This window comes from Halomonas sp. KG2, from assembly GCA_030440445.1.
Classification (GTDB): domain Bacteria; phylum Pseudomonadota; class Gammaproteobacteria; order Pseudomonadales; family Halomonadaceae; genus Vreelandella.
Genome location: CP098528.1, coordinates 2,698,637 through 2,755,561, shown reverse-complemented (window position 1 = coordinate 2,755,561; position 56,925 = coordinate 2,698,637). Strand labels below are relative to the sequence as shown.

The window sequence follows — 56,925 nt, the reverse complement described above, 5'->3', positions numbered from 1 at the left end:
GAGGGTAAGCGCAGATCGCATAGCCCAGTCTCACTAAACGGAATTGAAACTCTTGGCAGAGAATGCTGGAACCGCCTCCTGCGCCAAATACCAATATCTGGCGCGCTTGATCTAGCAGTTCAACCGCGCCTGCCACATCGGCCTGGAAGAGCAGGTCACGGTTAAGCGCCAAGGTTTGCGTGGCAATGTCATACACCACGCTTGAACTGTCTTCGGGGGTCGCTTCTTGTATAAAACGACGACCTGCTGCTAAAGCGCGTGTTAAGCGCGTTTTTAAGTCGCGCACATTCGTGCAGCCGATAGCGCGGGCAAATCGGGTGACGCTGGCATCACTTACTCCTGCGCGCTGGGCGATATCACCGATGCTTGCTTCAGTGACAAACTCGATGTCAGCAAATATCAGCTCGGCGACTTTCTTTTCAGCTTCGCGTAGGGCTGCAAAGTCAGTGGTAATACGTGACAAGATGTCGATTTCTTGGCTCACCGTGGACTCCTAATGGTTGCCTGATTTAGAAAGTATGTTAGTTTCTAACTTGAAGTCAATAGTTGTGAAAATATCTAACATTGATGTTTTTTTACAAAAGAGGAAATGGGCGAATGCAGACAATGCCATTGGTAATGGATAAAGGCGGTGAGGAATTGGGATCAAACCTGCTATCAGGTGTCAGCCTGCCTACTGCCGTGGTGCATGAAGGCCCACTGGCTCATAACGTAGCGTGGATGCAACGATTCGCTGAGGCTCATGGCGCTCACTTGGCGCCCCATGGCAAAACCACCATGACGCCCGCGCTTTTCCATCGACAGCTCCAGGCGGGGGCGTGGGGTATCACGCTTGCCACTGCACCCCAGTGTCGCGCGGCCTTCACCAATGGTGTCACTCGGATATTGATGGCGAACCAACTAGTTGGTCAGGCCAATATGGCCATCATCGCCAGCCTGATTGAGCAGGGCGCGACGTTTTACTGTGTGGTCGATAGTCAGGAAAACGTGCGTCAGCTCGGGCGTTTCTTTGCTGAGCGTGATTTGAATTTGGCGCTACTTATTGAGGTAGGGGTCACTGGGGGGCGTTGCGGCTGCCGCAATAAGCAGCAGATTCTTTCGCTGGCGGAGGCAATTGCTGATGAGCCAGCGCTTTCACTGGTGGGGCTAGAAGGCTATGAAGGTGTGGTTCACGGGGATAACCCCGAAGCGGGTATTCGTGTTTATGCTCAATATCTGGTGGATGTAGCGGTAGAGCTTGAAGCGGCTGGCCGCTTTGCGGAAGAAAACCCGATCGTAACGGCCTCAGGTTCTGCTTGGTATGACGTGATTGCAGAAGTCTTTGAGGGTGCACCGCTGCAGGGTCTATTTACCCCCGTGCTACGGCCTGGGTGTTATGTCGTCCACGATCATGGGCTTTATCGTGAAGCGCAGTCAGCGGTATTAGACCGCCGACCGGATTTACAGCAGGGGCTTGAGCCTGCTCTGGAAGTGTTTGCCCAGGTGCAGTCGCTTCCCGAACCTGGGCTTGCCATTGTGGCGCTCGGTAAGCGTGATATTGGTCATGACCAGTTACCGATTGCCCTGCGTCGTTTCCGGGAAGCAGGTAGCCCCTCGCAGCCATTGCCTGTGACTGGTTGGGAAGTGACGAAAATTATGGATCAGCACACTTTTGTGCGCCTACCCGAAGAAGCTCTGGATGTCGAAGTCGGTGATATCGTCGCGTTTGGCGCCTCTCATCCCTGCTTAACCTTTGATAAATGGCGCCAACTGCTGTTAGTGGATGACCAGTTAAACGTTAAAGAGCGTTTGGCCACCTACTTTTAAAAGAGGCTCTATGATCGCTCGCCGCGACGTCGCTTACGCGGCTAAGCGCGCAATAGCGGCGGGCAGTTCATGGGCGTGTTGAATACCAATGGCACCCTCGGGGGTAACTTCCTCGTTAGGGAAGTGGTTTAGGTGAATGACGTGCATGCCTGCTGCCAACCCTGCTTCCACTCCCACCGCCGCATCATCAATCACCACGCACTGTTGGGGTGAGTGGCCCATTGCGGCGGCGGCTTGGCGATACAGTTCAGGGTTGGGTTTCCAGACGTTTAAGGTATAGGCGCTAAACAGCCTGTCGCCAAAATGGTGGCTTAGCTCGGTGCTTTCCAGCGCACAGCGAATTTTGGGTTCGGGGCCATTAGACACCACCGCTTTGGGGTGGCTGCTTAACTGCTCCAATGCGGCGGGCATACCCGGTATCGCCACCAGCTCAGCACGCATGCGGGTTTCCATACGTGTCCGCATGTCTGCCTCAAGCTGAGAAAGCTTGCTGTTTTCCAATGTCTGAAAACGACGTTCCAGCGTTTGCACGATTGTCAGGAAACGTACCCCGCGAAATTCATCCATATATTGCTGTGCTGAGAAGGGTAGGTGAAATTCGGGAAGGATTTCACCCATCACCTCGGCAAGTAGTACTTCGCTATCCACCAGGGTGCCATCGCAGTCGAACAGTAAGCAGAGAGGTGTAGACGTGGTGTTAACAGCACTCATCGATATGCTTCCTCGTTGACCAGGCTGATAGGGCGTTCACCCTGAAGTGCCAAGCAAATATTATCCACCGCCCGCTGGGCCATGGCGTCGCGGGTTTCATGGGTGGCAGAGCCGATATGCGGCAGTGCGACCACATTGGGCATCTTCGGTAGCGGTGACGAGGAGGGGAGCGGCTCCTGCTCAAATACATCCAGCCCGGCTGCTTGAATAACGCCGTTTTTCAAGGCGTCTATTAACGCGTTTTCGTCGACGACTTTGCCCCGAGCGATATTGATGAAGATGGCGGAGGGCTTCATCAGCGCGAACTCATTCGCACCAAGCAAATGTTCGGTGTCGGCGGTGAGAGGCACGGTAACACAGACGAAATCGGCCTGGGCCAACAGCTCGTTGAGTTCGCGGCGCTGCGCACCCAGCTCCTTTTCAAGGGCAGGCTTGTGCGATGCATTGGAGTAAAGCACCCGCATACCAAAACCCAAAGCTCCGCGCCTGGCGACAGCCTGACCAATACGCCCAAATCCCACCATGCCGAGGGTTTTGCCATGCACATCGCTACCAAATAGTGCGGGGCCAATGCTGGCCTGCCATTTGTCCGCTTTGACCCACTCGGCTAATTCAACTACCCGGCGCGCCGTGGCCATGATCAGGGCAAAGCCTGTATCGGCGGTGGTTTCGGTAAGCACATCAGGCGTGTTACACAGCATAATGCCGCGCTGGGTCAGTTCCTCAACGGGGATGTTGTCATAGCCAACAGAGACGGTCGCGATGACTTTCAAGTTGGGCGCTGCGTCCAGCAACTGAGGGGTGATTGCCAAGCCGGAGCCGATAATGCCATGCGCTTGCGCTAGGTTGGAAAGCACGTCTTGTTGAGTGAGGTCTAATGGTTTGGATAGCCCAACTAACTGGGCGTGCTGTTCAAGTTCCGCCCATTGAGATGAGCTGAGCCGCCCTAGTACGATGACGCTCTTTTTCATGCTGCCTCCTGTCGCTTGGCTGGTGTTTGCGAATGCTAGTGGCTTAGCGTTGTTCTAGCGCCTGCAGCTGTTGGCGGCTAGGTAATCCTTCCATATCGCCCACTACTTGAACGGCCTGGGCGCCCACCAAGTTGCCGCGGTTCAATGCCTGCTGAGGCGTAAGACCATCTAATAAGGCGCTAATCGCGCCCACTGCGAAGCCATCGCCTGCGCCAACGGTATCGACTACTTCAGCGACTGGTTGACCAGGAACCAAATAACTTTCAAGTGAGCCGTTGATGTTGCCGCGATAGTAGCTACCTTCTGGCCCCAGTTTAATAATGACAGCCTTAACACCGCGCGCCAGATAGAAGTCGGCAATTGCTTCAGGCGATTCGCAGCCAGTGAGCAAGCGCCCTTCGGCCAGCCCTGGCAATACCCAATCGGCACGGCTGGCAAGTTCATTTAAGGTAGTGCGCATGACGTTCTCGTTGGGCCAAAGTGACGGACGCAGATTGGGGTCAAAGGAAATGCTTGCCCCATGAGCACGCGCCTGTTTCATTAAATGACGGGTAAGCTGGCAAGCACTTTCAGATAAGGCTGGGGTAATGCCTGTTGCGTGTAGGTGGGTAAGCGCCTGAAAGTCGACATTCTTAGCATCCTCGATAGAGAGATGGCTTGCGGCACTGCCTTGTCTGAAATATTCAACTCGTGGGTCAGCGCCGTCCTGTGCACGCTCTTTAAAGAGCAGCCCTGTGGGGCGCTGTGAGTCAGTGTGAATATGCTGGCTATCGATGTGCTCAGCTTCCAGTGCTTTGCGAATGAATTGGCCGAAACTGTCATTGCCCACTCGGCTTAGCCAGCAGACCTGAAAGCCCAGCCTAGAGAGGCCTATCGCGACATTATTATCGGCACCCGCCAAACGGCGATGAAAGTGCTCAATGTCTGCAAGAGGGCCGGGGGCATCGGCGACAAACATGGCCATGGCTTCGCCGAAGGTCAGTATTTTGGGTGCAGAATCAGACTGTGTCATAGGGCGTCTCACTCGTTTTGCTGCTGATTGGGAACGATACCATTTCGAGGTGTCAGTTGTACGGAGTCTCGCAACGCTGCAGGTAAGGGCTGTCCTTAGGGGATGGTGCTACCCCGGGCAATTAGCGTTGGTGAGTGTCGGGCTTGCACGGCGAGCTTGCCTGCGTGCTGGGGAAGCTGATTAAGCAGGCAGGCGACGGCGGCTTGACCAATCGCATCGGTTGGCTGGGCAAGGGTGGTGATGCCTGGCGACACGAGTTCACACCACTCCAACTCATCAATGCCTAGTAAGCCGATTGATCCCATCGTGAGGGCAAGGTGCTGAAAGCTGCGCACCATCGCGAGCGTTACGTTGCCATTGGCGCACAATACTGCCTTGGGAGCGCTGGCAGGCCGCTGGGTAAACTCGGTTAATGTTGGTATGGCTGAATGTTCATCTAGGCTGCTTAGCACTAGCGTCTGGTTGTCCAGGCCTAGGGTTTTTACTTGCTGCTTAAATCGTCTCAGCCGTTCTTGTCGAGCGCTGGCATGTTCAGGCGCTTCACTTACATAAAGCACTGAGCGATAGCCTTGTTGGACTAAGTGATCCAGTGCCATATCAATCGCTTGGGTGTTATCGAGCCCAATAACCTCGGCATCGAGCTGGCGAATTTCGCGATCAAGCAGCACCAGCGGAATACCGCTGTGCATTAATGCTTGCAGCTGAGATTCAGGTTGCCCCGCCGCATTGATAATCAGGCCTTCCACTTGGTAGGCGGCTAGCGATGCTAGTTGCGTTTGTTCTTGCTCTGGGTCGTTATCGGTATTACACACAATCAGCGAATAGCCATGGGCTCGTGCGGCCTGCTCCACGCCATGCACAGCGGCAACAGAAAAAGGGTTACGTATATCAGCCACTAGCATTCCCAGCAGCCGTGAGCCTCCGCCTTTTAAACCACGCGCCATGAGATTGGGCTGATAGCCCAATGTGTTAGCTGCCTGTTCAATCTGTGATTGGAGCTTGGGGGTTAGTCGTTCGCGTTCTGAACCGAAATAACGTGAGACACTGGTTTTGGATGTACCCGCTAATTTGGCAACTTCGATGAGGGTGGCCCGAGATGACGGCATAAGTGGCGTGTTTCTTAAATAAATGGGAACGTTCCCAAGTTAGCTGTTTTCGATCTGAAAGACAATACTCGTGGTATGGCTTGGCATCGACACTTAACCCTCGTCGTCTCCACTATCGGAGCAAGCCTTCTGCTCTCAGGCAGGTTAAACTACGCGACTTTGAGTCAACGCTTGGCGCCATGCATGCATCCCCTTAATACATCAACAAGTCATATTTCAAACAGCCATATTGCAAAAGGCTATGAGCTAACTCAGGCGGGAGATCGCTATTTCGATGGCCTGGTCGATAAGTTCTCCCGTTCGCTTTACCAAGCGCCCCGTGGCGAGCTGCGACTGGCGATGCTGGATTATTTGCTGCCGCAAATGCTGCGCCTGACGGCACAGCCAGTACTTGATGTTGGTGGTGGTTTAGGACAACTCTCGGGGTGGTTTGCTGAGCGTGGGCACGCGGTCACCATGGCAGAGCCTTCCCAGGATATGTTGACTCATGCAAACGCATGGCATGACGAGCGACGTGCTGCAGGTGCTTGGCCACCAGAACAGCTTCGCTATCTTGCCGCGCCACTTCAGTCGCTGCCGCAGCAAGCGCCAGGGCCTTGGCCGCTCATCACCTGTCACGCTGTGCTTGAGTGGCTAGGAGAGCCTGAGCAGGCCGTGCAAACGCTGGCTAGTCTGCTTGCCCCTGGCGGGCAGTTAAGTTTGATGGTGTTTAACCGCGATGCGTTGCGCTTTTCCAACGTCATCAAAGGTAACTTAAAAAAAGCGCTTAGCGACCAGCTTGAGGGTAAAGGTAAGCGACAGCGGTTAACGCCTATCTCACCGGTCACCCACGACGAAGTGTGCCAGTGGGCAGCGAATAACGGCCTGCTCATGGATTCCGTTGCCGGGATACGAATTTTTCAGGATTATTTACGCCATCCCTCTGCAGAGGAGAGTGATCAGGCAACGCTGCTGGCGCTCGAAAAGCAGTATTGCCGCCAAGATCCTCACTGGCGGCTAGGACGCTATTTACTTTATACCTTCACCAAACCCGAGGCTTATGTATGAGCGCGCAACTGCCGGCTTGCCAACTTCTTGAACGTTTCTATGGCCAATCGGCTAACTTATGGCCTGTTGCGCCGCCTGCTGATGCCTGGTTGCAAGCCCATTCTACGGCAATGATAAGTGGGGATGTGGCGCTGCGTGAACACTGGGCATCCGGCGGTACAGCAGCCGCTAGCCCGTTTGATGCCCCCTTTATTCAGCAGGCTGGGCAGGTGGTGCTGTTTTGGCCGAAGGCTCATCAACTGGGAATCTGGTGGCTAACATGGCTATGTCACGTGTTGCCTGAAAATACTCCGCTTGATGTTGTCGGTGAGCATCAGGGAGGCATCAAGCGCGTGCCTAAGATATTGAGTGAGTTGGGCATGCGCTGCGATAAGCTTGATAACGCTCGTCGTTGCTCGTTGTTTGCTACGCGCACGGTAGCGATGGGGCAGCCAGATAATGCGTGGCAAACCTTTGAAGCGCTGGATTTAAAACTGGTGAGTCATCCTGGCGTCTTTGGTCACGGCAAGGTTGATGAAGGCACGCGTTTAATGCTCGAAAGCATAGCGACTAGCTTGCCCAAAAAGCCGCTCAACGTGCTGGATGTGGGCTGTGGCGACGGCATTATTAGTGCTTGGCTTGCAGCGCGAGGCCATCAGGTCACCACTGTGGATGTCAGTGCGTTTGCAGTGGAAGCGTGCCGCCGAACGCTAGCAGCCAACCAGCTTAGTGGTCGGGTGCTTGAGAGCGACGTTTATTCAGCGCTTGAAGGTCAGCAGTTTGATCTGATAGTGAGTAACCCTCCGTTTCACCAGGAACGAGAGATTACCTATAGCCCTAGCGCACGCCTTATTTCAGAAGCGCCCAATCATTTATCGGCCAAGGGGCAGCTTGTGTTAGTGGCGAATGCCTTTCTTCCATACCCTGATGTGCTGGAAAGCACCTTCGGTGGTTTTGAGACCTTGGCAGATAATCGGCGCTTTAAAGTGTATCGAGCCGCTAAATAGCAAGCGCCACTGCTGAGACGACTATTTGCGTCTATGATGCCAATAGTAAGCCGCGTTTCGGCTTTACGTGTAAAGGAGATGGAAATGACAGGAAGCGTTCGTACGACGGCCGTTATTGGCAGTGCGTTGATCTTGGGCAGTTTGCTGGCGCTGGGGCTCGTGTGGGGAGGCAGTTACTTCAAAGGGGCTGCTGAGGTTTGGCAGCAGTCTTCACGCAGTGTCACCGTACGTGGCTTGGCCGAGCGCGAAGTGGCGGCGGATATGGTGCTATGGCCACTTAACTATACTGTTAATGCCAATTCGCTTTCTGACTTAGAGCAGCAACTTTCCAGCAATGAGCAGTTGATTCGCCAATTTCTGGACGCCCGTGGTTTCGATATGGGCAACGTCAGCGTAACGCCACCACGTATCACTGATCAATTTAGCAATATGTATGGTGGCGAACGCCCCGACGAGCGCTATCGCGCTGAGGCTACGTTGCTGCTACGTACTGATAATGTTAGTGGGGTGATAGAGGCGGTGCCCCAAGCCACTGCTTTGGTACGTCAAGGCGTGCTGTTGTCGCCTAGCTATGAATACCGCACTGAGTTTTTGTTTACTGGCCTAGACGCGATTAAGCCTGAAATGATTGCTGAAGCGACGGCTGATGCACGCAATGCAGCCCAGCAGTTTGCCGAAGATTCTGGTAGTGGTGTTGGGGGAATACGCCAAGCGACCCAGGGCTACTTTTCCATTGAAGATCTCGATAGCTATACACCCCATATCAAACGAATCAGAGTCGTTACTACGGTAGATTACTCGTTAGAAGAGTAGTCCTTAGCGCCTCAAGTAGACGGTGATTTCATGCCCGGATAACGGATCGCCGTGATGGAGTAGAACGTCTCGCCATTGGGTGTGAGTACCGTGATATCGTCGTCTACTTCTTTCCCGAGCAGTGCTTTGGCCATGGGAGCATCGATACTGATCCAGCGCTTTTTGGTATCGATTTCGTCGTGGCCAACAATTCTAAGATGAACCTGCTCTCCGCTTTCATCTTGCAAATCTACGTACGCGCCGAAAAAAACCTTGCTGGTGTCAGCGGGCAGACGATCAACAATCTGCAGTTCGTCCAACCGTTTTGTTAGGTAGCCAATACGCGCAATAACGCGGTTTAACTCTTTCTTGTTATAGGTGTAATCGGCATTTTCACTGCGGTCACCCTGGGCGGCCGCTTCGCCGACTTTGGCCGAAATGGCGGGGCGTTTAACTCGCGATAGATGGTCCAGGACAGCGCGCAGGCGAGCCGCACCCTCTGCTGTGATCAGGTTGCTCTTAGGTTGTTGGCGCGGGTCTTTCGCTGGATCGCGCCAGCGCGTCATATTTCGGCCTTTCATTGCGTTTTTCACCTCCTCAAAGAGCACCAGCTTACGCTAATGGCAGTGTGGTTAACAAAGCGCTTATTTATTGGCGATTCATTCAAACGTTCGTTACATTATGGGTGTGGGGGATATCAGACCCCAAAACCAAACGTATTACTTGTTAGAAAGCACAAAAATAAACCAGGAGCTTATTATGCGCACACCCCCTTTTTCTCGTTTACTCATTGCAGCGGCGTTAGGTAGCGCCTTAGCGTTAGCCCCATTAAGCGTGTCGGCTTATGAAAGCGATGTGTTCTCGCTAAAAAATCGTTGGGAACACACCGTCACTGAGATGCCAGCTAACGAGCGCGAGAGCACGCTTAAAGCGCTGGCCAGTGAGGCTGAGCAACTGGCTAGCCAACACCCTGATCAAGCGGAAGTATTAATCTGGCAAGGCATCGTGCTGGCTTCCTATGCACGTGAACGCGGCGGGCTTGGTGCATTAGGCACCGCGGGCGATGCCCGCGATGTGCTGGAGCGGGCCATTGAAATCGACCCACAAGGCGGTAATGGTTCGGCTTATGTCACGCTAGGAGCGCTATACGACCGCGCCCCAGGCAGGCCATTAGGCTTTGGCAACAGCGATACCGCTGAGCGCATGTTTCAGCGCGCGCTAGAGATTCGCCCAGACGGTATTGATGTGAACTATTACTACGCGGCGTTCTTGAAAGAAGAAGGTAATACCCAAGCTGCTCGTGAGCATGCCCAGCGCGCGGTGAATGGTACTGCACGCGAGACTCGTCAAAAATCTGATGAAGCACTGCGCCGGGATGCCGAGGTATTACTCGGCGAGCTGTAGACTGTTAGCCAAGGCGCCTAGCGCTAAGGTTGATAGAAACACTAAGGTTGATAGAAACACTAAGGTTGATAGAAACGCTAAGGTTGATAGAAACGCTAAGGTTGATAGGCGCATTGGCATTCCCAGTGGTAAGCATTGATAATAGAACGATTGTTAACACTGGGAGTGCTTCATGGCATCTAGCCCTAATTCATTAGTGCCCGATGCGTCAGCGCCGCCTCAGTTAGGCCGAGACGATGTCGAGCTTATTCAGCGAGAGACCCTTTATCAGGGGTTTTTCCGTTTGGAAGCCTTAGAACTGCGTCATCGTCTGTTTGAAGGTGGCTGGAGCGGCACGATGCGGCGTGAGGTGCATAACCGCTTTGATGCTGTTGGCGTGCTGCTTTACGACCCTGCTCGTGACGCATTAGTACTTGTTGAACAGTTTCGTGCTGGCGCGATTGACGATCCGCTTTCCCCTTGGAAGTTAGAGTTAGTGGCGGGACTGGCAGATAAAGACGAGTCCCTTGAAGATGTTGCCCGCCGCGAAGCCATGGAAGAGTCTGGCTGCCAGGTTGGCGTGCTGACTAAATTGCATACTTATTATCCAAGCCCAGGGGCGTGTAACGAACGCGTGACGCTATTTTGTGGTTTAGTCGATACCCAGGGTATGGGGGGGATTCATGGCCTGGATGATGAGCACGAAGATATCCGTGTTCATGTGGTGGCTTTTCCGACAGCATGGGAACTCCTGGAACAGGGAAGACTCGATAACGCCATGTGTTTGATTGGGCTACATTGGTTAGCGAGCCAGCGCGCTTCGCTGCGTGCTGCTTCTCATCGAGCAGCGACAATGCCAAGCGAATCTGAAAAGGAGTGAACATGGCTAGAACTGCCTATGTCACCGATTTAAAGTCCCTGCAGGGCGAGTGTAGCGCCAACTATATGCGCATGCTTCGTTTGGTAGGTGATATGGAAAGTGGCCAGCGACGTGATATCGCGCTGCATGGCGATGACCAGCATTTCGGCGATTTACATCTTAAGATTCTGGAGCAGGCGCCCTATACCACGATGGTGGAAGTGACCCAGAGTGGGCCGCTGGATGCGGTTATTGAAGGCCCCAGAATGCGTGTCCATCTCTACCATGATGTACGTATGGCAGAAGTGACTGATTTTCAGCGTGAGCGCCACTTTAGTGGTCGCTATCGCTATCCGAATGCCAGAATGCACCAGCCAGATGAGAAGCTGCAGCTGAATCGCTTTCTAGGTGAGTGGCTGGCGCATGGCTTAGCCCATGGCCATGCCTGTGATATGCCGGAGTTACCCTGATGCGGCTGGTTCAGATAACTGATTCGCACCTGCATGCCGATAAGGCGGCTCGCTCACGGGCGGGAATTCCGTGGCAGCAGTTTGAGCGTGTGCTGGAAGCAGTGATCGCTGAGCGGCCCGACATCGTCGTATTTAGCGGTGATGTAAGCCAAGATGAAACGGCTGCCTCTTATGCGTTGGCATGCCAAGCGCTGGCATCATTGCCGTGCCCATGGTTCTGGATTCCTGGCAATCACGATCAGCTTGCCTTTATGCAAGCGGAGCACCCGCTGGTGGAGGAAGTCGACCTGGCTCAATGGCGATTATTGCTGTTGGATACCCATGTGGAAGGCCAGCCGCATGGTGAATTGGGCGCTGAGCGCTTAAACGCACTGGCTGAGCGCCTAGAAGAAGATGGTCGTCCAACCTTGATTGTGATGCATCATCCCCCCGTTGATGTGGGCGCTGTGTGGATGGACGCTATTGGCCTTCAAGATCGCGAGGCGTTTTGGCAACTGTTAAACCGCCACCCTCAGGTTAAAATCATCCTGTTTGGTCATGCCCACCAAGCCTATGCCCAGTCGCACCGTACCGCGGATGGCAAGATTGACGTGTATGGTTGTCCTGCCATCGCAGACCAGTTCTTACCCGGCGCTGAGCAGTTTGCGATTGATGAAGCATCTCGACCCGGCTATCGAATCATTGATCTTCATGGCAGTGATTGGCAGACCTGGATTGAGCGTGTTGTCGTATAGTGTGTGCCTGTGATGACACTGTTAGGCAATAAAGATATAAAAAGATAGTTATTAATTCTTTTGGGTTATTATTGGCTCGGCGTTACCCTATCCTCAAATAACCGTCTTTCGGCAACATTGCCGTTAGTCGGAAAATAGCGTTTGCACGTGCAAGCACCGTTTTATGAGGGAGTAGGTAATGAACCAGTTTTCTGCGCCGTCAGCGTCCCAGCGTGAGGTGTCTGCCACACCTGACGCGGCACGTTTGACCCATCTAAAGCAGCTAGAAGCTGAATCGATACATATTATCCGGGAAGTCGCCGCTGAGTTTAGTAACCCGGTCATGATGTACTCCATCGGTAAAGACTCCTCGGTGATGCTGCACTTGGCGCGCAAAGCCTTCTACCCGGGGACACCGCCATTCCCGTTGATGCATGTGGACACCACCTGGAAGTTTCGTGAAATGATCGAGTTTCGTAACCGCATGGCAGAAGAAGCGGGAATGGAGCTGATTGTGCATACCAATGAGGAGGGGCGGGCTGCCAATATCAACCCCTTCGACCACGGTAGTGCGAAATATACCGACATCATGAAAACCCAAGCGTTGAAGCAAGCGCTGGATAAGCATGGCTTTGATGCGGCTTTCGGCGGCGCACGGCGTGATGAGGAAGCCTCGCGCGCTAAAGAGCGTGTCTACTCCTTCCGCGATAAATACCACCGCTGGGATCCAAAGAGTCAGCGCCCTGAGCTTTGGAATGTGTATAACGCCAACGTTAACAAGGGCGAGTCAATTCGCGTCTTCCCACTTTCGAATTGGACCGAGCTGGATATCTGGCAGTACATCTATCTTGAGTCGATTCCGATTGTGCCACTTTACTTCGCCGCCAAGCGTCCTGTGGTTGAGCGTGATGGCATGCAGGTTATGGTTGACGATGATCGCTTGCCTTTGGCACCCGATGAAGTGCCTGAAGAGAAGTTTGTGCGCTTCAGAACGCTGGGCTGTTATCCACTGACCGGTGCGGTGGAATCAACGGCAGCGACACTGCCCGAGATTATTCAAGAGATGCTGTTGACCAAAACCAGTGAGCGTAGTGGCCGTGCCATTGATCGTGACCAGGTCGGTTCGATGGAGAAGAAAAAGCGCGAAGGCTATTTTTAAGGAGTAGGTCTAATGGCTCATCAATCCAATTTAATTGCTGACAATATCGAGCAGTACCTTCACGAGCACGAAAACAAAGACCTGCTGCGCTTTATTACCTGCGGCAGTGTTGATGACGGCAAATCTACGCTGATCGGGCGACTGCTGCACGACTCTAAAATGATCTTTGAAGATCAACTGGCGGCAATTACCCAAGCGTCTAAAACCAGTGGCACGACCGGTGATACGGTTGATTTGGCGCTGTTGGTAGATGGTTTGCAGTCAGAGCGAGAACAGGGCATTACCATTGATGTTGCTTATCGCTTTTTCTCCACCGAAAAGCGTAAGTTCATCATTGCGGATACCCCAGGACATGAGCAGTACACCCGAAATATGGCCACGGGCGCTTCAACGGCCAGCTTGGCGATTATTTTGATTGATGCCCGTTATGGGGTGCAGACCCAAACTCGTCGCCATAGCTTTATTGCCGATTTGCTGGGTATTCAACACTTGGTGATTGCGGTAAACAAAATGGATTTGGTGGAGTTCTCTGAGCAGCGCTTCAACGAGATTGTTGACGAGTACCGCGCGTTTGCCACCAACCTTAGCGCACCGGATATTCGCTTTGTCCCCATGTCGGCACTCAACGGCGACAACGTCGTCAACCCAAGTGATCAGACGCCTTGGTATTTCGGTACGGATTATGAAGGTAAAACGCTGATTGAGCTGCTGGAAAGTGTCGAAATCAGTCGTGACCAAAACCTCACTGATTTACGTTTGCCGGTACAGTACGTTAATCGCCCGAATCTGGATTTTCGCGGTTATTGCGGCACATTAGCGGCAGGTATTCTGCACCCAGGCCAGGAAGTAAAGGCGCTGCCATCGGGTAAAACGTCACGGGTTGAGCGCATTGTGACGTTTGACGGCGACTTAAGCGCCGCTTATCCAGGCCAAGCAATAACCGTCACCCTGGAAGATGAGATTGATATTTCCCGCGGTGATTGGATTGTTAGTGCCGACGCCGACTTACCGCTTTCTAATGCGTTCATGGCGGATATTGTATGGATGCATGAAGATGCACTGGCGCCGGGAAAACTGTATGACTTTAAGCTCGCCACCCGAGATCTATCTGGGCAGGTAAGTGCCATCGAGTACCAGATTGACGTTAATACACTTGAAAGACACGCCACTGACTCGCTGGGGTTAAACGCGATTGCTCGCTGTGAGGTAGAGTTAACAGCCGCGATTCCAGTGGATGATTATCGAACCAGCCCTGGTACTGGTAGCTTTATCATCATCGACAGACTGACCAACGTAACGGTTGGCGCTGGCATGATTCGCGGAACAGCCGATGCCCGCGAGCAGGTCAGTGGCGCTACTGATTGGGCAGCCTTTGAGCGTGATTTTAACGCGCTAGTGCGTAAGCATTTTCCGCACTGGGAAGCGAAGGATGTGCGCGACTTGCTGCGTTAACAGGGTCTGTTAGCAAGTACTGTTAGTAGGTACTGGTAGCAGGTGCGTGAGCTGAACCAAAAAGCCGCCTTGGTCATTGACCAAGGCGGCTTTTACGTAAGGAGCAGCGCTACTGTGTGTTAGACGAAGACTGCGCGTTAGGGAAAAACAGCTGTTGGCCGTTGACGTCAAAATCGGCAATCGCTTGCTGTCCTTCTTCAGACACCAGCCACTGGTGCCACTGGGCCGCTAAATCATGCTTCAAGTGCGGGTGTTGCTGTTCAGAAAGCAGCAGAGTGCCGTACTGATTAAACAGCGCATCGTCGCCTTCAAATAACAGCGTTAAGTCTTGCGGGTTTTCAAACGCTACCCAGGTTGCACGGTCAGTGAATGTGTAGGCGTTCATACCTGCAGCGGTGTTTAGAGTTGGCCCCATGCCGCTACCTAACTCGCGATACCACTCACCTTGAGGGGTCACCTCTGCACCTTCCCATACACGCAGTTCGGCACGGTTGGTGCCGCTATCATCTCCTCGGGATGCAAAGGGTGATTCGCTTTCCGCGATACGTGAAAAAGCCTCGGTGACATTGGTACTACTGCTCACATCTGCAGGGTCATCGCTGGGACCGACAATCACAAAGTCGTTATACATGACGTCCAGGCGCTCGCTGGCGTAGCCATCGGCGACAAACTGCTCTTCGCCCGCCGTGTCATGCACCAGCAGGCTATCGGCATCTCCTCGGCGGGCAATCTCAAATGCTTGTCCTGTCCCTACGGCGACCACACGCACATCAATGCCCGTGGTGTCGGTGAAGGTAGGAATAATCGCGTCAAATAGCCCTGAGTTTTCAGTGGAGGTGGTTGACGCTAAGGTGATGAAATCATCGTTAGCGAGCAGTGAGGCACTCCACGAGAGGCCTACTAATCCTGAGGTTAGTAAGCTAGCGGTAGTCAATATTGTGGTTTTTTTCATAGGGTTGCTCCTGGGGTTACCAAACAAGTTCGCCGCGAATAAAGGCTCCCGCTTGCGTGGAAGCTGGCGTGTTAAAAAAGTCTTGGGCCTGCGTGTGCTCTAGCACTTGGCCGCTATACATAAACACCACCTCATCAGCTAGGCGGCGTGCTTGATGCAGGTCGTGGGTGGTCATAATGATGCGCGTGCCGTTCTGGTGAAATTCATTTACCGCATCTTCAACCGCCTTGATAGCAGCAGGGTCTAGAGCAGATGTAGGCTCATCTAAGAACAGCACGGCAGGGTTAAGTAGCCAGGCACGAGCAAGCGCAAGGCGCTGCTGTTCGCCGCCGGAGAGCACCCGGGCAGGACGCTTGGCAAGCGCGACTAAGCCAAATTTTTCGAGTGCCTGCTGGGCCATGTGCTTGCGCTGCCGACGTGGCACTCCGCTAACTGCCAGGGCATAGGTCAAATTATCGATTGCCGAGCGTCGCAGTAGCACCGGGCGCTGAAACACCATGGCTTGGGCCGGTGGCTCTCCCTGCCAGCTAACGTGCCCACTACTGGGGGTGAGCAGGCCGTGTGCCAAACGCATTAACAGGCTCTTTCCTGCACCGTTGGGACCCATAATAAGTGTGCGCTGGCAGCCTGAGAGTGTCAGCGTGGTGGGGGCGAGTAAACGATGGCCGCGATGCTCAAAACTGACCTGCTCAAAATGTAGCGTAGGCACGGTCGTCATAAGAGACTGGGGGAAACTCGCTGGTGGAAAAATAGACGCGTTCATCCCAATCGCCTCTTGGCCGTTTCACTGATCGTGTGAGCCAATGCATTAATCAGCGTTACAAGGCTAAGCAGCACGATGCCTAATCCCAGCGCGAGGGGGAGGTTGCCTTTACTGGTTTCCAACACAATGCTGGTAGTCATTACGCGGGTGACGCCATCGATATTGCCACCGACAATCATCACCGCACCGACTTCAGCGCTAGCGCGGCCAAAGCCTGCGAGTATCACGGTTAATAGTCCGAAACGTGCGTCCCACAGTAGAGTAGGCATCATCCGTAGCTGCTTCAGGCCAAGAGAGCGCAGCTGTTCGGCATACTCGTTATGCAGTGTCTCTACTTGCTGGCGAGTAAGCGCGGCAATAATCGGGAATACTAAAATGACTTGTGCAATCACCATGGCCGTTGGCGTAAACAGCAGCCCAAACTGACCTAGTGGCCCTGCGCGAGAAAGCAGCAGATAGACACATAGCCCAGCGACCACTGGGGGAAGGCCCATGAGCGCATTGAGCAGCACAATCAACGCATTGCGGCCAGGGAAGCGCCAAAGAGCGAGTGCAGCGCCTAGTGGTAATGCCAGTACACAAGCAAGCAGTACTGCAAGCAGCGACACCTGCAGTGACAGCGTCACGATATCGATTAGCCCCTGATCCATTCCCAGAATCAAGGCAAACGCTGTGTAAAAAGGGTTCTCACTTGGGGACATTGCCGTTCGCACCCTCATTTTTGTTATTCAGCATCGTTTTTAACAACCGACATCATGTGACTTCAATTACTTTGAGGCGCATTACTAGCATCATGTACGCAAACTTGATGTAATGCACTGTGGTCTGAAATATATGCAGCTATATGCAGTAAATGGCGAGGCGTATGAACATGTTAAGGGAATTCCTCACCACGGCAGAGGTGGCCGACTACCTGCGCTTAAAAGAGCGAAAAGTGTATGACTTGGTGCGCCAGGGGCAGATACCTTGCAGCCGCGCTACCGGAAAATTGCTCTTTCCTCGTCAGCATATCGATATGTGGGTGCTTAGCCATTTAGAAGGTGACCAAGCGTTGCGTTCACCGCTGCCGTTGATAGTGGCGGGTAGCCAAGATCCACTGTTGGAGTGGGCGGTTCGCGAAAGCGGCAGTGATTTGGCTTCACTGTGCCACGGCAGTGGTGATGGCCTGCGCCGCTTGATGGAAGGAAAAGCGCTGCTGGCGGGTATTCACTTACTCAACTTTGAATCCGGGCGCTATAACGAGCCAGCGGCACTAGGGCTGGGGGGGGTGCGGGACTTAATCGTGCTGCATTGGGCGAAGCGCCAGCAGGGGTTGCTAGTGGCGCCGGGAAATCCACTGGGCATTCAAACGCTCAGTGATATTTCTCGCCAGAAGGTTACGCTTGCCCACCGTCAGCCTGATGCAGGTGCGGCTCAGTTACTGCGTTGCCTGCTACAGCGGTCAGCGATTGAACCGAACACACTCAATTGGGCAGCTAACGTTTCGTTGAGCGAAGATGATTTAGCCCTTTCCATTGCTCAAGGTGAAGCGGACGTTGGACTTGGGGTCGAAGCTGCAGCCCGTCGTCAACACCTACACTTTATACCGCTAATTGAAGAATCTTTTGACTTGGTAATGCACCGCCGAAGTTACTTCGAACCAGCGGTTCAGGCGCTTATCTCATTTACTCGCCAGGAGCGTTTTATCCAGCGGGCGGGGGCTTTGCAAGGCTATAACGTGAGCGGCTTGGGAGAAGTGTTGTACAACGCTTAGCAATATGGCTTTTGGCGGTTGAGGGACACCCGCCATTACGCCACACTGGTGACCGTTTAGCTATTTAACAGAGCCATCACAGGAAGTGAACAATGTTGGGAATGACGCAAAATATAGCGGTTGCCGATGACGTGGCTGAGTGTTTTTCGTGTGGGTGCCAGTAATGGCGTGGTATCAACCGTGGATAAGTTTTGCCAAACGGTTGGCTCACGTGGTGGCACAGCCGATGAAGCGCGACAGCGGTCATGGGGGGATGATGGTGCACCCCTACCGTGGTTATGGTTCCCAGCAAGAGGTGTTTGTGATGGGGCGCGTGTTTCGTCAGGCCGCGTTAGGTAGGGCGATACCTCGGCGAGGTATGTTGCGGGATACTGCGGATGTTGCTCGGCGTATCTTTCGTCGCGGCCTCGCGAATGCCAAAGTGGATATACGCATTGGCGATAATCAGCTGTGTCTAACGACTGACCGCGACGGTTACTTTGACGCCCACTTGCCGATCAGTACTGCATTACCGGTTGATGTTTCCTGGCATCGTGCCGATATCATGGTTCATGCTGACGGCCACCCGCCAATCCGCACCAGCGTCGAAGTTTACGTGCCGCCTCCCGAAGCAGATCTGTTGGTGATCAGTGATATTGATGACACCGTCATGTTCACCGGCGTCGCTGAAAAACTCAAAATGCTGTATCGCTTGTTTGTCCGTAAGCCGCATCGACGCACGGCTTTTCCTGGGGTGGCATCGCTTTATCAGGCATTGTATCGAGGAGAAACTGAGAAAGCTGAACGGCCTATTTTGTATGTTTCCCGAGGGCCCTGGGCAATCTATGAGATGTTGGAAACCTTCTTTCAACTCAATCGCATACCCGTCGGGCCCATTCTGTTTCTACGCGAGTGGGGGATTTCTCTGCGCCGTCCGTGGCCTCGGCGGGCCGAAGCGCACAAGCGTGATTTGATCGACCGCATGTTAGCGCTCTATCACGATATGCCCTGTATTTTGATTGGTGACAGCGGCCAGCACGACCCAGAGGTTTATACCGAGGTAGTAAAGGCATACCCCACACGAATCAAAGCGATCTATATTCGTCGGGTTGATAAAGACCCTCAACGGGAAGAGGCGATTCAGCGTTTACGGGATGAACTTGCCCATACTGATTGCGAATTAGTACTCGCCGCTGACAGTATTTTGATTGCCAAACATGCCTACTCTAAAGGCGATATTTCTGCCAGAGGGCTGCAAGCGGTACAACGGGATGTAGACGCGCATCACAATGATCCTGAATAGTTGTAGGTGAGTGCGCCTATTTTGTGCTCATGGTAAAACTAAACACGGGTTAGCGGGTCGTTAATTTAGGTTCTTAATCAGCGGTGAGTGTGATCATGGTCATTGTGTTAATCGTATTGGCGCTGGCCATTTTTGTTCTGCCTAACCTATGGGCAAAATGGGTATTGAAACGCCACACCCGTGGACGGGATGACTATCCGGGTACCGGCGCGGAGCTTGCCGAGCATCTGCTACGTCGTTTAGGTGTAGAAGGCGTGAGGGTAGAGCGTACCGAGTTTGGCGATCATTACGACCCGGAGTCGCGCTGCGTGCGCCTGACTCCCGACCACTATGATGGCCGCTCGCTGACGGCGGTGACCGTTGCTGCCCACGAGGTTGGGCACGCCATTCAGCACCATGAAGGCTACGCGCCTCTGCTAGCCAGAAGCCGTTTGGTTCAAGTAGCGCAAAAGGCAGAAAAGCTGGGCGCTATTTTAATGGTGGCTGCACCATTTCTGTTTGTGCTCACAAGGCTGCCCGGTGGGCTGGCAGCGGTTATCGCCATGGCCGTCATTAGTTTTGGTACCGCCGCGCTGGTGCACCTAGTGACGCTACCCGTTGAGTTCGATGCCAGCTTTAACCGTGCACTGCCACTGCTTAAAGAGTACGTGCCGCCCTATGACATGCCCGGCGCTCGCCATGTGCTTACCGCCTGCGCGTTCACCTACGTTGCTGCTTCGCTGGCCAGCGTGATGAACCTTGGCCGTTGGCTGGTGATTTTGCGGCGTTGAGATTAGTGAGCGCTGGCCAAGCCCTGTTGAATAACAAAAAAACCAGCCCATCGGCTAATGCCAGCTACCGCACTGTCATTCCCGAGTGGGGTTATCGGGAATCCATCTTGACCTTGACCTGCAGCAGCCCAGAATCCCAGGTCAACATGGATTCCCGCTAAGGGCCTGCGGGAATGACGAGGGCGTCTCGAAGGGCTGGGGTGGAGTCACCGTCAGGCACTTATTAAACAAAAAAAACCAGCCCATCGGCTAATGCCAGTCAGGCTTAACTGACTGGCATTACGCTCTATTGAGCGGCTTTTTTTGTCGTATGGGCAATGTGAGATGCTTACTTCTTGATCATCCGATAGCCGAACAACAATACCAATGCGCCTACGATAGCGGTCACAAAACTACCAAAGCTAAAGTCGCCCATGGTGCCAAGCCCAACCAGTGAGCCAATCCAGCCACCGACAAAGGCGCCAGCAATACCGAGAAGAATGGTAACGATAAGGCCACCTGGATCTTTACCAGGCATAATCATTTTTGCAATCACACCGGCGATAAGGCCGAATAGAATCCACGCTAAAAAACCCATCTTTACTCCTTGATTAATATCCCATTAGTGAGCTTGTGCCTATATGAGCGATGACATTATGGGCTATCCCATAACGATCTAAGTAATTAAGAACTGTTACAAAAAAACGTGTTATTAACAGTACGATCATTACAAGCTTGATTGACACAAGCGTACGACACAGCCCATCAACATCCGTTTCGGTTGGCGATAATCACCGCTCGACGTGGTGCAGGGTAGCCTTCAATGGTGCGAGTTGGATCGCTGGGGTCGAGAAAATCGGCTAGCGATTGATAGGTCATCCACTCGGTTGAGCGCTGCTCATCAAGCGTTGTTAGCGCTTCGTCGACCACTCGCACATTGGTAAAACCGCACCGTTCTAGCCAGTGACATAGCGCTTTTGAAGAGGGCAGGAAGTAAACATTAGGCATCGCGGCGTAGCGTTCGCCAGGTACAAACACGGTTTGCTCATCGCCTTCCACCACTAGTGTTTCTAACACCAGTTCACCATCGGGGGTTAACGCCTCTTTTAGTTGCTGCAAATGCTCAAGTGGCGAAGGACGGTGGTAGAGCACGCCCATGGAAAATACCGTATCGAAAAATCCCAGCTTTTCCGGCACATCTTCAATGCCTACCGGTAGAAACTGCGTGCGGCCGCCGTCGGCATTGCCAACGAAGTGGCGCACCGCCTGAAACTGCCAATAAAAGCGTGGTGAAGGATCAATCACAAGCACAAAGGCTGCGCCTTCTCCGGCCATGCGCCAAGCGTGGTAGCCGCTGCCACCGCCAACATCCAATACCTTACGGTACTTTAGCGGCGCAAGATGCGGGGCGACTCTTTGCCATTTCCAGTCGGAGCGCCATTCGGTATCAATATCGATGCCACCCAAGCGAAAGGGGCCTTTGCGCCAGGGCGATAGTTTGCGCAGCAGATTAAAACACTGACGCTTTTGGCTATCGCTCAAAGCGACATCAACGCTCACTGTATCGCTGGTAAGGTCGACGTGGCGCTCTTCGGGTAGAGCAGGCAGTTTGGCAACCGCTTTCTCCCAGGCGGACAGGTCGCCGTGACGCTGGCGATCTAATCCATTGGCCAGCTGTTCGGGCAGCTTGGCAAGCCAGGGTGTCAGTGTGGCATCCTGACTGGCTTGATCTAAAAATGCCTGATAAAGCGCGCGATGATCATCGGGTAACAGCGGCACCTTAACCCTCCTTGAAGGCGATCAGCGAGGTAAAGTTCAAGTACTGGAACCAGGTCATTGAGCGAGAAAAGCCCGCTAGGGCTAAGCGGCCATGTAAGGCATCAAGCGTGTCGGGAATTAGCACGTTTTCCAGCGCAGTGCGCTTTTGGCTGATTTCCATATCGCTGTAGCCATTGGCGCGCTTGAAGTCATGGTAGCGCTCAACCCGCCACGCGTTGTCCCGTTCATCGGCATCGATGGTTTTCTCCGATAAAATCAGTACGCCGCCCGGTTCAAGGGCATCGTAAAGCCGCTTCAGCAGCGCATCGCGATCGGCAGGGGGCAGAAACTGCAGCGTAAAGTTGAGAATGATCATGCCGGAAGGCGCATACTCAAGCGTGCGTATGTCGGCCTCCTCGATCTGCATGGCATGGTCTGGGCACTCTTCCAAAAAGGTTTGCTTGGCCCTAGCCACCATAGCGGGTGAAAGGTCCACACCGGTATAGCGAAAGGCATCGGCGGGAAGTGCGCCCGCCAGTGCTAGGCCGGATGCGCCCAGCGAGCAACCTAGGTCGTAAACGTGAGCGCCATGGCGCAAATGGCGTTGGGCAATTAAGCTCAACATGCCGAGGATTTGCCCGTAACCGGGCACTGAACGGCGGATCATATCAGGGAAACACGCAACGACCTGTTCGTCGAAGGAGAACCTTGCCACCTTATCTAAGGGTGTTGAAAAGATAGCGTCGCGGTAAGATGCATCACTCATGGGCAAGCCAGGATTATTAATGAGGCTGCGTAGTTTACGCGCCCTTGATACACCAGAACAGACCTGTTTATAACAGATTCCTGCCGCACGGAAGGACGCCAAAGGAGAGGGCATATGGCTTCAGCAACACGCACAACCCCCGATACACTACCCGCATGGCAGACGTTGAAGCATCATGCTGACACGCTACAACACGTACACTTAAAAAATTTGTTCGGTGATGATGACAGTCGCTGGTTGAACTTCACGCGCCAAGTGGCAGGTTTAACCTTGGATTTATCTAAACAGCGTTGGGATGATGACACCCTTGAACACTTGCTGGGGCTGGCGCATGAAGCGGGGGTGCCAGGGGAGATTGATGCGTTACTAAGTGGGAAGCGTGTCAACGTCAGTGAAAATCGCCCCGCACTACATACAGCTTTAAGGTTACCTGCTGATGCCACGCTGGAAGTAGAAGGGGAAGATGTGGTGGCCGCTGTGCATGACAGCCTTGCCCAAATGGAGCGTTTGGTACAGCGCTTGCAGGCGGGACAGTGGCGTGGTGCAACCGGTAAGCCGATCCGGCATGTGGTGAATTTAGGTGTCGGCGGCTCGGATCTTGGCCCGTTAATGGTCACCCATGCGCTGGCAGATTATCGCCCAAAAGAGGGGCACTCATTGGACGTGCACTTTGCGTCGACCATGGATGGCTCCCAGCTGGCGGATTATCTAAGTCGCTTTAATCCTGAAACAACCCTGTTTGTTTTATCGTCCAAGTCGTTTACCACTATCGACACGCTTTCCAATGCTAATACGGCCAAAGACTGGCTATTAGGAAAGCTTTCTGAGCATGGCGATCTTCCCAGTGCCGCGCCATTAAGCGCAGAGTTAATTGTTCGCCAGCACTTCATTGGTGTGTCGGCGAGCCCTGAAAAGATGAGTGAGTGGGGTATTTCCTCAGATCACCAACTGATGTTCTGGGACTGGGTCGGCGGGCGCTACTCCTTGTGGGGCACCATCGGCCTACCGATTGCGCTGGTCGTAGGCATGGATAACTTCCGCGAACTGTTGGCGGGTGCCCATGCAATGGACTGTCACTTCCGTGATGCACCGATGGAAGAAAACCTGCCAGTACTGCTGGGGTTAGCGGGTATCTGGAACGTCAATTTCCTGGATATTCGTGCCCATTCGATACTGCCCTACGATGGACGCTTAGAGTACTTTGCTGCCTATCTTGAACAGCTTGAGATGGAATCCAACGGTAAGTCAGTGACCCGCCAAGGCCAAGCGGTGAATTATTCAACGTGTCCAGTGCTGTGGGGGCAGCTTGGTCCCAACGCTCAACACGCCTTTTATCAGTTGCTTCACCAGGGCACCCAGCCGGTCGTATGCGATTTTATAGCACCGCTGAAGCGCTACGATGAGGTGGAAGACTTGGATACACGTCGCCATTTAAAAGCGCAGCACCGCCTAGCGCTGGCGAACTGCTTTGCTCAGTCACGAGTGCTGATGCTGGGGGATGATGCCCTAGAGGATGATGGCCCCCGCCCAGAGCACAAGCGCTACCGTGGGAACCAGCCCTCTACAACGGTCCTGTTGGACAAGCTAACACCCTTTACGCTGGGGGCACTGATTGCCCTGTATGAGCACAAAGTGTTTGTACAGGCGGTCATTTGGGATATTAACCCGTTTGATCAGTGGGGCGTTGAGCTAGGTAAGAAAATTGCCACCGATACCCAGGCAATCATTGATGGCGGCGGTGATATTTCCCGTATGGATGCTTCCAGCCGTGGCCTGATTGAGGCGTTTTGGGCGGCAGAGCAGGAGTAGCACGCTATTGTGATTTTCATGGCTGGATATACAGCTTTTTGCTTTTCCGCTATCCTGTGCCCTTTTGCCAGCCGCTAATGACTCGTTTCAGTTCGTTTTGTTTCAGTACGCTTTGTTTCAAGTACTTAAGAGCGGCTGCTAGCGCTATTTTTTTAGGAACCGATGTTACATGACCCAGTTTGATGCCTCCCAGTACGGCGCGAGTTCCATCGAAGTCCTGTCAGGGCTCGAGCCGGTGCGTAAGCGTCCCGGTATGTACACCGACACCTCGCGGCCCAATCACCTCGCTCAAGAGGTTATTGATAATAGTGTTGATGAGGCCCTCGCAGGGCACGCAACGGCTATCAGCGTGGTGCTGCATAGCGATGGCGCCATCGAAGTGCAGGATAACGGCCGCGGTATGCCGATCGATTTGCACCCTGAACATGGCGTGTCGGGCGTCGAGCTCATCTTTACCAAGCTCCACTCGGGTGGCAAATTTTCCTCCTCCAGCTATCGCTTCTCGGGTGGTTTGCACGGGGTTGGCGTATCGGTGGTTAATGCCTTATCGCGCCGTTTAGATGTTGAAGTGACGCGTAATGGCGCGCGCCATGCCATGGCCTTTGAGTTTGGCGAAAAAGTCGAAGAGCTACACGAAATTGGTAAAGCGGCGAAAAAAGCGACGGGCACTCTCGTGCGTTTCTGGCCAGATGAGAGCTACTTTGACAGCCCAAAGCTTGCCCTTTCAAAGTTAAAGCACTTGTTACGTGCCAAGGCGGTACTGTGTCCTGGGCTGGCGGTTACGCTGATAGAGCCTGATGGCACCAAAACTGAATGGGCCTATGCCGATGGCTTAAAGGACTACCTAGCTGAAGCTACCGATGGCTATGAAGTGGTGCCGAATGAACCCTTTGTAGGCCATTTTAGCGACGACGAGCATGGCGTTGACTGGGCGATTCAGTGGTTGCCCGAAGGTGGCGACGCGTTGTTGGAAAGCTACGTAAACCTGATTCCCACACCCCAGGGCGGCACGCATGTTAATGGCTTCCGTTCAGGGTTGTTGGAAGCGCTGCGGGAGTTCTGCGAATACCGCAGCCTGTTGCCCCGCGGCATTAAGCTAACCGCCGATGATTTATGGGAACGAGCCTCTTTTGTGCTCTCGGTGAAAATGCTTGATCCTCAGTTTGCCGGACAGACCAAAGAGCGGCTCTCCTCACGCACGATTGCGGGCTTCGTGTCTGGGGTGTTGAAAGATGCTTTCTCGCTGTGGCTTAACCACCACATTGAACAGGCCGAACAGCTGGCCGAAATGGTGATCAGCGCCGCCCAACAGCGCCAGAAAAAGTCCAAAAAGGTCGCCCGTAAAAAAGTGACTTCTGGTCCCGCGTTGCCAGGCAAGCTCGCCGACTGTTCCGGCCAGGATCCTGCCCTAAGTGAGCTGTTTTTAGTCGAAGGCGACTCGGCAGGTGGTAGCGCCAAACAAGCGCGCAACCGTGAAACTCAAGCCATTCTTCCGCTGCGCGGCAAAATCCTCAATACCTGGGAAGTCGATACCCACGATATCTATGGCTCTCAGGAAGTGCACGATATCGCCGTGGCGATTGGTGCCGACCCCGGCAGTGCAGATCTTGAAAAACTGCGCTATCACAAAATCTGCATCCTGGCGGATGCGGACTCCGATGGCTTGCACATTGCAACGCTGTTGTGCGCGCTGTTTGTAAAGCACTTCCCCAGCCTGGTGGATGCCGGGCATGTGTTTGTCGCCATGCCGCCGCTTTACCGAATCGATTTAGGTAAAGAAGTGCACTATGCCCTGGATGAGAGTGAGAAAGCCGCCATTCTCAAGCAGTTGGCGAAAAAACGTGGCACGCCCAATGTTCAGCGTTTTAAAGGCTTGGGTGAAATGAGCCCGCTACAGCTGCGTGAGACCACTATGTCAGTGGAGACCCGTCGTCTGGTGCAGTTAACGTTGGAAGAGGGCGATGGCACGATGGAAATGATGGATATGTTGCTGGCCAAGAAGCGCGCCGGTGACCGCAAAAAGTGGCTGGAAGATTACGGCAATCTCGCTGATGTAGAGGTGTAGTTACAGATATAGAGGCGTCATTAGTCTGGTTGTAATGACTGTTTTTGCGACTGTTTTCGCAACAGTTGCAAAGCCAGTTATAAAGACCGGAGGCGTGAGACCAATCTGCTAGGCAAACGTTAACAGGCATTATTACAGTGCCATGCTATTTGGCCGATAGTTGAATAAGTAGCTTACATACTAAGACGCGTAAAAAACGCTCATAGACAGGGGAATAGCTTTGTTCAACACAATCTCTCGGCAGTTAACGTTGTCTGCAGTGGTGCTCACACTACTAATGGCTGTCAGTATTTACGGCGTGATGGCCTGGCGTGGTCAGCCGTTGGTGATCGATGCAAGTCAGTCATTGATTGAGCGTACGGGCGGCTCTATCGTGAATGCGCTGAATGGCCAGCTGGCTCGCGTCGAGGGGAATACCTCGAGCTTAGCGGCGTTGGCCGAATCGCTTCCTCAAGATGAAGCGATTTACCAGCAAGCACTGCCCAATGTGGTCGATGATAACGGCAATATGACAATTGCCGGAGGCGGTATTTGGCCTGAGCCAGGCGCATTTTCGCCGGGTGTCGAGCGCTTCAGTTTTTTCTGGGCACGTAATGCTCAAGGAGCGTTGGAGTTTCTGGATGACTACAACGCAAGCACTATTGCGCCTTATCACGACGAAGCATGGTATAGCAGTGCTCGCGATGCGACGCCAGGGCAGTGCGTTTGGTCTGCTGCCTACCGCGATCCAGCGACAGGGGTTGCCATGGTGACCTGTAGTGTTCCGTATTATATCGATGGTGCTTTTTCAGGTGTAGCGACCATTGATATGCAGCTAGGCGGCGTGGCCGAGTTTCTTGCAGAAAATGGCGGTGGCACAGGCGGTTACGCCTTTGTACTGGATAATGAGCGCAATGTCATTGACCTGCCGGGGGTGGAGCAAGCCGCTGATGAGATGAAAAGTTTAGCTGACGTTGCCCGTGATATGCCCTGGCTTCAGCCCGTTGTTACGGCGATCACGGCTGGCCGTGAACAGGCGAGTGTCGAAAATGCAGGTGTGTTAGCAGAAGCTGCTGAGGTGCGTTTATTTGACATGCCACGTACGGGGTGGACGCTGGGGTTAGTAACGCCTAGCGAGCAAGTCACGGCTTTGGCACGCACGTTAACACGTGATTTACTGCTATTTATTGTCCCCTTGTTGGCACTTTTGCTGGGGCTTGGGTGGTGGGGTGGGCGTATTTTGCTAGCGCAAATACGCAGTACTACGCGTCAAATCGATCAGCTGGGGCAGGATGACTCGAGTCGCGAGCTGACGATCTATCGCGAGGATGAGATTGGCGAACTGCGCCGTGCTGTTAATCGATACTCGGAGAAGCTACAGCGGCTATTTGGTGATGTGCGGAGCGTGGCCGATGCCATCGCCAGCGAGTCCACTGAAATCGCGGCAGGCAATACGGAGCTTTCTAGCCGAACAGAACAGCAGGCGGCTTCTCTTCAGGAGACGTCATCAACGATGGAAGAGATGGCGGCTACGGTGAAGCGAAACGCTGATAACGCTCAAGAGGCCGACCTGCGGGCAAAAGAATCGGCGGATAAAGTAAAGCGCGGCGGCCAACAGGTATCAAGGCTGGCGCAATCCATGGAAGCGATCAACGAAAGCTCTGTTGAAGTCGCTTCAATTGTTCAAGTAATTGAAAATATTGCTTTTCAAACCAATATATTAGCGCTGAATGCCTCGGTAGAAGCAGCGCGTGCGGGTGAGCACGGAAGAGGCTTTGCGGTGGTTGCCAGTGAAGTACGTGAGCTTGCCTCGCGCAGTGCTGCATCGGCCAGAAATATTAATGGGCTGATCAAAACCACCTCTGAGCAGATCGCGACGGGCAGTGGTTATGCTCAACAAGCTGAGTCGGCTATGAAAGAAATTGTGGTCGCCATTGAGGAAGTAACGGCACGCATTAGCGAAATCAGCCAAGCTTCCAGCGAACAAACCAATGGCATTGACGAGATTAACCGTGCGGTAACGCAGATGGATACGGTGACCCAGCAGAATGCGGGCTTGGTTAGCCAGGCCGCAGGGGCTGCTAATGAACTGTCGTTACAGGCCCAGCGCTTAAAAGGCTTGCTGGACGAGTTTCACGGCGGTGCGCAAGCGGTATCCCAGGCTCCAGCACTGTCGAATGCATCGCATGAAAAGTATCAATTAACATAGCGTGCCATGCTAAGTGGCCGCGTGTCCGCTTATCAGCCGCCCCGACTGGGGCGGTTTTGTTGTTAAGGTAGGATATGATCGACATGGATATTCAGGTAGCAGAGGGTGACGTCGAACGGCTGTCCCTGCGCGATTACACCGAAAAAGCGTACCTCGACTACTCGATGTACGTCATTTTAGACCGCGCCTTGCCCAATATTGGCGATGGGATGAAACCTGTGCAGCGGCGCATTATTTACGCCATGCGTGAATTGGCGCTGCACGCCAATGCCAAGTACAAAAAGTCGGCGCGTACCGTCGGTGATGTGCTGGGTAAGTTTCACCCCCATGGCGACAGCGCGTGCTATGAAGCAATGGTGCTAATGGCCCAGTCGTTTAGCTATCGCTATCCGCTGGTGGATGGGCAAGGCAACTGGGGTAGCCCTGATGACCCCAAATCCTTTGCTGCCATGCGCTACACCGAAGCCAAGCTGTCTAAGTTTGCAGAAGTGCTGCTCAGCGAGTTAGGCCAGGGCAACGTGGACTGGACCCCCAACTTCGATGGCACGATGCAAGAGCCGGTAGTGCTTCCAGCGCGTTTGCCGCACGTGTTACTCAACGGCGGTACCGGCATCGCGGTTGGGATGGCAACCGATATTCCACCTCACAACGTGACTGAAGTGGTAGAGGCGACCTGTCACCTGTTGCGGAACCCGGAAGCGACCACTGTCGACCTGATGGAGTTTGTACCGGCCCCCGATTTCCCCACCGATGCCGAAATCATCACGCCGAAAGAAGACCTGCGCAAGCTCTACGAATCAGGCCGCGGTTCGGTCAAGCTGCGCGCTCGTTATGTGCGCGAAGAGGCCAATATCGTGATTACCGCTGTGCCTTATCAGGTCAGTGGTGCCAAAGTGTTGGAGCAGATCGCCGCGCAAATGCAGGCCAAAAAGCTGCCGATGGTAGCCGACTTGCGTGATGAGTCCACCCATGAGGAGCCTACTCGCCTGGTGATTGAGCCACGCTCTAACCGCGTGGATGTTGAATCGCTGATGGCGCACCTGTTCGCCACCACGGATTTAGAAAAGAATGTGCGGGTGAACATGAACGTGATCGGCCTGGATGGTCGCCCCCGCGTGATGCCGTTACCCGATATGCTGAGCGAGTGGCTGCGCTTTAGGCGAGCGACAGTGCGCCGTCGTTTAGAGCATCGTTTAGGTAAAGTCGAAGACCGTCTGCATATTCTTGAAGGCCTACTGACGGCTTACCTCGACCTTGATGAAGTGATCCGTATTATTCGTGAAGAGGATGAGCCTAAGCCAGCATTGATCGCTGCGTTTGGTCTTTCTGAGCGGCAGGCAGAGGCGATCCTAGAGCTGCGATTGCGCCATCTTGCTAAGCTAGAAGAGATGAAGATTCGTGGCGAGCAGGATGAGCTGGAGAAAGAGCGCAAGTCGCTGCAAGGCTTGCTGGGTAGTGAAGCTAAGCTAACCACGTTAATTGAAAAAGAGATCCGCGCGGCGGGTAAAGAGCATGGTGATGCGCGTCGTTCGCCGCTGGTTGAGCGTAGTGAAGCAAAAGCGCTCTCTGAAGTAGAGTTGTTAGGCGCTGATCCGATTACCGTCGTGTTGTCGGAAAAAGGCTGGATTCGTGCGGCGAAAGGCCATGATATCGATCCGGAAGGGCTCTCCTATAAGGCTGGCGATAGTTTCCAACTGGCGGCCCGTGGTAAAACCAATCAACCTTTGGTGTTGCTAGACGACACTGGCCGCGCTTATACCCTAGCAGCGCACAACCTGCCTAGTGCCCGAGGTCAGGGTGAACCCGTTACCGGCCGTGTCAACGTATCGGCAGGTGCGCGCATGGCAGGGCTAATGCTGGCGCCGCCCACCAAGCGATACGTATTGGCCAGCGATGGTGGTTATGGTTTTGTCGCGCAGCTTGAGGCCCTGACAGGCAAGAATAAAGCCGGTAAAGCGGTACTGAGTGTTCCTAAAGGGTGCAGCGTTATGGCCCCAGTGGAAGTGCCGGAAGGCGAAGGCCATTGGGTTGCATCGGTTTCCAATGAAGGCAGGCTGCTGCTGTTCCCGTTAGACCAATTGCCCGAAATGGCCAAAGGGAAAGGCAATAAAATGCTTGATATTCCCGGTCCGCGTGCGGCTCGACGTGAAGAGTTTGTGCGCGATATTGCCGTTGTGGCAGAGGGTGGTGAACTCATTATTCATGCCGGTAAGCGTAAGCTAACCCTGAAAGCCGACGATCTCGCGTATTATCGTGGTGAACGCGGTAGGCGAGGCAGCAAACTGCCTCGCGGTTTCCAAAAAGTAGATTGTTTAGAGGCAGGGGAGTAAGTCATGGCAACACGTTATTTGATTCGTGCGACCGGGGTTGCGCGCCCAGGGCAGTTAGCTGGCCTGGGTAATGCGTTGGCGGCTGGGCGTGCCCGGCTGTTGGATATTAATCAAAGCGTGACGTTTGGCATGCTCTCTTTGGAAATGCTGGTGGGGCTTGATCAGGACAGCGCTTTGGAAGCCGCGCTTAGTGAAGCGGGAGATACGCTAGGCTTAGACGTGCAGGCAATTGCGGTGAGTGGCGACGACTATCAGCGCTGGAGTGAGCAAGCTAGCCAACCAAGACTCATCTTAAGCCTGCTAGCCCCCAAGCTGCCTGCTGGCATATTAGCTGAAGTAGGATCGCTGACCGCAGAGTTTGGTCTCACTGTTGAGCTAATTCACCGTCTTTCAGACCGCGAAGCGCTTGAAGGTGACTCGCCTGCTAACGGTGCTTGCGTTGAATGTTGGCTCAGAGGCAGTGATGTAGAGCTAGAAGCCCTACGCGAAAAGGCGCTCGCGCTAGGTGCCCAGCATGGTGTCGATATTGCTATTCAAGAAGATACTATCTGGCGTAGGCATCGTCGTTTAGTGTGTTTTGATATGGACTCGACGCTGATCAAGACGGAGGTGATTGACGAGCTGGCTCGCCGCCATGGGGTCGGAGATGAAGTCGCCGACGTGACCGAGCGAGCGATGCGTGGCGAGCTGGATTTTCAACAAAGCTTCCGCGAGCGTATGAGTAAACTAGCCGGTTTAGACGAGTCGGTCTTGAAAGAGATTGCTGCCGAGCTGCCCTTAATGGACGGTGTTGAGCGGCTAATGGCGAACTTAAAGCGTTTTGGTTACCGCACGGTGATATTGTCTGGGGGCTTTACCTACTTTGCTCGCCATCTTCAGGAGAAGCTCGGTTTTGACGAAATCCACGCCAACGAGCTGGTCATTGAAAATGGTAAAGTAACCGGTGATGTGAAAGAACCGATTGTCGATGCGCAGCGCAAGGCCGATCTACTAGAGCAAATCGCGCTACGCGAAGGTTTTACTTTAGAGCAGACGATTGCCGTTGGTGATGGTGCCAACGATCTTAAAATGCTGGCAAAAGCGGGGCTTGGGATTGCGTTTCGCGCCAAGCCGATGGTTCGCGCACAAGCTCGCCAAGCAATTTCAACGTTGGGAATTGATGCGGTACTGTATTTAATTGGCTATCGGGAAGCAGATCTGATCGACTGACTGATAGCGCCGCTAAGTGCACAGGCGGTGCTTTAGCACCGCCTTAGCCCTAGTTGGCAGTATGGGCGTTAACACCGCCATACTCCGCACGCAAGGCTTCTAGCTTAGCGGCCTCATTTTCGCTAAGCGATGGCGAGTTCCAAAGTGGCTCACCTTGCGCGTTATTTATCCCCAGTAGCGTTAAGGTTAGCTGTGTATCGCGGGGAATTTGATCATTACCCCAGGGGCCGAAGCGGTTGGGGGCAAGGCTCCATTGTGCGGTCTCGCCGGGGGCTAGGCCGCCAGCAATAACATAGTAAAACGTTTCATCGACCCACGCTGTCTCGCGTCCTGGGCTGGTCAATACGCCATGTAAAAACAGTTCTGATACCTCTTGGTCAGAACCATTCGTTACCTGAAGATCAATCACGGGTTCGAATGCGCCATAGGGGCTGGTGCTGATGTAGTAATCGGCACTTTCAATGCTCACCTGGGCGCGCTGTTGTTGATCGTGTTCAGCCCGCGCTTGTTTGGTTTCTAGACGATCAAGCGTTTGCAGCGCCTGCTCGCGTTCGCGGGCACGGCGTTCGCGCAGCATTTTATCGGCGCGCTCTATAACTTCATCACCCGTTAGGCCATGCATGTAGGCATTCGCTGACTCGGCAATTTCGGCGGCATTCATACGTTGGGCATTGAGTAAATCGATGCCGCTAAACGATGACATGGCAATGATCGTTAATGCTTGATCAAACTCATCGCGCTTGTAGGCGGGGAGTGAGTCGCGCACTTTCTCAACCGAAACTACGGCGGCTGGCATTGAGCTTGTGTCTATTTTGGGGTCTGAGCAACCCGCTATCATCAACGTGGTTAATGACAGTGCCGACAACCTAAGCAGGCTCCACATATAATTACCTCAAAACAGGCTAACAAAACGCAAGGAGCTTACCGGAAAGTGTTGCTTCCCACTACTATCTTGCGTCGTTGACATATAAAAAGCGCTGGCGTTGCAGCCAGCGCTTAGCGATCAAGAACGGCTGTTCCTGTCTTTTAACCATGCCCCTTGTCAGGGTGCGGGACAGGTTTTTCACCAACTTCTTCTGAGCGGAGCTCTACCGGTTTGCCCTGGGTTTTATCTATATGCTTGAGCTGCATGTGAAGACCCGTTTTGGCGAGCAAGTGAGCGCTAACCGGTGCGGTAATGAATAAAAACAGCGTGATTAGCAGTTCTTGTACGTCAGGCTTGCCATCGATACTCCAAAAGTAACCCATTGAGGCGACAAGCATGCAGCCTATGCCGAGTGTGGTGGCCTTGGTGGGGCCATGCAGGCGCATGTAGAAGTCTCTTAGGTGAGCGAGACCCAGCGAGCCGATAAAGACGAAAATACCGCCTGCAACCAACAGTAGTGAAATCAGCGCTTCGACAAAAAACGACATGGGCGCATCTCCTGAGACGTGACACGGTTCATTCGATAATATCCCCGCGTAAAATGTACTTACATACGGCCACCGTGCTGATAAAACCGAGCATGGCAATTAACAGCGCAGACTCAAAGTAGGTCTTGCTGTTGAGCCACAGCCCCAGCAGTACGATCAGCGCAATTGAATTGACATACATAGTGTCGAGCGCCAGCACGCGATCTGGCAGGTCGGGGCCAATGGTTAGGCGATAAAGATTCATCAGTAGCGCCATTACCACTAGCGCTAAAGTGATCACGAGTGCGGCGCTTAGCATTCGTAAATCTCCTTAAGGGGGCGCTCATAGCGCTCGCGAATTTGGGCAATTAGGGCGTCCTCGTCGTCTACATCAAGTGCATGAATGAGCAACGATTTTCCGTCCATCCTTAAGTTCGCTGAAACTGTTCCTGGGGTTAGGCTGATGGTGCTTGCGAGAAGCGTAATAGTGAAACGTTCCTCAAGCATCAGCGGGTATTCAATAAAGTGGGGTTTGACTTTACGCCAGGGGTTAGCAATTAAGTACGCAACTTCGAAGTTGGCGATGACGATATCGCCTAGTACGCGAAACACAAAACGCAACAGTTTAAGCGGTTTACCAATGCGGGGGCGTGCGTCCCAAAAGCGATGGGTCAATAACGGAATAAGGATGGCCAGCGCGCCGCCTAGCACGATCTGACCGAATGCAAAGCTACGCACAAGCAGTAGCCATACCAACAGAAGCAGCAGTGACAGTACCGGCGTAGGGAGCCAAGCGCGGGGGGCAATCATTGGGCGTCTCCAGCATCAGGCAGAAGCGAATTAATCAACAGCTGCGGGTTGGCCAACTGCTCTCCCGTGGCTTGGGTATAGCTACTCACGGGCCCTGCAAAGGCGACCATTAGTGGTGCCGCGCTAAGCAGCCACAGCATGCCAATCCATTGGTAGCGAGAGAGGTTGCTGCCGCTTGGGCTGCCACGGTGGCTGCGCCAAAACAGCGTAGAGCCTGCGCGAGATAGCGCAATTAACGACGCAAGGCTCGTTAATAGTAATAGCGGCCAAAGCCATAGGCGCTCACCACCTTCGGCGGCGTTAAGCATGAGTGCCTTCCCTAACGCACCGGATAGTGGCGGTAACCCGGCCACGGCAATGGCACCGATAAAAAAGGTAAGCGCTAGTGCATTTCCTTGCACCAATGGTCGGCCTTTTACGATGCGCGTGCCGGGTTTGCCCCGCTGTAGGCCAATCATCTCCGCTAGCAGGAAAAGTCCGCCGGTAATCAGCGTGGTGTGAATGAGGTAATAGAGGAGTGCTGATGTCGCGGCCGGAGAGCGCATGCCAATGCCAGCCAGTAGCGTGCCTACCGAAATAAGCACCAGATACGCTACCAGCAGGCGTAAATCACGTGCGGCGATAACGCCAACACCCGCGGCGGCTAGCGTTGCTAGCGCTAACCACCATATCCATGGCTGTTCCAGTGCGACTAAACCGCCTGCCTGATCGCTGAATATCAGTGAATAAACGCGCAAAATCGCGTAAATCCCCACCTTTGTCATAATGGCGAATAACGCTGCCACGGGTGCGGGAGCTGCTGCATAAGCGCGGGGGAGCCAAAAGTAGAGTGGCAAAATAGCCGCTTTTAAACCGAAAACCACCAGCAGCATTAATGCCCCAGCGGTGACTAAGCCTTCGCGTTCGGCGGGCAGGCTGGCCAGCTTATGCGCCATATCGGCCATGTTTAGCGTGCCCGTTGCACCATATAAAATGCCCACGGCGATCAAAAACAGTGAGGAGCCGGCTAAGTTAAGCACGACATAGTGAACACTGGCTTGGATACGTGCTTTACCACCACCGTGCAGCAGTAATGCGTAAGAGGCCAGGAGTAGCACTTCGAAAAATACGAAGAGGTTAAACAGGTCGCCGGTTAAAAAGGCCCCGTTAATGCCTAGCAATTGCCATTGAAATAGGCCATGGAAGTTACTGCCTTTTTCATCATCACCGCCGCAGGCAAAAATGACCGCACCGACCGCTAAAATTGCGGTGACTAACACCATCAATGCCGACAAGCGATCCAGCACCAGCACCACCCCAAACGGGGGCTGCCAGTCGCCCAGCGCGTAGTAAGTAATGTCACCACTCGCCGCCTGGTTGACCAGCGCTATTGAGACGAACAGCAGGAGTATCGAAGCGACAACGCTGACGGTGCGCTTATAGCGCACTAAGCCCTGGCGTTGATAAAGCAACAAAATACCCGCGACTAACGGTAGCACCACGGGTAAAACAATTAGATGCTGAATCATTCGTGGTCTTCCTTTTTGCCGTCGACATGGTCGTTACCTACTTCGCTGCGTGCACGCATGGCCAGGATGACCACAAAGGCGGTCATCGCAAAACCAATCACGATCGCTGTTAATACCAGTGCCTGGGGCAGCGGGTCAGCAATGTTCGTGCCTTCATTTACCAGAGCAGCGCCATCCGTGGTTAAGCCGCCCATGGAAAACAAAAATAGGTTGACCGCGTAGGAGAGCAGCGTCAGACCAACCACAACGGGGAACGTACGCCCGCGCAGTGTTAGATAGAGTCCGCACGCAGTTAATATGCCCGTTGTAATGGCATAGAGCATTTCCATTAGTGGGACTCCTTGTTAGTGGGCGTACTCGAATCATCGCTTGCTTTGGGTTCGGTGACGGGTCGGTGTGGCGTGGTTACTTTACCCAGGTTGGCCAGAATCATCAGCGTTGCACCGACAACCGCTAGATAAACGCCAAGATCAAAGAGCAGAGCGGTAGCCAGTTCAAAGGTGCCAATCAGTGGCAGCGTAAAGTAGCCGAAAGATGACGTCAGGAACGGATAGCCCAAAAGCCAGCTACCCAGCCCTGTGAGTGTTGCAATGGCAACGCCTACCACGGCCACCGGCTGGAAGGGGAAGTTTAGACGCTCTTGTGCCCACTCCACGCCGCGTGCCATATACAGCAAGATAAGTGCGACAGCCGTAATCAAGCCGGCGATAAACCCGCCGCCAGGCTGGTTATGGCCGCGTAAGAAGATAAACGCAGAAACCAGCAGCGCCAGGGGCAGTAACGTCATAGAAATCGACGTTAAAATGGCGGGATAGCGATCAGGCGACCAAACACGACCTTCGCCATCGCTATGCGGGATAAACAACCGTAGCCGGTTCAATAGTTTAAAGATGGCTAAGCCAGCAATGGCCAGCACCGTAATCTCGCCAAGCGTATCGAAGCCACGGAAGTCGACCAATATCACGTTGACGACGTTGTACCCGCCGCCGCCAGGTTTACTGTTTTCAACGAAGAACTCAGATATCGACAGCGTCTCACGTGTCATCACCGCATAGTTAAGGCTAGCCACCACTAAGCCTAATGCGCCTGCCAGTAACATATCCCGTACGTTGCGCTTGGGGCTCGATTCACGCGGCGTTTTTTGGGGTAAGAAAAATAGCGCTAACATCAGCAGTATCATGGTAACAACCTCTACCGATAGCTGTGTCAGTGCCAGGTCTGGGGCAGAAAAGCGTGCAAAGGTGAGGGCAACGAATAAGCCTACGACCGAAAGCATCAGCAAAGAGATTAGCCGGTAGCGGTGGGCAGCGGCAGTTGCTACTCCCCCGAATATCAGCATGCCGGCACCTAGTAAAACAATGCCATCAATTGGCTGATTACCTTTTGAACCGGTTAGGCCGTCAATGCTGGCCAGGCCAATCACACCCATCAGTAACGCCGCGAAAAGCAGCCAACCCATATAGCGCTGAAGCGAGTTTCCTTCAAGCTTGGTAATAAGCTGTTCGGCGCGATAACCCAGAGTGACGATAAAGCGCTCAAAGATGCGGCGCGCATCAATACTGGGGAATGATTGCACAAAGCGGCGTAGATTCTTATGGCGCCAGTAGAGCGTGATACCCACAACAAAGGCCAGCCCACTCATCATCAATGGTAAGTTGATGCCGTGCCAAATAGCTAAATGGAAATCAAGCGGCTCGCCCAATACGGCTTGGGTCGCCAGTTGTAAAATGCCGGTGGCAAAAAAGGCTGGAAAGAGTCCGACCAAGACACATAGGGCCACTAGGATTTCCACGGGCAGGCGCATTAAATGAGGTGGTTCGTGAGGCGCTTTAGGTGTTGCTTCTTTGGCTGGTTTATAAAATACCGCATGTACCAAACGCAATGAATAAGCCACTGAAAGCATGCCACCTAACGCTGCCAATGCCGGTAGTAACCAACTAAGTCCGCCTAGTACCGGGGTGGCTAGTGTTTCGGTAAAGAACATCTCTTTGGAGAGGAATCCGTTAAGTAACGGCACACCTGCCATGGCTGCGGCGGCCAATGTGGTCAACAGCGCTGTAACAGGCATCGCCTTTTTCAGGCCGCCTAATTGCTTGAGCTCTCGGGTGCCCGTTTCATGGTCGATAATTCCTGCGCTCATAAATAGGGCCGCTTTGAAGGCCGCATGATTCAAAATATGAAACAGAGCTGCTAACACTGCCATTGGGCTACCAATACCCAATAATACGGTGATCAAGCCTAGGTGGCTGACGGTTGAAAACGCCAAAATTCCTTTTAGGTCGGTCTTAAACAGGGCAAACCAAGCGCCGTAGAGCAGCGTGATAGTACCTATGAGCGGCACCACTACGCTCCAAAGCTCGCTGCCAGCAATCGCCGGATGTAAACGTGCCATCAGAAAAATACCCGCTTTCACCATGGTGGCAGAGTGCAGATACGCTGAGACTGGCGTTGGGGCCGCCATGGCATGAGGTAGCCAAAACTGGAAGGGAAACTGAGCCGATTTGGTAAATGCACCGAGTAGAACTAGTCCAAGCATCAGCGGATAGCGAGGATCGGCGACGATGGCAGCGCCGCTGCTAAGTACATCGTCCATTCGATAGCTGCCGGCCATGTCACCCAGCAGTAGGAGACCCGCTAGCAGGGCCAAACCGCCAGCACCGGTAACGGTAAGCGCCATGCGGGCACCTTTACGGGCATCGCTACGGTACGACCAAAAACCAATCAGCAAAAATGACGAAAGACTGGTTAGTTCCCAGAATAACCAGAGTAAGATGAGATTGTCTGACATCGAAATGCCCACCATTGATGCCATAAACAGCATCAGAAAGGCGTAAAAACGTCCGAATGGCTCATCTTTGTCTAGGTAAAAATGTGCATACAATAAAATCAGCAGGCCGATGCCAATAATCAAAAGATTAAACAGCAACGACAGGCCATCTAAACGAAATGCCAGCTCAAGGCCTAGCTCAGGCATCCATGCCGCGTTAAAACGCAGCGCTTCACCTTTTAACAGGGCGGGGATCTGCAACAGTGTCAGCAGCAGGGCAACAGCGGGCAGTATGCTTGTCGCCAGCGAGCACAGGGTGCGGCCGCGCTTGGCATTGAATGCCGGCACCAGCACGCCTAACAGGGGCAGTAAGGCTATCCACAGCAGTGTCATGGGCTTATCCAGCGCAAAAAAATCGTGAAACACCAAGGTGCCAATAGCTACCTGGGTGGCGGAGATACATCAAGTGAAACAACAGGATATCACTTGTATAGTAAGTACGTGATTTTAGTATAAAGTGATGCCGTTAACCGTTTAGAGACTCCCTGTTCAATGAGTGAACCATTCAATACCTGGCAAGCCCGCTTCGAAAAGCTGCGCTCAAACAAGCTGTTTGAAGGCGCCGTGATTTCCATCATTGTGATTTCTGCCTTGGTAATAGGCGCGAAAACCTATGAGGAAACCTCCCGAATAGAGCAGTGGCTGCTTTATCTTGATATTGCCGTAACCGTGTTCTTTCTGATTGAGATTTTGATCAGAATGGCAGCCGAGCGCAACTTAGTCAGCTTTTTTAAGAAAGGTTGGAATGTTTTCGATTTTCTGATAGTGACCGCTAGCCTGATCCCCATGGACGACTCGGAGATGGTACTGCTGGCACGGTTGCTGCGAATTTTCCGTGTTTTGCGCTTGGTATCGATGATTCCTGAGCTGCAAATGTTGTTGGGAGCGTTGGTGAAATCGGTCCCCCGGATGGGGTATGTCGTACTGCTGATGTTTATCATTTTTTATATCTATGCTGCTCTTGGTAGCTTTTTATTCCATAACGTTGACGACTTTTTGTGGGGTAACATTTCCGTAGCGATGCTCACGCTGTTTCGCATCGCTACGTTTGAAGATTGGACTGACGTTATGTATGCCACCCAAGAGGTCTATGCTTGGAGTTGGCTCTATTATTTGACGTTTATATTCCTTACCGCGTTTATTTTCCTCAATATGATGATTGGTATCGTGCTCGATGTTATGCAGAAGGAGAGTGCGCAGATGGAGTTGGATAGCGGTGAAGGAGATTCTGCTCAGCTTCAAGCGTTGCGTAGCGACGTGCATACGTTAAAAGCCCAGCTTGATCGTATGGAGGCCGCCATGGCCCATAAAGGCACTGCATCAACTTCAAGTGACCAGGCCGACTAACCTAAAACTGGGTTGCCGAAAACAGGGCTGCCAAAAATAGATTAACGACAGGAGCGACGCCATGATGTTGTCCGATCCCTCTAAAAAATATCGCCCCTTCGTGGCCGTTGAACTGCCTGACCGCCGCTGGCCTAGCCAGCGCATCGACATGCCCCCGATTTGGTGCAGTGTAGATTTGCGTGATGGCAACCAGTCGTTAATCGACCCCATGGATCAAGAGCGCAAGCAGCGTTTGTTCGATCTACTGCTGAGCGTTGGTTTTAAAGAGATTGAGGTGGGCTTTCCGTCGGCATCACAAACTGACTTCGACTTTGTTCGTTCGTTGATTGAGCAGGATAAAATTCCTGATGATGTGACGATTCAAGTGCTGACCCAGGCGCGCCCGCATTTAATTGAACGCACGTTCGAAGCCCTTAAAGGCGCTAAAAACGCCATTGTTCACGTCTATAATGCCACCGACCCGATGTTTCGGCGGGTAGTGTTTAATGTAGATAAAGCAGAGTGCGTGCAGATCGCCGTTGATGCAACGGCGCAAATTCGCGATTTAATGGCCGTTAATCCAGACACTCACTGGACCTTCCAGTACTCGCCTGAGCTATTCACCACCACGGAGATGGACTTTGCGGTGGAAATTGTCGAAGCGGTAATGGATACCTTCGGGCCTAGCATTGATAATCGGATGATCGTTAACTTACCGGCCACCGTAGAAGTCGCAACACCCAATAACTATGCTGATCAAATTGAGTGGTTCTGTCGTCATGTTAAAAAGCGCGATACGCTGATTGTCAGTGTGCACCCGCATAATGACCGCGGTACTGGCGTAGCGGCAGCAGAATTGACGCTAATGGCCGGTGCTGATCGGGTGGAAGGTACGCTGTTTGGCAACGGTGAGCGTACTGGTAACGTGGATATCGTGACGCTTGCGATGAACCTTTATACTCAGGGCGTTCACCCGAACCTGGATTTCTCCAACATTACGCCCATTATGCGCGAGGTCGAGTACTGCAATCAGTTACCCGTCCACCCGCGCCATCCCTATGTTGGCGATTTAGTATTTACGGCGTTTTCAGGCTCGCATCAGGATGCGATTAAAAAAGGCATGGCAGATCGTCGTGCTCATCCTGAGGCGCCTTGGGATGTACCCTATTTACCTATTGACCCGCTGGATGTGGGGCGTAGCTATGAAGCAGTAATTCGTGTTAACAGTCAGTCTGGAAAAGGCGGTATTTCCTATCTGCTGGAACAGGAGCACGGCATTGAACTGCCGCGCAGACTGTCGATTGAGTTTAGCCAAGTCGTGCAAGAAGTCGCTGACCGCACTGGGCGCGAAATTACCTCACAAATGATTTACCAAGCGTTTGCTGATGAGTACCTGGAGCAGCATTCGCCGCTGGCGCTGATAAGCCATCGCCTTTCCTCTGAACCAGAAAGTCCGAAAGTTGCGCTTGAAGCGATACTGGAAAGCGGAGGTGAGCGCCAAACGGTAACCGGTGAGGGCAACGGCCCCTTGGCCGCGTTTGTCAAAGCGCTGGTGGCTAGCGGTCAGGAGGTGGAAATAATTGATTACCATGAGCACTCCCGCGGACAAGGGGCCGATGCTGAAGCAATCGCCTATGTTGAGGTGCGCATTGATGGCAAAGCCGTGTTTGGTGTGGGCACCGACGAAAGCATCACCAGTGCATCGATGAAAGGTGTGCTTAGTGCCATTAACCGTCATCACTCCACCCAAGCGCCGGCTGCCAATGTTACTGCAGAAACGCTAGGGTAAATATCCGATTGGGCGTGATCGCTAGCAGACCGATAAGGAGGTGTTGGCCTCCTTATCGTTAGCTAACGTGGTTATGACAGTTAAAGTGGTGTTTTGCTGGCGTTGCCAGGCACTTCGCGCACTAAGCGTGGCATTAAAAAACCTGGCAAGTGTTCAAGTAGCTGCTTAACCAGTGCTTTGGCTTCCTCATCGGGTACGTCAAAATGGGCGGCACCTTGCACGGGGTCGACCACATGCAAATAGTAAGGCAACACGCCTGCTTCAAACAGGCGTTCGGACAGCGTCGCCAAGGCGCTGACGCTATCGTTTATTCCGCGTAGTAACACGCTTTGGTTGAGCAGCGTCACACCTGCTTGCTTTAAGCGTGTGCAGGCATCAATGACCGCTTGGTCAATCTCATTGGCGTGGTTAATATGCAGTACCATGACTTTTTGCAAACGCGTCGCCGCTAGCCAGCCAACCAGAGCATCATCAATCCGGTCGGGGATCACTACGGGTAGACGTGTATGGATGCGCAGCCGCTTGAGATGCGGAATATTTTCAAGCTGCTCCACCAGCCACGCCAGTTGGCGATCGTTGGCGGCCAACGGGTCACCGCCAGAAAGAATCGCTTCGTTCAGGCTGGTATCGATGCGCAGGTAATCTAACGCTTCCTGCCACTGTGCTCTGGAAGGGGAGTTGTCACTGTAGGGGAAATGGCGCCGGAAGCAGTAGCGGCAGTTAATTGCACAGTTAGGGCTGGCAATTAACAGCACGCGGTTAGCGTACTTATGAATAAGCCCCTTAACCGGCTGATGCTCTGCTTCTTCGAGCGGATCGGTGACGTAACCTTGCGGTGTTGCGGCTTCATCGCTTACCGGCAGTACTTGGCGGAGCAGAGGGTCATTGGGATCGTTGGGGGCAATGCGCGTAAGATAGGCGTCGGGAACACAGATCTCAAACAGCTGGTGCCCAGTAGCAGCACCAGGTAGCCAGCTGTCGTCCAAGTTTAAACGCTCGCACAGTGTGGCTGGGTCGCGAATCGCTTGGGAAAGCTGCCGCTGCCATGACGCGTAAATCTGGGTAGACGGGCGCTTATCAGCGATAATAATGTTCTCCTGCAAAAAAGCCCTCCTTCGGGTTATCATGCGCGCACTTATTAGACGACGCTTACAACGATATTATCAACGGCGAAGCATGGCTTCGCGCACTACGTTACTGAAATAAAACACTGAGAGGCATCATGGCGAACTATTCTACCAATGAATTCAAAGGCGGTTTGAAAGTAATGCTCGACGGCGATCCTTGTTCTATCGTCGAGAACGAACTGGTCAAGCCAGGCAAGGGGCAGGCATTTAACCGCGTTAAGCTGCGCAACCTGATGACTGGCCGTGTTGGCGAGCGTACTTTCAAATCCGGTGACTCACTGGAAGGTGCCGATGTCATGGATCTGGAGATGGAATATCTCTACACCGACGGCGATATGTGGCACTTCATGAAGACGGATGGTTCCTTCGAGCAGTACGCCGTTGAAAAGAAAGCGTTGGGCGATACTGAAAAATGGCTCAAGGAGCAGGTGCCTTATATTATTACGCTTTGGAACGATAAAGCGATTTCCGTTACACCACCCAACTTCATTGAACTGGAAGTGGTTGAGACGGACCCAGGTTTGAAAGGTGACACTGCCCAGGGTGGTTCTAAGCCTGCCACGCTGTCATCCGGTGCGGTTGTGCGCGTACCGTTGTTTATCAACCAGGGTGAAGTGCTGAAGATTGATACGCGCTCTGGTGACTATGTTTCTCGTGCATAAGTGTTTCTCGAGCATAAGCGCTGCCGAGTGACCGGTAGTTAGTTAGCCGCGAAAGCATCTACTTGATAAAGCCACGTGATGACCATGCGTGGCTTTATAGCATTGGAGGGGACGTAAATGACGGCTAGCTGGCAGCCAACGGCAAGTATCGAAACGTTGCGCGAGCGTGCGCGCTTACTCGCTGGGGTACGTGCATTTTTTGCTGAGCGGGATGTGCTGGAGGTGGAAACGCCGGTGTTGGGGCAGGGTGGCAGTACCGATGTGCACTTAGTCTCGCTGTCTAGCATGGCGCGTACTGATAAAGGCCAGCGTAGGCTATGGCTACAAACGTCGCCCGAGTTTCATATGAAGCGCCTGCTGGCCGCAGGTAGTGGGTCGATATTTCAACTAGCTAAAAGTTTTCGTGATGGTGAAATTGGCAGCCGCCATAATATTGAATTCACTATGCTTGAGTGGTACCGCCCAGGGTTTACCCTGGCACAGCTGATTGATGAGACGACCACGCTGGTTGCTAACGTGCTGCCGAGTTTTGCAGGCCCTGTGGTGCACTATCGTTACCGTGAGCTGTTTCATACCTACTTAGCGGTAGACCCCTTCACGACGTCTATTGAGACATTGCGTACTTTGGCTGCAGAGCGTGGCCAGATGTCGGCAAATGCGCTAACAGAAGAGAGTCGCGATACTTGTCTCGACCTGTTAATGAGCATGGTAATTGAACCAACGCTTGGCCAAAACGAACTGAGTGTTGTGTTGGATTATCCCGCCAGCCAAGCGGCCTTGGCGCGCCGCCATCAAGACGCAGATGGTGAGTGGGTAGCCTCTCGCTTTGAGCTTTATATCAACGGTGTCGAGCTGGCAAATGGCTATGATGAGCTGGTTGATGCTGAGGAGCAGCGGCTGCGTTTCAGTGAGGATAATGCCGAGCGCCGCCGTTTAGGTTTATCTGAAGTGGATATTGATGAGCAGTTGCTCGCAGCGCTAGATCATGGAATGCCTGCAAGCGCGGGGGTGGCATTGGGCATGGATCGGCTTATTCAGCTGGCGCTGGGTAAAGCACGCCTGGAAGACGTGCTTACATTTTCAACAGCTAACTGTTAGCACTAATGTCTCGCGTTTTAAGGCTCGCCCAGTGTTTGGCCCATTTGTACCTTGGCGCCTAGCGGGTTGTCTTCAAAAGTCACCGGCTTGGCAAAGCACATCACCACCGTTGAGCCCAGTTTGAAGCGGCCCATTTCAGCGCCTTTTTCAAGCGTGATTGGTTGCCCGAAACGCATGCGCTGAGGGTGGCCTGAAAGCGGCGTCACTTGGCCTGCCCAGACAGTCTCGATAGCCGCGACGATCATTGCACCTACCAATACCATGGCCATTGGGCCGTGCTCGGTATCGAAAATACACACCAGTCGCTCGTTACGCGCAAACAGCCCTGGCACGTAGTTAGCGGTTGCTTGGTTGACCGAGAAGAGCCGCCCTGGCACATAAATCATCTCGCGCAGGGTGCCTGTAACCGGCATATGTACCCGGTGGTAATCTCGAGGAGAGAGGTAAACAGTCGCAAAACTGCCGCCCATAAACTCTTCGGCTAGCGCGCTGTCGCCCCCTAGCAGGGTTTGGGCAGAAAACGTGTGGCCTTTCGCCTGTACTAACTGACCTGCCTGTAAACGCCCGAACTGTGACAGGGTGCCATCAGCAGGGCTTAGCAGACCTGCTCCCAAGGGGCGGGCATCGGCTTTCAAAGCGCGGGTGAAAAAGTCATTAAACGTTGCATAAGCGGTGGGGTCTGGCTCCAGCGCTTGGCTCATGTCCACATCAAAACGTTTGATAAACGCCTTAATTAACCTGTTCTTCACCTCGGGAGTATCGCACTGGGCGAGCTTGCCTGTTAAACGCGAAAGCGCATGGTGGGGGAGCGGGTACTGAATTAGGGAAAACGCTTTTTGGGAAACAGTCACAGTCGTATCTTCACTTCTCAATCGGTGTGTCGTCGCGGTTGCCCCATTCGCCCCAAGAGCCCGCATAACCACGTATATTAAAACCCAGCGCTTTCCCGACTAACCACGTGAAGCTGCTGCGGTGATGGCTTTGGCAGTGAGTAGCAATTTCCATATCGGGCGTTAGGCCGAGTGCACCTAGTTCGGTCATTAGCTCAGCGTAATCGCGGATGCGAAGTGCGCGATTGCGATCCATGGCGTTGAGCCAGTCCATGTTGACCGCTCCCGGAATATGACCAAGGTACTTATTGTTGCCTTTTTCACCATCAAACTCGCCTTTAGAGCGAGCATCCCAAACGGCGAACTGTTTATCTGCGAGCTTTTGTTTGATTTCGTCGCAGGTGATTAAGGCGTGCGGGTTTAAGATCTCCGCTCGGTACTCGCTTGGTGTTGGTGCGGTGGATTCAGTGCTTTCTGCCAAGCCGGAATCTCTCCAGGCATGGATGCCGCCATTCAAATAGGAGTAGCGGGTGTGGCCGATTAGCTCCAGTGTCCATAGCAGTCGTGCCGCCCAGCCGCCGCCCTCATCATCATAAGCGACGACGTGAGTATCCCGGGTTAGGCCAAGTGCGCTGAACAGTCGTGAGAGAAATTCAGTGCTCGGCACATCGTTGGGTACCGGCCCTTCGCCACGCATTAGGTAGCGAAAATCAAGATAAATAGCACCCGGTACATGGCCTTGGCGATAGCTATCGCCATTCACTGGCACATCGATAATCAGCAGCTGTGGATTATCCAGGTGTTCTTGAAGCTGCTCGGGCTCAACAATCAGCGGCAGTAGGTTGGTTTCCGATGAATGGCTAGCGGTGCTCATTGACAGCTCCCTATGCTTAGCAATTGATATATCAGGCATCTAGCTAATAAAAATTATGCGTTTAAGCTATCGAGAATGCGCCGATAGCTGGCAAAGCGTTCTGGATGAATCTTGCCTGCCTCGACGGCTTCTAGTAAAGCGCAGCCTGGCTCGTTGCGGTGGCGGCAATCTCGGAAGCGGCAATGGCCAATGAACGGATGAAACTCAATAAATCCATCGGTAACTTCCTGTTCATCAAGATGGATCAAGCCGAACTCGCGAATACCCGGTGAATCAATGAGCTCGCCGTCAGTCACTTCGTCACTACTCATCGCATAAAGCCGAGCGGTGGTGGTGGTGTGGGTGCCTTTACGCGAATCTTCTGACAGAGCGCCAATGCGCAAAGTTTCATCGGGGAGCAGAAGATCAATCAGCGATGATTTGCCCACGCCACTCTGGCCGACAAACACAGATGTTCGCCCTTCAAGCTGCTGGCGTAGATCATCTAAGCCTGCTTCATTAGCAGTGGTAGTGCGCACCACGGTGTAGCCCAGAGAGTGGTAGCGCTCAAGCAATTCTCCCAATTTACCACCGTCTTCTGGTAGTAAGTCGGTTTTGTTGAGCACCAGCACGGGGGCAATACCTGTTGCTTCGGCAGCAACCAGGTAACGGTCAATCAGATTGGGGTGAGGAGCGGGTTCTACCGCAAAGACGATCAGCAATTGATCAATGTTGGCCGCCACAGGCTTAAGCTGGCCCCGCGGGTCTGGGCGCTTTAGTACGCTGTCGCGCTCCTCGCGGGCCACGACGACGCCAGAGCCATCCTGGCCTGCTCGCCAAATCACCCGGTCGCCGGTGACCAAACCATCAAGGTTGGCACGAAGGTGGCAACGCACGGGCGTACCGTCAGCATCGCGCACTTCTAGTGTTCGCCCGAAGTGAGCCATAACTCGGCCTGGCTGTTCGGCACCATATTCGCCAGCGGCAAGTTTTTCAGCGTCTTTCACATCACGCTTTTCAGCACGTTGGGCACGTTCCGCTTGGACTTTATCGACTCGCCACTGTTGCTGGCGACTTAATTTACGTTTGCTCATGACCACCTGATGCTCGGTACAATAGTGGCATTGTACTCACCTGGGCAGTCTACTGTCCTGTATTGGGTGCTGGTTAAGGCAATATAAGCCACACTTTAACTCTAATCGCCGTATTAAGTGGCGGTACTGGTCAAGGAATGAATGTAATGAGCGAGCAAACTGCTGACAACGCCACCCCGCGAGATGATTTGCTAGTGTGGATAGACTTGGAAATGACCGGTCTGGATCCAAACAAAGAGCGCATCATTGAAGTGGCCACATTGATTACCGATGCCGATTTAAACGTCGTGGCGGAAGGGCCGGTGATTGCGGTGAAGCAGCCTGATAGCCAACTGGCACAAATGGATGACTGGAATCAGAAGACCCACGGGGAGAGCGGGCTGGTTGCGCGCGTCAAAGCGAGCACTGTGACTACCGCTGAGGCCGAGCAGCAAACGCTCGATTTTCTTCGCCACTATGTGGTCGCTGGCTCATCGCCTATGTGTGGCAATAGCATTCACCAGGACCGGCGTTTCCTTGAGCGTGAAATGCCGGATCTTTGGGCGTTTTTCCATTACCGTAATTTGGACGTATCGACCGTTAAGGAGTTGGCAAAACGCTGGAATCCAGGTGCCTTAGTAGGATTTAAAAAGCAGAATGTCCATCTGGCGATGGATGACATCAAGGAGTCGATTGCCGAGTTGGCTCACTATCGCAGTACGTTCTTACGCCTCGAAACGGTAACAGACGAAGAGGAGTAAGGTCGTTTAGAAAAGTGGCTAAGCGCCGTCAGTGGCAATTTTCGCACCGCGCTTGAGGCGCTGCTCCTCAAGCGCCCAAGCCACGTGCTCACGCACTAAACTGCTGGGATAGGCTCTTCTTGCCCACAAGGCGGCCTCTACCGCGCGACTCCAGGGGGCATTGCCCAGGCCGATGGCGAGATTGCGCAGCCAGCGTTCGTAGCCAATACGCCGTATGGGACTGCCCGCTGTTTTATCCAAAAATTCGTCTTCGCCCCAGGCAAATAGGTTAACGAGGTCGGCGCGGTCAAGGTCATGGCGCGGCGCAAAGTCATCTTCCTGGGTAACGCGGGTGAAGCGAGTGAAAGGACACACCAACTGGCAGTCGTCGCAACCGTAAATACGGTTACCCATGGCGCGGCGAAACTCAGTGGGTATCGCGCCATGCAGTTCAATAGTGAGATAAGAAATGCATTTGCGCGAGTCGACGACCTTGTCATCGACAATGGCACCGGTTGGGCAGGCGGTGCGACAGGCGCTACAGCTGCCACAGTGCTCATGAGTAAACGGTGCATCGATAGGCAGCGGCAAGTCGGTATACAGCTCGCCGAGGAAAAAAAGTGAGCCCGCCTTGGGGTTGAGTAGCATGGCATTTTTACCAAACCAGCCAAGGCCTGCTTTTTGCGCTAAGGCGCGCTCCATAACGGGCGCTGAGTCTACAAAGGCGCGATAACCAAACGCGCCGACTTGTTGCTCGATTTTTTTAGCGAGTTGCGCCAAACGTTTGCGCATTAATTTATGATAGTCGCGCCCCAGTGCGTAGCGTGAGACATAGGCACGGCTAGGTTGGCCCAGCACTTTTGTGCTTTCTACTTCAGCGGGTAAGTAGTCCATGCGCACGCTGATAACTCGCTGGGTGCCGGGTTCAAGCTCCTCCGGGCGGGTGCGCTTGGTACCATGTTTCGCCATAAAGCTCATGTCACCGTGGTGCCCTTTTTCAAGCCAAGTAGCTAGGTGTTTTTCATGAGCTGCTAGCTGAGTGTCTGTAATACCTACTTGCTGAAAACCTAACTCTCGACCCCATGTTTTGATTAGGGTCGCAAGACGCGTTAAGTCATCATCAGATAGTGAAAAGGTGGTGGAGTTTTGCATGGTAAATCAACGGTAGCGCGTTAAGCGCGCTATGCTAACGCATAAGTGGTTATCAACCTACTAGTGCCCAACTGTCACCAGATTAAGGAGAGATCGTGCCCACGTTAAGTACTTCCTCGCTACGCCCCCTTTATACAGCGGCTCAGGTGCGTGAGCTTGATCGGCGTACGATTGCCGGCGGCATTGAAAGTTTTGCCTTGATGCAGCGAGCAGCCTCCAGCGCATGGCACAGTTTCCGCTCCCGCTGGCCGCATGCACGAAGCGTGACAGTGCTTTGTGGTAGCGGTAATAACGGTGGTGATGGCCATGTACTTGCGGCGTTGGCCATGCAGTCCGGGCTTAAAGTGCAGCGCATATCACTTAGGCCTTTAGAGGCGTTGACGGGGGATGTTGCTCGCGCTGCCGAGCTGGCATCGGCGGCGGGTGTTGGTTTGGACCAGTGGCAGTCAAGTACCACCTTGGCGGGGGAGGTGATTGTTGATGCACTGCTCGGTACCGGGCTGTCGGGTGATGTTGCCGGAGACATAAGGCCGGTGATTGAAGAGATCAATACGTCGCATCAGCCGGTATTGGCGTTGGATATTCCCTCTGGTATCTCGGCAGACACGGGTGCCGTCATGGGGCTGGCCGTCAATGCAACCTGCACGGTGACGTTTATAGGCGACAAGATTGGCCTGCATACTGGCGATGCACCTGCTTATACCGGCGAAATTGACTTCCGTCCATTAGGCGTCAAGGCGCAAGCGTTTTTTGATATACCGCCCAGCGCATGGCGTTTGGACGATGAACTTTTGGGTGAGGTATTCACGCCGCGCTCCCGTATCAGCCATAAAGGTGATCTGGGGCATGTCGTGGTAATGGGAGGTGCGCCAGGGTTTGGTGGTGCGGCGTTGCTCGCTTCTCAAGCGGCCGCGCGTTTAGGCGCCGGTAAGGTCAGCTTGGCAACGGCACCTGAGCATGTGACTGCTAGTTTGATGCGCTGCCCTGAGGTAATGGCCCATGGTGTTCGCGGTGGCGCCGATGCGAGCCAGCTGCCTTGCCAGGCAGATGTAATCGTTGTTGGGCCGGGGCTGGGGCAAGAAGCCTGGGGGCAAGCGATATTGCAGAGTGCCTTGCAAGTAGACGTGCCGTTAATTGTTGATGCGGACGCACTCAACCTGTTGGCCAGTCGCTGGCCTGATGAGCGCCGTGATAATTGGGTATTAACACCGCACCCGGGTGAGGCGGCTCGGTTGCTAGGCTGTTCCGTCGCAGATATTCAAGCAGATCGCCCAGCGGCTGCCCGAGCCTTGCAGCGAGCACGGGGCGGCGTCGTGATTTTAAAGGGGGCGGGTAGCTTAGTGGCTGGCCCCAGTGGGTTAGTAATATGCCCTTATGGCAATCCGGGTATGGCTAGCGGCGGCATGGGGGATGTGCTGAGTGGGATGCTAGGTACACTGGTTGCTCAGAACGACAATATGGAGCGCGGAGCATGGCTTGGGGTGATGGTGCATGCACTGGCGGGCGATGAAGCGGCTAAAGCAACGGGTGAGCGTGGCTTGCTGGCAAGTGATCTGGCATCCTATGCACGAGTGTTAATTAACCCGTGAAGGCGGCCTACATGCAAGTGCAATTGAATAATGAAGTGTCTCACGTTGCCTTTGGTGAGGCACTAGGGCAGGCGCTGCAAGGTCACGGGCGCGTTTATTTAGAGGGCGACTTAGGCGCAGGAAAAACAACATTGACGCGTGGTATATTGCGCGCTTATGGCTACCAGGGGGCGGTTAAAAGTCCTACTTATACTCTGGTGGAGCCCTACGAGCTGGGGGCGCAGCGCATTTATCATTTAGATTTGTATCGTTTAGCAGACCCAGAAGAGCTTGAGTTTATCGGTGGGCGAGATGTACTTGCCGATGACGCTCTCTGTTTAATTGAGTGGCCGAGCCGAGGTAAGGGTTGGCTCCCCGCGCCTGATTTGCGAGTGGCGCTGGAGGTGGCTGATCCTGGTCGCTTGGTTACGCTAACCGCAGAAACTGACTTGGGTGAACGGGTGATCAGCGAGATGGTTAGCAAGCATGGCAGTGAAAAGCTTGAAAGTGGTGTGATTCAATGGCTATAAACAGCGCACTAAACTATCTGGCACGCAATATGTCGTTTGGCTGTGTTCTTATGGTGGCAGGCGTGTCATCGCTACAAGCGGCAACGGTAGAGAGCATGCGTTTGTGGGCGGCTCCTGATCATGCGCGTTTGGTGTTTGATTTGACGGCAGCCGCAAACGCTAATGTATTTTCCCTTGAGAACCCGTCACGGTTAGTCATTGATCTTGATGAAAGCTACCTAGACACCGATGTATCTACGCTGCCATTGGATGGGAGCGCCATTGATGAAGTACGAACGGGGGTTCGGGATGGTGGCGGACTTCGCGTTGTTCTGGAGCTTAACCGTGACATATCCCCACGTCACTTTTCATTGCCACCCAACGACCAGTATGGGCATCGTTTGGTGGTCGATCTTGAGTATCCTGGCGAGAGTGCGGTCGAAAACCCCATTGATCCGATAGAGGCGATGATTCGCGATCAAGAAATCCTTGCCCAAAGAGCTAATACTCAGGCTCAGGCACAGGAGCAGTCACCAGGGCAAGTGGTCGCTGAAGAGATAGTGCCGCCAACGACTACTACGGTTCAGCCAGCTCAACCGCATCCGCAGCGGGATATTATTATTGCTGTTGATGCTGGGCATGGCGGCGAAGATCCTGGCGCGATAGGTCCTTCTGGAACACGTGAGAAAGATGTAGTACTGGAAATTGCACGACGCCTTGCTGCAGAGGTAAACGGTACGCGCGGCTTTAAGGCGGTACTTATTCGCGATGGTGATTACTACTTGGGTCTTCGTCAGCGTACCCAGCTTGCTCGGGATCAGAAAGCCGACTTTTTTGTATCGATACATGCCGATGCGTTTTCCAGTCCGCGGCCCCAGGGGAGTTCTGTTTATGCACTTTCCCAGCGAGGTGCAACGTCTGAAACTGCCCAATGGCTGGCGGATAGCGAAAACCGCTCCGACTTGATTGGTGGTGTTGACGGCAGCCTTTCTTTGCGTGACAAAGACCAAGTGCTGCGAGGTGTGTTGCTAGATCTCACGATGACGGCAACGTTAAACGATTCGCTGTCGATTGGTGGCCAAGTGCTCGACCAATTAGGCCGTATCAACCGTCTCCATAAGTCTCGTGTTGAACAAGCCGGTTTCATGGTGCTGAAATCGCCCGATATTCCGTCGCTACTTATCGAAGTCGGCTTTATTTCTAACCCTGATGAAGAGCGTCGCCTGAGGGATCCGGTCCATCAGCGTGGGCTGTCAACGGCTATTTTCAATGGTTTACGTGACCACTTCGAGCGTAATCCGCCGCCAGCAAGTCTATTGGCGTGGCAGCGTGACAATCAGCGTCGTCCTAGCGGTAACGAGTACCGTATCCAATCGGGAGATACATTGTCAGCGATTGCCGTACGCCATGGTGTGCCAGTGAATCAGTTGAAGCAGGTCAACGATATTAACGGTGACGTTATCCGTGTTGGCCAAGTGCTACGTATTCCACGTTCATGATCATAAGTTTCTGAGGTGACGGTTGTCTGAATTGAGCTCTTCGCCTACGCGCATTCATGTACTTGATCCTCGTCTGGCAAACCAAATTGCCGCGGGGGAAGTTGTCGAACGCCCTTCGTCAGTGACAAAGGAACTGATTGAGAACGCCATTGATGCTGGCAGCCAGCGAGTTGAAGTGGAGATAGAGCAAGGCGGCGCTCGGCTTATTAAAGTGCGCGACGATGGTATTGGTATTGGTGAACAGGATTTGCCCCTGGCGCTTGCTCGCCATGCGACCAGCAAAATCAATAGCCTGGAAGATCTAGAGGGCGTGAGCTCGCTGGGCTTTCGTGGCGAAGCGTTGGCCTCGATCAGTTCTGTCTCACGACTGGAGCTGATCTCTAATGCTGAAGAGGACCCCCGCCAAGGGTGGCGAGTCGTCGCTGAGGGGCGTGGTATGGAGGCGCGGGTAACGCCTGCGCCACACCCCCGTGGTACCAGTGTCGCGGTACGGGATCTATTTTTTAATACCCCCGCGCGGCGCAAATTTTTACGCACCGAAAAAACAGAATTTGCCCATGTTGAAGAAGCTTTTCGTCGCCAGGCGTTATCCCGCTACGACGTAGCTTGGGTACTGCGTCATAACCAGAAAGTGGTGCATCAATTGCCACCAGGAGTGACGCCAGCCGCACGCGAGCGGCGTATTGCTTCTCTATTGGGTAAAAACTTTATTGAGCATGCTCGCTACATTGAGCGTGAAGCGGGTGGGTTACGTATCAGTGGCTGGGTTGGCTTGCCCACGCACTCTCGTTCTCAGGCGGATCAGCAGTACTTTTTTGTCAATGGTCGCGTCGTTCGTGACCGGTTGGTTGCCCATGCTGTTCGTCAGGCTTATCGCGACGTGTTGTATAACGGTCGTCATCCAGTATTTGTGCTTTATCTGGAGCTTGATCCTGATGTCGTCGACGTCAACGTACATCCAACGAAGCATGAAGTGCGGTTTCGCGATGGGCGGATGGTGCACGACTTCCTTTACTCTAGCCTGCACCACTGCCTTGCTGCTTCTAAGCCTGCTGAAGAAGAGCAGAGCACGCCCTATGGGCATGAAGGTGAAGTAGCAGAGGCGGGTGTCACGGGCAACACCAATGAGGCCGACGTTCAAACGCCCGCTCCCCGTTGGCAGCAGCAAGGCATGGCGCTATCAGACTCGCCTGAGCGCCATCCTGGGGCAGAGCGAGTGCGTCGTTTTATGCAGGGCTACCAGGCGCTGCATCCGGATCATGAAGCGTCGCTATTAACGCCGCAGCCGAGTGCGCCAAGCATTAATACATCAAAAGCGACAGAAGTGCGTGAGGCTCCGCAGGCGATGCCTGAGCACGATGCGACCTCGGCGCCGCCGTTGGGGTTTGCGCTTGGGCAGTTGCACGGTGTTTATATTTTGGCGCAAAACGCTCAAGGGTTGGTGCTCGTAGACATGCACGCCGCTCACGAGCGAATTGTTTATGAGCGCATGAAAAGCCAACTGGCCGCAGCCAATGGGATTGATACGCAGCCATTGCTGGTGCCAGTTTCCTTGGCCGCCAGTCGCGCCGAAGTGGCAACCGCTGAAAGTGAGCGCGATGCCATTGCCCAGTTAGGCGTTGAGCTGGATGTGGCGGGGCCGGAAACCTTGTTAGTCCGGCAATTGCCAGCCCTGTTGGCTCAGGCGGACCCAGAAGCCCTGATACGTCAAATGCTCGAAGAACTGTCGCGGTTTGGCCGCACCCATCAGGTTGAAGCACGCATTCATGAGTTGCTGTCGACCATGGCATGCCATGGTAGTGTCCGGGCAAATAGACGCTTAACCATTGATGAAATGAACGCCTTGCTGCGGGATATGGAGCGCACTGAGCGAAGTGATCAGTGCAATCATGGCCGTCCAACGTGGACGCAAATGAGTATGAAAGCACTCGACCGCCTGTTCTTACGTGGACAATAGCTGCGTGGTTAGTTAAGACAACGAAGGGAGTGCTAAGAGCAGATGGTTGACACACGCCCCTGGGCGATTTTTCTGATGGGGCCCACGGCCGCTGGTAAAACCGACACGGCGATGGCCCTGCATGAGCGTTTGGGGCATGAGCTGATCAGCGTCGATTCAGCGATGGTATATCGCGGGATGGATATTGGTAGTGCCAAACCGAGTGCTGCCGAGTTGGCGCGTGCGCCGCATCGTTTGATTGATATTCGTGATCCGTCTGAGCCGTATTCGGCCGCTGATTTTCGTGAAGATGCGCTGCAGGAGATGCGGCAAATCAGCGCGGCAGGCAGCGTGCCATTATTGGTTGGTGGGACGATGCTCTACTTTAAGCGTCTGGTGGAAGGCGTTGCTAACTTGCCCGCCGCAGACACCGCCATACGTCAACGGTTGGAAGCTATTCGGCAGCATGAAGGGTTGGCAGCACTTCATCGTATGCTGGCTGAAGTGGATGCCGATTCAGCGCAGCGCATACATCCCAATGATCCACAGCGCTTAATGCGCGCGCTTGAAGTATATTATGTAAGTGGGCGTCCTATGAGTGAGCTATGGGCGGAACAGCAGCCAGAAACCTTTCCCTGGCGGGTGATGTCGATAGCGTTAGCCCCTAGTGATCGCCAATTGCTACACAACCGCATTGCGGTGCGTTTTAAAACAATGTTGGCTGAGGGCTTGATAGATGAAGTAGCCGCCCTCAAACAACGTACTGATATCCATCTTGGCTTGCCAGCAATGAAGAGTGTTGGCTATCGTCAAGTATGGGAGCACTTAGACGGTAAGTACGACGAAAACGAGTTAATTGAACGTGGCGTGATAGCAACTCGCCAGCTCGCTAAGCGGCAGCTTACGTGGTTAAGAAGTTGGCCGTCGCTTACGTGGGTAGACTCACAGCAGCCTGACGTATTGGATAAGGTGCTGAAATTCGTGCGTGAAAGCGGTGCTTAGCGTAAGATAGTGATTTCGTAAGCAAGTGTTTTCGAGTGGCCGGCTGGCTCTTTTGACAACACCAGGCCTTTCGGGCAACAAGATTGCGGCGCAGCACCAGTAGGGCGCGCCATTTATAACCAACCCCAACGACAGTTTTAGGGAGAGCAACATGTCCAAAGGGCAGTCCCTTCAAGACCCGTACCTGAACATTTTGCGCAAGGAGCGCATTCCGGTCTCTATTTTCCTGGTGAACGGCATTAAATTGCAGGGCCAGATTGAATCATTTGACCAGTTTGTCATTTTATTGCGCAATACCGTCAGTCAGATGGTTTATAAACACGCTATTTCCACGGTAGTGCCGTCGCGCAACGTGCGTTTGCCGGCACAAGATCCAGCCGCTCCCGACGCGGACATCTAACACCGTTGGATAGCAAGAGAGTCCACGAGGTATTGATTGTTTTTTGAGCGCCCAGATGCCGGTGAAACGGCAGTACTTGTTCACGTTGATTTTCATGATGAACAAGCACGTGAAGACCCGGGTGAGTTCTTAGAGCTCGTGCGCTCTGCTGGCGCAGAGCCCGCGACATTACTCACCGCTAGCCGACAGCGCCCTGACTCCCGAACGTTTATCGGGTCAGGCAAGTTGGAGGAGCTGCGAGCACTGCTCGCAGCTCACCAAGCAGAATTGGTGATCTTCAACCATAGCCTAAGTCCCTCCCAAGAGCGCAACCTTGAGCATGAGCTCAAGTGTCGAGTGCTTGATCGTACTGGTTTAATACTCGATATTTTTGCGCAGCGGGCACGAACCCATGAAGGTAAGCTGCAGGTAGAGCTTGCCCAGCTTGAATATATGTCCACTCGCCTAGTGCGCGGCTGGACCCACTTAGAGCGTCAGAAGGGCGGTATCGGTTTGCGCGGCCCTGGCGAAACGCAGTTAGAAACCGACCGTCGTTTGCTGCGCGGGCGCATTAAGTCGATTCATAAACGGCTTGATAAAGTACGCAGTCAGCGCGACCAGAATCGCCGTGCACGTTCACGTGCTGAGATTCACAGCGTTTCATTAGTTGGCTATACCAATGCCGGTAAATCGACGCTGTTTAATGCGCTTACCAATGCTGAGGTATACGCAGCTGACCAGCTATTTGCCACGC

At 53.5% G+C, this 56,925-nt stretch carries 54 protein-coding genes (2 of these 54 only partly in view); 30 read left to right on the top strand and 24 right to left on the bottom strand.

Annotated elements, in window-relative coordinates; translation table 11 throughout:
* Window positions 1-484 carry the 5' portion of a MurR/RpiR family transcriptional regulator gene (locus NDQ72_12950; protein WKD26974.1) on the bottom strand. 380 nt of this gene lie to the left of the window's left edge, so 484 of the gene's 864 nt are visible here — the first part of the coding sequence; it begins with the start codon at window positions 482-484; its stop codon lies off the left edge, out of view.
* Window positions 485-597: 113 nt separating this feature from the next.
* Between NDQ72_12950 and NDQ72_12945 the strand changes: the two genes are divergently transcribed.
* Window positions 598-1,806 (top strand): amino acid deaminase, encoded by a 1,209-nt coding sequence (locus tag NDQ72_12945; GenBank protein WKD26973.1) that lies wholly within the window; start codon window positions 598-600, stop codon window positions 1,804-1,806.
* A 33-nt stretch (window positions 1,807-1,839) separates the two neighbouring features.
* On the opposite strand, the gene NDQ72_12940 is transcribed toward NDQ72_12945, so the two are convergent.
* From NDQ72_12940 to NDQ72_12925, 4 genes are all read right to left on the bottom strand, one after another.
* The gene (locus NDQ72_12940; GenBank protein ID WKD26972.1) at window positions 1,840-2,517 is read right to left on the bottom strand and encodes an HAD-IA family hydrolase; all 678 of its coding nucleotides are present in this window, start codon (window positions 2,515-2,517) and stop codon (window positions 1,840-1,842) included.
* On the bottom strand, window positions 2,514-3,488 hold the full coding sequence (locus NDQ72_12935; protein WKD26971.1) for a D-glycerate dehydrogenase: 975 nt from the start codon (window positions 3,486-3,488) through the stop codon (window positions 2,514-2,516). Before NDQ72_12935 ends, NDQ72_12940 begins: the two co-directional genes overlap by 4 nt.
* Before the next feature lie 43 nt (window positions 3,489-3,531).
* On the bottom strand, window positions 3,532-4,500 hold the full coding sequence (locus NDQ72_12930; GenBank protein ID WKD26970.1) for a sugar kinase: 969 nt from the start codon (window positions 4,498-4,500) through the stop codon (window positions 3,532-3,534).
* A gap of 95 nt (window positions 4,501-4,595) precedes the next feature.
* Window positions 4,596-5,606, bottom strand: a complete 1,011-nt coding sequence (locus tag NDQ72_12925) for a substrate-binding domain-containing protein (GenBank protein WKD26969.1) — start codon at window positions 5,604-5,606, stop codon at window positions 4,596-4,598.
* Between the two features lie 183 nt (window positions 5,607-5,789).
* Between NDQ72_12925 and NDQ72_12920 the strand changes: the two genes are divergently transcribed.
* From NDQ72_12920 to NDQ72_12910, 3 genes are all read left to right on the top strand, one after another.
* Window positions 5,790-6,653 carry a methyltransferase domain-containing protein gene (locus tag NDQ72_12920; protein ID WKD26968.1) on the top strand — a complete coding sequence of 288 codons (864 nt, stop codon included), beginning with the start codon at window positions 5,790-5,792 and terminating at the stop codon, window positions 6,651-6,653.
* On the top strand, window positions 6,650-7,639 hold the full coding sequence (locus NDQ72_12915; protein WKD26967.1) for a methyltransferase: 990 nt from the start codon (window positions 6,650-6,652) through the stop codon (window positions 7,637-7,639). The genes NDQ72_12920 and NDQ72_12915 overlap by 4 nt, the downstream gene beginning before the upstream one ends.
* Before the next feature lie 84 nt (window positions 7,640-7,723).
* Window positions 7,724-8,452 carry an SIMPL domain-containing protein gene (locus tag NDQ72_12910; GenBank protein ID WKD26966.1) on the top strand — a complete coding sequence of 243 codons (729 nt, stop codon included), beginning with the start codon at window positions 7,724-7,726 and terminating at the stop codon, window positions 8,450-8,452.
* Window positions 8,453-8,463: 11 nt separating this feature from the next.
* Here the strand turns inward: NDQ72_12910 and greB are convergent, their stop codons facing one another.
* Window positions 8,464-9,012 carry a transcription elongation factor GreB gene (greB, locus tag NDQ72_12905; protein ID WKD26965.1) on the bottom strand — a complete coding sequence of 183 codons (549 nt, stop codon included), beginning with the start codon at window positions 9,010-9,012 and terminating at the stop codon, window positions 8,464-8,466.
* A gap of 178 nt (window positions 9,013-9,190) precedes the next feature.
* Here greB and NDQ72_12900 point away from each other — a divergent pair, with 178 nt between their 5' ends.
* The 6 genes from NDQ72_12900 to cysN all read left to right on the top strand — a co-directional run bounded on the left by NDQ72_12900 (window position 9,191) and on the right by cysN (window position 14,467).
* Window positions 9,191-9,835 (top strand): hypothetical protein, encoded by a 645-nt coding sequence (locus NDQ72_12900; GenBank protein WKD26964.1) that lies wholly within the window; start codon window positions 9,191-9,193, stop codon window positions 9,833-9,835.
* Between the two features lie 172 nt (window positions 9,836-10,007).
* Window positions 10,008-10,694 (top strand): NUDIX domain-containing protein, encoded by a 687-nt coding sequence (locus NDQ72_12895; protein ID WKD26963.1) that lies wholly within the window; start codon window positions 10,008-10,010, stop codon window positions 10,692-10,694.
* Window positions 10,695-10,696: 2 nt separating this feature from the next.
* Window positions 10,697-11,143: a DUF1249 domain-containing protein gene (locus tag NDQ72_12890; protein ID WKD26962.1), complete on the top strand. Its 447-nt coding sequence runs from the start codon at window positions 10,697-10,699 to the stop codon at window positions 11,141-11,143.
* Complete coding sequence (locus tag NDQ72_12885; protein ID WKD26961.1) at window positions 11,143-11,877, top strand: phosphodiesterase; 735 nt, start codon at window positions 11,143-11,145, stop codon at window positions 11,875-11,877. Before NDQ72_12890 ends, NDQ72_12885 begins: the two co-directional genes overlap by 1 nt.
* Window positions 11,878-12,055: 178 nt before the next feature.
* The gene (cysD, locus tag NDQ72_12880; GenBank protein ID WKD26960.1) at window positions 12,056-13,015 is read left to right on the top strand and encodes a sulfate adenylyltransferase subunit CysD; all 960 of its coding nucleotides are present in this window, start codon (window positions 12,056-12,058) and stop codon (window positions 13,013-13,015) included.
* A gap of 12 nt (window positions 13,016-13,027) precedes the next feature.
* Window positions 13,028-14,467, top strand: a complete 1,440-nt coding sequence (gene cysN, locus NDQ72_12875) for a sulfate adenylyltransferase subunit CysN (protein WKD26959.1) — start codon at window positions 13,028-13,030, stop codon at window positions 14,465-14,467.
* A gap of 109 nt (window positions 14,468-14,576) precedes the next feature.
* Here cysN and NDQ72_12870 read toward each other — a convergent pair whose 3' ends face one another.
* From NDQ72_12870 to NDQ72_12860, 3 genes are read right to left on the bottom strand one after another with little or no spacing between them, the layout of a single operon-like run.
* Window positions 14,577-15,419 (bottom strand): substrate-binding domain-containing protein, encoded by an 843-nt coding sequence (locus NDQ72_12870; protein WKD26958.1) that lies wholly within the window; start codon window positions 15,417-15,419, stop codon window positions 14,577-14,579.
* A 16-nt stretch (window positions 15,420-15,435) separates the two neighbouring features.
* A complete protein-coding gene (locus NDQ72_12865; GenBank protein ID WKD26957.1) occupies window positions 15,436-16,182 on the bottom strand; it encodes an ATP-binding cassette domain-containing protein in 747 nt (248 codons plus the stop codon).
* A complete protein-coding gene (locus tag NDQ72_12860; GenBank protein ID WKD26956.1) occupies window positions 16,179-16,883 on the bottom strand; it encodes an ABC transporter permease in 705 nt (234 codons plus the stop codon). The genes NDQ72_12865 and NDQ72_12860 overlap by 4 nt, the downstream gene beginning before the upstream one ends.
* Window positions 16,884-17,047: 164 nt before the next feature.
* Between NDQ72_12860 and NDQ72_12855 the strand changes: the two genes are divergently transcribed.
* The 3 genes from NDQ72_12855 (at window position 17,048) to NDQ72_12845 (ending at window position 19,987) form a co-directional block, all read left to right on the top strand.
* The gene (locus NDQ72_12855; protein WKD26955.1) at window positions 17,048-17,935 is read left to right on the top strand and encodes a helix-turn-helix transcriptional regulator; all 888 of its coding nucleotides are present in this window, start codon (window positions 17,048-17,050) and stop codon (window positions 17,933-17,935) included.
* A 163-nt stretch (window positions 17,936-18,098) separates the two neighbouring features.
* Window positions 18,099-19,217, top strand: coding sequence for a DUF2183 domain-containing protein (locus NDQ72_12850; GenBank protein WKD26954.1), 1,119 nt, complete (start codon window positions 18,099-18,101; stop codon window positions 19,215-19,217).
* Between the two features lie 95 nt (window positions 19,218-19,312).
* Window positions 19,313-19,987 (top strand): zinc metallopeptidase, encoded by a 675-nt coding sequence (locus tag NDQ72_12845; protein WKD26953.1) that lies wholly within the window; start codon window positions 19,313-19,315, stop codon window positions 19,985-19,987.
* Window positions 19,988-20,315: 328 nt separating this feature from the next.
* Here the strand turns inward: NDQ72_12845 and NDQ72_12840 are convergent, their stop codons facing one another.
* From NDQ72_12840 to cmoA, 3 genes are all read right to left on the bottom strand, one after another.
* Entirely contained in the window at window positions 20,316-20,564 is a 249-nt protein-coding gene (locus tag NDQ72_12840) for a GlsB/YeaQ/YmgE family stress response membrane protein (protein ID WKD26952.1), read from the bottom strand.
* A 167-nt stretch (window positions 20,565-20,731) separates the two neighbouring features.
* The gene (gene cmoB / locus NDQ72_12835; GenBank protein ID WKD26951.1) at window positions 20,732-21,745 is read right to left on the bottom strand and encodes a tRNA 5-methoxyuridine(34)/uridine 5-oxyacetic acid(34) synthase CmoB; all 1,014 of its coding nucleotides are present in this window, start codon (window positions 21,743-21,745) and stop codon (window positions 20,732-20,734) included.
* Window position 21,746: 1 nt separating this feature from the next.
* Window positions 21,747-22,490, bottom strand: coding sequence for a carboxy-S-adenosyl-L-methionine synthase CmoA (gene cmoA / locus NDQ72_12830; GenBank protein ID WKD26950.1), 744 nt, complete (start codon window positions 22,488-22,490; stop codon window positions 21,747-21,749).
* Window positions 22,491-22,604: 114 nt separating this feature from the next.
* On the opposite strand from cmoA, the gene pgi reads away from it, so the two are divergent.
* The 5 genes from pgi (at window position 22,605) to serB (ending at window position 32,091) form a co-directional block, all read left to right on the top strand.
* A complete protein-coding gene (pgi, locus tag NDQ72_12825) occupies window positions 22,605-24,299 on the top strand; it encodes a glucose-6-phosphate isomerase (GenBank protein WKD26949.1) in 1,695 nt (564 codons plus the stop codon).
* 169 nt (window positions 24,300-24,468) lie between these two features.
* Entirely contained in the window at window positions 24,469-26,364 is a 1,896-nt protein-coding gene (gene parE / locus NDQ72_12820) for a DNA topoisomerase IV subunit B (protein ID WKD26948.1), read from the top strand.
* A 220-nt stretch (window positions 26,365-26,584) separates the two neighbouring features.
* Window positions 26,585-28,552: a methyl-accepting chemotaxis protein gene (locus tag NDQ72_12815; GenBank protein ID WKD26947.1), complete on the top strand. Its 1,968-nt coding sequence runs from the start codon at window positions 26,585-26,587 to the stop codon at window positions 28,550-28,552.
* Window positions 28,553-28,626: 74 nt separating this feature from the next.
* Window positions 28,627-30,882 carry a DNA topoisomerase IV subunit A gene (gene parC / locus NDQ72_12810; protein WKD26946.1) on the top strand — a complete coding sequence of 752 codons (2,256 nt, stop codon included), beginning with the start codon at window positions 28,627-28,629 and terminating at the stop codon, window positions 30,880-30,882.
* 3 nt (window positions 30,883-30,885) lie between these two features.
* Window positions 30,886-32,091: a phosphoserine phosphatase SerB gene (gene serB, locus NDQ72_12805; GenBank protein WKD26945.1), complete on the top strand. Its 1,206-nt coding sequence runs from the start codon at window positions 30,886-30,888 to the stop codon at window positions 32,089-32,091.
* 49 nt (window positions 32,092-32,140) lie between these two features.
* On the opposite strand, the gene NDQ72_12800 is transcribed toward serB, so the two are convergent.
* The 7 genes from NDQ72_12800 to NDQ72_12770 form a co-directional block, all read right to left on the bottom strand.
* Entirely contained in the window at window positions 32,141-32,887 is a 747-nt protein-coding gene (locus NDQ72_12800; protein WKD30395.1) for a hypothetical protein, read from the bottom strand.
* Between the two features lie 230 nt (window positions 32,888-33,117).
* Window positions 33,118-33,504, bottom strand: a complete 387-nt coding sequence (locus NDQ72_12795) for a Na+/H+ antiporter subunit G (protein WKD26944.1) — start codon at window positions 33,502-33,504, stop codon at window positions 33,118-33,120.
* Window positions 33,505-33,532: 28 nt separating this feature from the next.
* Window positions 33,533-33,802 carry a K+/H+ antiporter subunit F gene (locus NDQ72_12790; GenBank protein WKD26943.1) on the bottom strand — a complete coding sequence of 90 codons (270 nt, stop codon included), beginning with the start codon at window positions 33,800-33,802 and terminating at the stop codon, window positions 33,533-33,535.
* The gene (locus NDQ72_12785; protein WKD26942.1) at window positions 33,796-34,293 is read right to left on the bottom strand and encodes a Na+/H+ antiporter subunit E; all 498 of its coding nucleotides are present in this window, start codon (window positions 34,291-34,293) and stop codon (window positions 33,796-33,798) included. The genes NDQ72_12790 and NDQ72_12785 overlap by 7 nt, the downstream gene beginning before the upstream one ends.
* Window positions 34,290-35,801 (bottom strand): monovalent cation/H+ antiporter subunit D, encoded by a 1,512-nt coding sequence (locus NDQ72_12780; GenBank protein ID WKD26941.1) that lies wholly within the window; start codon window positions 35,799-35,801, stop codon window positions 34,290-34,292. The genes NDQ72_12785 and NDQ72_12780 overlap by 4 nt, the downstream gene beginning before the upstream one ends.
* The gene (locus NDQ72_12775; protein ID WKD26940.1) at window positions 35,798-36,130 is read right to left on the bottom strand and encodes a Na+/H+ antiporter subunit C; all 333 of its coding nucleotides are present in this window, start codon (window positions 36,128-36,130) and stop codon (window positions 35,798-35,800) included. Before NDQ72_12775 ends, NDQ72_12780 begins: the two co-directional genes overlap by 4 nt.
* On the bottom strand, window positions 36,130-38,961 hold the full coding sequence (locus tag NDQ72_12770) for a monovalent cation/H+ antiporter subunit A (protein WKD26939.1): 2,832 nt from the start codon (window positions 38,959-38,961) through the stop codon (window positions 36,130-36,132). Before NDQ72_12770 ends, NDQ72_12775 begins: the two co-directional genes overlap by 1 nt.
* Window positions 38,962-39,120: 159 nt before the next feature.
* Between NDQ72_12770 and NDQ72_12765 the strand changes: the two genes are divergently transcribed.
* Window positions 39,121-39,975 carry an ion transporter gene (locus NDQ72_12765; protein WKD26938.1) on the top strand — a complete coding sequence of 285 codons (855 nt, stop codon included), beginning with the start codon at window positions 39,121-39,123 and terminating at the stop codon, window positions 39,973-39,975.
* Between the two features lie 61 nt (window positions 39,976-40,036).
* Complete coding sequence (gene leuA, locus NDQ72_12760; protein ID WKD26937.1) at window positions 40,037-41,743, top strand: 2-isopropylmalate synthase; 1,707 nt, start codon at window positions 40,037-40,039, stop codon at window positions 41,741-41,743.
* Between the two features lie 80 nt (window positions 41,744-41,823).
* On the opposite strand, the gene epmB is transcribed toward leuA, so the two are convergent.
* Entirely contained in the window at window positions 41,824-42,846 is a 1,023-nt protein-coding gene (gene epmB / locus NDQ72_12755) for an EF-P beta-lysylation protein EpmB (protein WKD26936.1), read from the bottom strand.
* 119 nt (window positions 42,847-42,965) lie between these two features.
* Here epmB and efp point away from each other — a divergent pair, with 119 nt between their 5' ends.
* Both efp and epmA read left to right on the top strand, forming a co-directional pair.
* Complete coding sequence (gene efp, locus NDQ72_12750; protein ID WKD26935.1) at window positions 42,966-43,532, top strand: elongation factor P; 567 nt, start codon at window positions 42,966-42,968, stop codon at window positions 43,530-43,532.
* Window positions 43,533-43,649: 117 nt separating this feature from the next.
* Window positions 43,650-44,630 carry an EF-P lysine aminoacylase EpmA gene (gene epmA / locus NDQ72_12745; protein WKD26934.1) on the top strand — a complete coding sequence of 327 codons (981 nt, stop codon included), beginning with the start codon at window positions 43,650-43,652 and terminating at the stop codon, window positions 44,628-44,630.
* 17 nt (window positions 44,631-44,647) lie between these two features.
* On the opposite strand, the gene asd is transcribed toward epmA, so the two are convergent.
* The 3 genes from asd to rsgA are packed head-to-tail and all read right to left on the bottom strand — an operon-like array spanning window position 44,648 to window position 47,407.
* Window positions 44,648-45,481, bottom strand: a complete 834-nt coding sequence (gene asd, locus NDQ72_12740; protein WKD26933.1) for an archaetidylserine decarboxylase — start codon at window positions 45,479-45,481, stop codon at window positions 44,648-44,650.
* Between the two features lie 10 nt (window positions 45,482-45,491).
* Complete coding sequence (locus tag NDQ72_12735) at window positions 45,492-46,334, bottom strand: sulfurtransferase (GenBank protein WKD26932.1); 843 nt, start codon at window positions 46,332-46,334, stop codon at window positions 45,492-45,494.
* A 53-nt stretch (window positions 46,335-46,387) separates the two neighbouring features.
* The gene (gene rsgA, locus NDQ72_12730) at window positions 46,388-47,407 is read right to left on the bottom strand and encodes a small ribosomal subunit biogenesis GTPase RsgA (protein WKD26931.1); all 1,020 of its coding nucleotides are present in this window, start codon (window positions 47,405-47,407) and stop codon (window positions 46,388-46,390) included.
* Between the two features lie 146 nt (window positions 47,408-47,553).
* On the opposite strand from rsgA, the gene orn reads away from it, so the two are divergent.
* Complete coding sequence (gene orn / locus NDQ72_12725) at window positions 47,554-48,147, top strand: oligoribonuclease (protein ID WKD26930.1); 594 nt, start codon at window positions 47,554-47,556, stop codon at window positions 48,145-48,147.
* Window positions 48,148-48,165: 18 nt separating this feature from the next.
* On the opposite strand, the gene queG is transcribed toward orn, so the two are convergent.
* Window positions 48,166-49,278, bottom strand: coding sequence for a tRNA epoxyqueuosine(34) reductase QueG (gene queG, locus NDQ72_12720; protein WKD26929.1), 1,113 nt, complete (start codon window positions 49,276-49,278; stop codon window positions 48,166-48,168).
* Window positions 49,279-49,373: 95 nt separating this feature from the next.
* Between queG and NDQ72_12715 the strand changes: the two genes are divergently transcribed.
* From NDQ72_12715 to hflX, 7 genes are all read left to right on the top strand, one after another.
* Window positions 49,374-50,867, top strand: coding sequence for an NAD(P)H-hydrate dehydratase (locus tag NDQ72_12715; protein ID WKD26928.1), 1,494 nt, complete (start codon window positions 49,374-49,376; stop codon window positions 50,865-50,867).
* 11 nt (window positions 50,868-50,878) lie between these two features.
* Entirely contained in the window at window positions 50,879-51,376 is a 498-nt protein-coding gene (tsaE, locus tag NDQ72_12710) for a tRNA (adenosine(37)-N6)-threonylcarbamoyltransferase complex ATPase subunit type 1 TsaE (protein WKD26927.1), read from the top strand.
* 29 nt (window positions 51,377-51,405) lie between these two features.
* Window positions 51,406-52,854, top strand: coding sequence for an N-acetylmuramoyl-L-alanine amidase (locus NDQ72_12705; protein ID WKD30394.1), 1,449 nt, complete (start codon window positions 51,406-51,408; stop codon window positions 52,852-52,854).
* Window positions 52,855-52,885: 31 nt separating this feature from the next.
* Entirely contained in the window at window positions 52,886-54,811 is a 1,926-nt protein-coding gene (gene mutL, locus NDQ72_12700; protein ID WKD30393.1) for a DNA mismatch repair endonuclease MutL, read from the top strand.
* 42 nt (window positions 54,812-54,853) lie between these two features.
* Complete coding sequence (gene miaA / locus NDQ72_12695; protein WKD26926.1) at window positions 54,854-55,792, top strand: tRNA (adenosine(37)-N6)-dimethylallyltransferase MiaA; 939 nt, start codon at window positions 54,854-54,856, stop codon at window positions 55,790-55,792.
* A 151-nt stretch (window positions 55,793-55,943) separates the two neighbouring features.
* A complete protein-coding gene (hfq, locus tag NDQ72_12690) occupies window positions 55,944-56,192 on the top strand; it encodes an RNA chaperone Hfq (GenBank protein ID WKD26925.1) in 249 nt (82 codons plus the stop codon).
* Window positions 56,193-56,228: 36 nt separating this feature from the next.
* A protein-coding gene (gene hflX, locus NDQ72_12685; protein ID WKD26924.1) for a GTPase HflX crosses the window boundary here: on the top strand, window positions 56,229-56,925 show its 5' portion. It continues 614 nt past the right edge of the window; only the first 697 of its 1,311 coding nucleotides appear in the window; its start codon is at window positions 56,229-56,231; its stop codon lies off the right edge, out of view.

Excerpts from the sequence above, each read along its gene's own strand:
- NDQ72_12945 (WKD26973.1), top strand. The coding sequence starts at position 598 with ATGCAGACAATGCCATTGGTAATGGATAAAGGCGGTGAGGAATTGGGA.
- NDQ72_12940 (WKD26972.1), bottom strand. The coding sequence starts at position 2,517 with ATGAGTGCTGTTAACACCACGTCTACACCTCTCTGCTTACTGTTCGAC.
- NDQ72_12935 (WKD26971.1), bottom strand. The coding sequence starts at position 3,488 with ATGAAAAAGAGCGTCATCGTACTAGGGCGGCTCAGCTCATCTCAATGG.
- NDQ72_12930 (WKD26970.1), bottom strand. The coding sequence starts at position 4,500 with ATGACACAGTCTGATTCTGCACCCAAAATACTGACCTTCGGCGAAGCC.
- NDQ72_12925 (WKD26969.1), bottom strand. The coding sequence starts at position 5,606 with ATGCCGTCATCTCGGGCCACCCTCATCGAAGTTGCCAAATTAGCGGGT.
- NDQ72_12920 (WKD26968.1), top strand. The coding sequence starts at position 5,790 with ATGCATCCCCTTAATACATCAACAAGTCATATTTCAAACAGCCATATT.
- NDQ72_12915 (WKD26967.1), top strand. The coding sequence starts at position 6,650 with ATGAGCGCGCAACTGCCGGCTTGCCAACTTCTTGAACGTTTCTATGGC.
- NDQ72_12910 (WKD26966.1), top strand. The coding sequence starts at position 7,724 with ATGACAGGAAGCGTTCGTACGACGGCCGTTATTGGCAGTGCGTTGATC.
- greB (WKD26965.1), bottom strand. The coding sequence starts at position 9,012 with ATGAAAGGCCGAAATATGACGCGCTGGCGCGATCCAGCGAAAGACCCG.
- NDQ72_12900 (WKD26964.1), top strand. The coding sequence starts at position 9,191 with ATGCGCACACCCCCTTTTTCTCGTTTACTCATTGCAGCGGCGTTAGGT.
- NDQ72_12895 (WKD26963.1), top strand. The coding sequence starts at position 10,008 with ATGGCATCTAGCCCTAATTCATTAGTGCCCGATGCGTCAGCGCCGCCT.
- NDQ72_12890 (WKD26962.1), top strand. The coding sequence starts at position 10,697 with ATGGCTAGAACTGCCTATGTCACCGATTTAAAGTCCCTGCAGGGCGAG.
- NDQ72_12885 (WKD26961.1), top strand. The coding sequence starts at position 11,143 with ATGCGGCTGGTTCAGATAACTGATTCGCACCTGCATGCCGATAAGGCG.
- cysD (WKD26960.1), top strand. The coding sequence starts at position 12,056 with ATGAACCAGTTTTCTGCGCCGTCAGCGTCCCAGCGTGAGGTGTCTGCC.
- cysN (WKD26959.1), top strand. The coding sequence starts at position 13,028 with ATGGCTCATCAATCCAATTTAATTGCTGACAATATCGAGCAGTACCTT.
- NDQ72_12870 (WKD26958.1), bottom strand. The coding sequence starts at position 15,419 with ATGAAAAAAACCACAATATTGACTACCGCTAGCTTACTAACCTCAGGA.
- NDQ72_12865 (WKD26957.1), bottom strand. The coding sequence starts at position 16,182 with ATGAACGCGTCTATTTTTCCACCAGCGAGTTTCCCCCAGTCTCTTATG.
- NDQ72_12860 (WKD26956.1), bottom strand. The coding sequence starts at position 16,883 with ATGTCCCCAAGTGAGAACCCTTTTTACACAGCGTTTGCCTTGATTCTG.
- NDQ72_12855 (WKD26955.1), top strand. The coding sequence starts at position 17,048 with ATGAACATGTTAAGGGAATTCCTCACCACGGCAGAGGTGGCCGACTAC.
- NDQ72_12850 (WKD26954.1), top strand. The coding sequence starts at position 18,099 with ATGGCGTGGTATCAACCGTGGATAAGTTTTGCCAAACGGTTGGCTCAC.
- NDQ72_12845 (WKD26953.1), top strand. The coding sequence starts at position 19,313 with ATGGTCATTGTGTTAATCGTATTGGCGCTGGCCATTTTTGTTCTGCCT.
- NDQ72_12840 (WKD26952.1), bottom strand. The coding sequence starts at position 20,564 with ATGGGTTTTTTAGCGTGGATTCTATTCGGCCTTATCGCCGGTGTGATT.
- cmoA (WKD26950.1), bottom strand. The coding sequence starts at position 22,490 with ATGAGTGATGCATCTTACCGCGACGCTATCTTTTCAACACCCTTAGAT.
- pgi (WKD26949.1), top strand. The coding sequence starts at position 22,605 with ATGGCTTCAGCAACACGCACAACCCCCGATACACTACCCGCATGGCAG.
- parE (WKD26948.1), top strand. The coding sequence starts at position 24,469 with ATGACCCAGTTTGATGCCTCCCAGTACGGCGCGAGTTCCATCGAAGTC.
- parC (WKD26946.1), top strand. The coding sequence starts at position 28,627 with ATGATCGACATGGATATTCAGGTAGCAGAGGGTGACGTCGAACGGCTG.
- serB (WKD26945.1), top strand. The coding sequence starts at position 30,886 with ATGGCAACACGTTATTTGATTCGTGCGACCGGGGTTGCGCGCCCAGGG.
- NDQ72_12800 (WKD30395.1), bottom strand. The coding sequence starts at position 32,887 with ATGCCAGCCGCCGTAGTTTCGGTTGAGAAAGTGCGCGACTCACTCCCC.
- NDQ72_12795 (WKD26944.1), bottom strand. The coding sequence starts at position 33,504 with ATGTCGTTTTTTGTCGAAGCGCTGATTTCACTACTGTTGGTTGCAGGC.
- NDQ72_12790 (WKD26943.1), bottom strand. The coding sequence starts at position 33,802 with ATGCTAAGCGCCGCACTCGTGATCACTTTAGCGCTAGTGGTAATGGCG.
- NDQ72_12785 (WKD26942.1), bottom strand. The coding sequence starts at position 34,293 with ATGATTGCCCCCCGCGCTTGGCTCCCTACGCCGGTACTGTCACTGCTG.
- NDQ72_12780 (WKD26941.1), bottom strand. The coding sequence starts at position 35,801 with ATGATTCAGCATCTAATTGTTTTACCCGTGGTGCTACCGTTAGTCGCG.
- NDQ72_12775 (WKD26940.1), bottom strand. The coding sequence starts at position 36,130 with ATGGAAATGCTCTATGCCATTACAACGGGCATATTAACTGCGTGCGGA.
- NDQ72_12770 (WKD26939.1), bottom strand. The coding sequence starts at position 38,961 with ATGACACTGCTGTGGATAGCCTTACTGCCCCTGTTAGGCGTGCTGGTG.
- NDQ72_12765 (WKD26938.1), top strand. The coding sequence starts at position 39,121 with ATGAGTGAACCATTCAATACCTGGCAAGCCCGCTTCGAAAAGCTGCGC.
- leuA (WKD26937.1), top strand. The coding sequence starts at position 40,037 with ATGATGTTGTCCGATCCCTCTAAAAAATATCGCCCCTTCGTGGCCGTT.
- efp (WKD26935.1), top strand. The coding sequence starts at position 42,966 with ATGGCGAACTATTCTACCAATGAATTCAAAGGCGGTTTGAAAGTAATG.
- epmA (WKD26934.1), top strand. The coding sequence starts at position 43,650 with ATGACGGCTAGCTGGCAGCCAACGGCAAGTATCGAAACGTTGCGCGAG.
- NDQ72_12735 (WKD26932.1), bottom strand. The coding sequence starts at position 46,334 with ATGAGCACCGCTAGCCATTCATCGGAAACCAACCTACTGCCGCTGATT.
- rsgA (WKD26931.1), bottom strand. The coding sequence starts at position 47,407 with ATGAGCAAACGTAAATTAAGTCGCCAGCAACAGTGGCGAGTCGATAAA.
- orn (WKD26930.1), top strand. The coding sequence starts at position 47,554 with ATGAGCGAGCAAACTGCTGACAACGCCACCCCGCGAGATGATTTGCTA.
- queG (WKD26929.1), bottom strand. The coding sequence starts at position 49,278 with ATGCAAAACTCCACCACCTTTTCACTATCTGATGATGACTTAACGCGT.
- tsaE (WKD26927.1), top strand. The coding sequence starts at position 50,879 with ATGCAAGTGCAATTGAATAATGAAGTGTCTCACGTTGCCTTTGGTGAG.
- NDQ72_12705 (WKD30394.1), top strand. The coding sequence starts at position 51,406 with ATGTCGTTTGGCTGTGTTCTTATGGTGGCAGGCGTGTCATCGCTACAA.
- miaA (WKD26926.1), top strand. The coding sequence starts at position 54,854 with ATGGTTGACACACGCCCCTGGGCGATTTTTCTGATGGGGCCCACGGCC.
- hfq (WKD26925.1), top strand. The coding sequence starts at position 55,944 with ATGTCCAAAGGGCAGTCCCTTCAAGACCCGTACCTGAACATTTTGCGC.